Annotated in this window: 52 protein-coding genes and 1 other annotated feature (1 of these 53 running past the window's edge); of the genes, 31 read left to right on the forward strand and 21 right to left on the reverse strand. The window is 43.7% G+C overall.

The annotated features are described in order from the left end of the window. Positions 1-171 precede the first annotated feature (171 nt). The 6 genes from GVO62_RS01760 to GVO62_RS01780 all read left to right on the forward strand — a co-directional run bounded on the left by GVO62_RS01760 (position 172) and on the right by GVO62_RS01780 (position 6,226). Positions 172-1,023, forward strand: a complete 852-nt coding sequence (locus GVO62_RS01760) for an HvfB family MNIO-type RiPP peptide maturase (protein WP_159117474.1) — start codon at positions 172-174, stop codon at positions 1,021-1,023. Further along, on the forward strand, positions 1,020-1,784 hold the full coding sequence (locus GVO62_RS01765; RefSeq protein WP_159117475.1) for an HvfC family RiPP maturation protein: 765 nt from the start codon (positions 1,020-1,022) through the stop codon (positions 1,782-1,784). The genes GVO62_RS01760 and GVO62_RS01765 overlap by 4 nt, the downstream gene beginning before the upstream one ends. Before the next feature lie 231 nt (positions 1,785-2,015). Beyond that, a complete protein-coding gene (locus GVO62_RS19580) occupies positions 2,016-2,138 on the forward strand; it encodes a hypothetical protein (protein WP_256253717.1) in 123 nt (40 codons plus the stop codon). Between the two features lie 22 nt (positions 2,139-2,160). Then, complete coding sequence (apt, locus tag GVO62_RS01770) at positions 2,161-2,697, forward strand: adenine phosphoribosyltransferase (RefSeq protein WP_105929287.1); 537 nt, start codon at positions 2,161-2,163, stop codon at positions 2,695-2,697. 41 nt (positions 2,698-2,738) lie between these two features. Continuing rightward, a complete protein-coding gene (dnaX, locus tag GVO62_RS01775; RefSeq protein WP_159117476.1) occupies positions 2,739-5,861 on the forward strand; it encodes a DNA polymerase III subunit gamma/tau in 3,123 nt (1,040 codons plus the stop codon). Positions 5,862-5,899: 38 nt separating this feature from the next. After that, positions 5,900-6,226, forward strand: a complete 327-nt coding sequence (locus GVO62_RS01780) for a YbaB/EbfC family nucleoid-associated protein (protein ID WP_014950049.1) — start codon at positions 5,900-5,902, stop codon at positions 6,224-6,226. 156 nt (positions 6,227-6,382) lie between these two features. Here GVO62_RS01780 and GVO62_RS01785 read toward each other — a convergent pair whose 3' ends face one another. Further along, a complete protein-coding gene (locus GVO62_RS01785) occupies positions 6,383-7,171 on the reverse strand; it encodes a ferredoxin--NADP reductase (protein WP_159117477.1) in 789 nt (262 codons plus the stop codon). A gap of 249 nt (positions 7,172-7,420) precedes the next feature. Between GVO62_RS01785 and GVO62_RS01790 the strand changes: the two genes are divergently transcribed. From GVO62_RS01790 to GVO62_RS01830, 9 genes are all read left to right on the forward strand, one after another. Beyond that, positions 7,421-8,125: a hypothetical protein gene (locus GVO62_RS01790; protein ID WP_159117478.1), complete on the forward strand. Its 705-nt coding sequence runs from the start codon at positions 7,421-7,423 to the stop codon at positions 8,123-8,125. Positions 8,126-8,397: 272 nt separating this feature from the next. Further along, positions 8,398-10,959 (forward strand): HWE histidine kinase domain-containing protein, encoded by a 2,562-nt coding sequence (locus tag GVO62_RS01795; protein WP_159117479.1) that lies wholly within the window; start codon positions 8,398-8,400, stop codon positions 10,957-10,959. Positions 10,960-10,963: 4 nt separating this feature from the next. Next, complete coding sequence (locus tag GVO62_RS01800) at positions 10,964-13,357, forward strand: GGDEF/EAL domain-containing response regulator (protein WP_159117480.1); 2,394 nt, start codon at positions 10,964-10,966, stop codon at positions 13,355-13,357. 352 nt (positions 13,358-13,709) lie between these two features. Next, complete coding sequence (locus GVO62_RS01805) at positions 13,710-14,696, forward strand: hypothetical protein (RefSeq protein WP_236547039.1); 987 nt, start codon at positions 13,710-13,712, stop codon at positions 14,694-14,696. Between the two features lie 5 nt (positions 14,697-14,701). Further along, positions 14,702-15,301, forward strand: coding sequence for a recombination mediator RecR (recR, locus tag GVO62_RS01810; RefSeq protein WP_105929294.1), 600 nt, complete (start codon positions 14,702-14,704; stop codon positions 15,299-15,301). Between the two features lie 235 nt (positions 15,302-15,536). Continuing rightward, positions 15,537-17,459 (forward strand): molecular chaperone HtpG, encoded by a 1,923-nt coding sequence (htpG, locus tag GVO62_RS01815; protein WP_159117481.1) that lies wholly within the window; start codon positions 15,537-15,539, stop codon positions 17,457-17,459. 350 nt (positions 17,460-17,809) lie between these two features. After that, the gene (gene adk / locus GVO62_RS01820; protein ID WP_159117482.1) at positions 17,810-18,454 is read left to right on the forward strand and encodes an adenylate kinase; all 645 of its coding nucleotides are present in this window, start codon (positions 17,810-17,812) and stop codon (positions 18,452-18,454) included. Between the two features lie 149 nt (positions 18,455-18,603). Beyond that, entirely contained in the window at positions 18,604-18,999 is a 396-nt protein-coding gene (locus GVO62_RS01825; protein ID WP_105929296.1) for an MAPEG family protein, read from the forward strand. Between the two features lie 240 nt (positions 19,000-19,239). Continuing rightward, positions 19,240-19,554 (forward strand): hypothetical protein, encoded by a 315-nt coding sequence (locus GVO62_RS01830; protein ID WP_159117483.1) that lies wholly within the window; start codon positions 19,240-19,242, stop codon positions 19,552-19,554. Between the two features lie 353 nt (positions 19,555-19,907). Here GVO62_RS01830 and GVO62_RS01835 read toward each other — a convergent pair whose 3' ends face one another. Together GVO62_RS01835 and lepB are read right to left on the reverse strand one after the other, a co-directional pair. Then, positions 19,908-22,502 (reverse strand): TonB-dependent receptor, encoded by a 2,595-nt coding sequence (locus tag GVO62_RS01835; protein WP_159117484.1) that lies wholly within the window; start codon positions 22,500-22,502, stop codon positions 19,908-19,910. Positions 22,503-22,967: 465 nt separating this feature from the next. Continuing rightward, the gene (gene lepB, locus GVO62_RS01840; RefSeq protein ID WP_173360208.1) at positions 22,968-23,603 is read right to left on the reverse strand and encodes a signal peptidase I; all 636 of its coding nucleotides are present in this window, start codon (positions 23,601-23,603) and stop codon (positions 22,968-22,970) included. Positions 23,604-23,966: 363 nt separating this feature from the next. On the opposite strand from lepB, the gene GVO62_RS01845 reads away from it, so the two are divergent. Then, the gene (locus GVO62_RS01845; RefSeq protein WP_159117485.1) at positions 23,967-26,846 is read left to right on the forward strand and encodes a M16 family metallopeptidase; all 2,880 of its coding nucleotides are present in this window, start codon (positions 23,967-23,969) and stop codon (positions 26,844-26,846) included. Positions 26,847-26,965: 119 nt separating this feature from the next. Here GVO62_RS01845 and GVO62_RS01850 read toward each other — a convergent pair whose 3' ends face one another. After that, on the reverse strand, positions 26,966-29,101 hold the full coding sequence (locus tag GVO62_RS01850; RefSeq protein WP_159117486.1) for a methyl-accepting chemotaxis protein: 2,136 nt from the start codon (positions 29,099-29,101) through the stop codon (positions 26,966-26,968). Positions 29,102-29,409: 308 nt separating this feature from the next. Between GVO62_RS01850 and GVO62_RS01855 the strand changes: the two genes are divergently transcribed. Further along, complete coding sequence (locus tag GVO62_RS01855; RefSeq protein WP_159117487.1) at positions 29,410-30,255, forward strand: formate/nitrite transporter family protein; 846 nt, start codon at positions 29,410-29,412, stop codon at positions 30,253-30,255. A 75-nt stretch (positions 30,256-30,330) separates the two neighbouring features. Here the strand turns inward: GVO62_RS01855 and hisIE are convergent, their stop codons facing one another. From hisIE to hisG, 8 genes are read right to left on the reverse strand one after another with little or no spacing between them, the layout of a single operon-like run. After that, on the reverse strand, positions 30,331-30,948 hold the full coding sequence (hisIE, locus tag GVO62_RS01860; RefSeq protein ID WP_159117488.1) for a bifunctional phosphoribosyl-AMP cyclohydrolase/phosphoribosyl-ATP diphosphatase HisIE: 618 nt from the start codon (positions 30,946-30,948) through the stop codon (positions 30,331-30,333). Beyond that, positions 30,945-31,757 (reverse strand): imidazole glycerol phosphate synthase subunit HisF, encoded by an 813-nt coding sequence (hisF, locus tag GVO62_RS01865; RefSeq protein ID WP_159117489.1) that lies wholly within the window; start codon positions 31,755-31,757, stop codon positions 30,945-30,947. Before hisF ends, hisIE begins: the two co-directional genes overlap by 4 nt. Continuing rightward, positions 31,739-32,476, reverse strand: coding sequence for a 1-(5-phosphoribosyl)-5-[(5-phosphoribosylamino)methylideneamino]imidazole-4-carboxamide isomerase (gene hisA / locus GVO62_RS01870; RefSeq protein ID WP_159117490.1), 738 nt, complete (start codon positions 32,474-32,476; stop codon positions 31,739-31,741). The genes hisF and hisA overlap by 19 nt, the downstream gene beginning before the upstream one ends. Beyond that, on the reverse strand, positions 32,476-33,105 hold the full coding sequence (gene hisH, locus GVO62_RS01875) for an imidazole glycerol phosphate synthase subunit HisH (RefSeq protein WP_159117491.1): 630 nt from the start codon (positions 33,103-33,105) through the stop codon (positions 32,476-32,478). Before hisH ends, hisA begins: the two co-directional genes overlap by 1 nt. After that, complete coding sequence (gene hisB, locus GVO62_RS01880) at positions 33,105-34,175, reverse strand: bifunctional histidinol-phosphatase/imidazoleglycerol-phosphate dehydratase HisB (RefSeq protein WP_159117492.1); 1,071 nt, start codon at positions 34,173-34,175, stop codon at positions 33,105-33,107. Before hisB ends, hisH begins: the two co-directional genes overlap by 1 nt. Then, positions 34,172-35,251 carry a histidinol-phosphate transaminase gene (hisC, locus tag GVO62_RS01885; protein ID WP_159117493.1) on the reverse strand — a complete coding sequence of 360 codons (1,080 nt, stop codon included), beginning with the start codon at positions 35,249-35,251 and terminating at the stop codon, positions 34,172-34,174. The genes hisB and hisC overlap by 4 nt, the downstream gene beginning before the upstream one ends. Further along, a complete protein-coding gene (gene hisD, locus GVO62_RS01890) occupies positions 35,251-36,555 on the reverse strand; it encodes a histidinol dehydrogenase (RefSeq protein ID WP_159117494.1) in 1,305 nt (434 codons plus the stop codon). The genes hisC and hisD overlap by 1 nt, the downstream gene beginning before the upstream one ends. A gap of 13 nt (positions 36,556-36,568) precedes the next feature. Beyond that, positions 36,569-37,471, reverse strand: a complete 903-nt coding sequence (gene hisG, locus GVO62_RS01895) for an ATP phosphoribosyltransferase (RefSeq protein ID WP_159117495.1) — start codon at positions 37,469-37,471, stop codon at positions 36,569-36,571. 50 nt (positions 37,472-37,521) lie between these two features. Further along, positions 37,522-37,639, reverse strand: a sequence feature (His leader region). Between the two features lie 230 nt (positions 37,640-37,869). Between hisG and GVO62_RS01900 the strand changes: the two genes are divergently transcribed. After that, the gene (locus GVO62_RS01900; RefSeq protein ID WP_159117496.1) at positions 37,870-38,109 is read left to right on the forward strand and encodes a hypothetical protein; all 240 of its coding nucleotides are present in this window, start codon (positions 37,870-37,872) and stop codon (positions 38,107-38,109) included. A gap of 15 nt (positions 38,110-38,124) precedes the next feature. On the opposite strand, the gene GVO62_RS01905 is transcribed toward GVO62_RS01900, so the two are convergent. After that, positions 38,125-38,898: a ParA family protein gene (locus GVO62_RS01905; RefSeq protein ID WP_159117497.1), complete on the reverse strand. Its 774-nt coding sequence runs from the start codon at positions 38,896-38,898 to the stop codon at positions 38,125-38,127. A gap of 209 nt (positions 38,899-39,107) precedes the next feature. On the opposite strand from GVO62_RS01905, the gene GVO62_RS01910 reads away from it, so the two are divergent. Together GVO62_RS01910 and GVO62_RS01915 are read left to right on the forward strand one after the other, a co-directional pair. Next, on the forward strand, positions 39,108-41,018 hold the full coding sequence (locus GVO62_RS01910; RefSeq protein ID WP_173360201.1) for a TonB-dependent receptor domain-containing protein: 1,911 nt from the start codon (positions 39,108-39,110) through the stop codon (positions 41,016-41,018). Continuing rightward, positions 40,991-42,031, forward strand: coding sequence for an MBL fold metallo-hydrolase (locus GVO62_RS01915; RefSeq protein WP_159117498.1), 1,041 nt, complete (start codon positions 40,991-40,993; stop codon positions 42,029-42,031). The genes GVO62_RS01910 and GVO62_RS01915 overlap by 28 nt, the downstream gene beginning before the upstream one ends. Positions 42,032-42,118: 87 nt before the next feature. Here the strand turns inward: GVO62_RS01915 and GVO62_RS01920 are convergent, their stop codons facing one another. The 3 genes from GVO62_RS01920 to GVO62_RS01930 all read right to left on the reverse strand — a co-directional run bounded on the left by GVO62_RS01920 (position 42,119) and on the right by GVO62_RS01930 (position 43,725). Beyond that, positions 42,119-42,691 (reverse strand): YSC84-related protein, encoded by a 573-nt coding sequence (locus GVO62_RS01920; protein ID WP_159117499.1) that lies wholly within the window; start codon positions 42,689-42,691, stop codon positions 42,119-42,121. Positions 42,692-42,852: 161 nt separating this feature from the next. Beyond that, positions 42,853-43,098 carry a DUF6482 family protein gene (locus GVO62_RS01925; protein ID WP_159117500.1) on the reverse strand — a complete coding sequence of 82 codons (246 nt, stop codon included), beginning with the start codon at positions 43,096-43,098 and terminating at the stop codon, positions 42,853-42,855. Positions 43,099-43,242: 144 nt separating this feature from the next. Continuing rightward, positions 43,243-43,725 carry a DUF2244 domain-containing protein gene (locus GVO62_RS01930; protein ID WP_105929315.1) on the reverse strand — a complete coding sequence of 161 codons (483 nt, stop codon included), beginning with the start codon at positions 43,723-43,725 and terminating at the stop codon, positions 43,243-43,245. 149 nt (positions 43,726-43,874) lie between these two features. Here GVO62_RS01930 and GVO62_RS01935 point away from each other — a divergent pair, with 149 nt between their 5' ends. The 3 genes from GVO62_RS01935 to GVO62_RS01945 all read left to right on the forward strand — a co-directional run bounded on the left by GVO62_RS01935 (position 43,875) and on the right by GVO62_RS01945 (position 46,616). Next, entirely contained in the window at positions 43,875-44,786 is a 912-nt protein-coding gene (locus tag GVO62_RS01935) for a sulfite exporter TauE/SafE family protein (protein WP_159117501.1), read from the forward strand. A gap of 102 nt (positions 44,787-44,888) precedes the next feature. After that, complete coding sequence (locus GVO62_RS01940; protein ID WP_159117502.1) at positions 44,889-46,193, forward strand: alpha-amylase family glycosyl hydrolase; 1,305 nt, start codon at positions 44,889-44,891, stop codon at positions 46,191-46,193. Positions 46,194-46,394: 201 nt separating this feature from the next. Then, positions 46,395-46,616 carry a hypothetical protein gene (locus tag GVO62_RS01945; RefSeq protein WP_159117503.1) on the forward strand — a complete coding sequence of 74 codons (222 nt, stop codon included), beginning with the start codon at positions 46,395-46,397 and terminating at the stop codon, positions 46,614-46,616. Positions 46,617-46,689: 73 nt separating this feature from the next. Here the strand turns inward: GVO62_RS01945 and GVO62_RS01950 are convergent, their stop codons facing one another. From GVO62_RS01950 to GVO62_RS01965, 4 genes are all read right to left on the reverse strand, one after another. Continuing rightward, the gene (locus GVO62_RS01950; RefSeq protein WP_373995996.1) at positions 46,690-47,166 is read right to left on the reverse strand and encodes a GFA family protein; all 477 of its coding nucleotides are present in this window, start codon (positions 47,164-47,166) and stop codon (positions 46,690-46,692) included. Between the two features lie 175 nt (positions 47,167-47,341). Then, positions 47,342-47,953 carry a phosphatase PAP2 family protein gene (locus tag GVO62_RS01955; RefSeq protein WP_159117504.1) on the reverse strand — a complete coding sequence of 204 codons (612 nt, stop codon included), beginning with the start codon at positions 47,951-47,953 and terminating at the stop codon, positions 47,342-47,344. Between the two features lie 148 nt (positions 47,954-48,101). Beyond that, complete coding sequence (locus GVO62_RS01960) at positions 48,102-48,746, reverse strand: calcium-binding protein (RefSeq protein WP_159117505.1); 645 nt, start codon at positions 48,744-48,746, stop codon at positions 48,102-48,104. Positions 48,747-48,987: 241 nt separating this feature from the next. Beyond that, positions 48,988-50,046, reverse strand: a complete 1,059-nt coding sequence (locus GVO62_RS01965; protein ID WP_159117506.1) for an aromatic ring-hydroxylating oxygenase subunit alpha — start codon at positions 50,044-50,046, stop codon at positions 48,988-48,990. 162 nt (positions 50,047-50,208) lie between these two features. Here GVO62_RS01965 and GVO62_RS01970 point away from each other — a divergent pair, with 162 nt between their 5' ends. Beyond that, complete coding sequence (locus tag GVO62_RS01970; RefSeq protein ID WP_159117507.1) at positions 50,209-51,129, forward strand: cation diffusion facilitator family transporter; 921 nt, start codon at positions 50,209-50,211, stop codon at positions 51,127-51,129. Between the two features lie 203 nt (positions 51,130-51,332). Continuing rightward, a complete protein-coding gene (locus tag GVO62_RS01975; RefSeq protein ID WP_159117508.1) occupies positions 51,333-51,665 on the forward strand; it encodes a hypothetical protein in 333 nt (110 codons plus the stop codon). Between the two features lie 87 nt (positions 51,666-51,752). On the opposite strand, the gene GVO62_RS01980 is transcribed toward GVO62_RS01975, so the two are convergent. Further along, on the reverse strand, positions 51,753-51,977 hold the full coding sequence (locus GVO62_RS01980; RefSeq protein ID WP_159117509.1) for a hypothetical protein: 225 nt from the start codon (positions 51,975-51,977) through the stop codon (positions 51,753-51,755). A gap of 212 nt (positions 51,978-52,189) precedes the next feature. Between GVO62_RS01980 and GVO62_RS01985 the strand changes: the two genes are divergently transcribed. The 6 genes from GVO62_RS01985 to fadD form a co-directional block, all read left to right on the forward strand. Next, the gene (locus tag GVO62_RS01985) at positions 52,190-54,109 is read left to right on the forward strand and encodes an ATP-dependent DNA helicase (protein WP_120958883.1); all 1,920 of its coding nucleotides are present in this window, start codon (positions 52,190-52,192) and stop codon (positions 54,107-54,109) included. A 77-nt stretch (positions 54,110-54,186) separates the two neighbouring features. Next, positions 54,187-54,900, forward strand: a complete 714-nt coding sequence (gene tsaB / locus GVO62_RS01990) for a tRNA (adenosine(37)-N6)-threonylcarbamoyltransferase complex dimerization subunit type 1 TsaB (protein WP_159117510.1) — start codon at positions 54,187-54,189, stop codon at positions 54,898-54,900. An 80-nt stretch (positions 54,901-54,980) separates the two neighbouring features. Then, a complete protein-coding gene (locus tag GVO62_RS01995; protein WP_159117511.1) occupies positions 54,981-55,274 on the forward strand; it encodes a hypothetical protein in 294 nt (97 codons plus the stop codon). 447 nt (positions 55,275-55,721) lie between these two features. Continuing rightward, complete coding sequence (locus tag GVO62_RS02000; RefSeq protein ID WP_159117512.1) at positions 55,722-56,414, forward strand: Slp family lipoprotein; 693 nt, start codon at positions 55,722-55,724, stop codon at positions 56,412-56,414. Positions 56,415-56,509: 95 nt separating this feature from the next. After that, a complete protein-coding gene (locus GVO62_RS02005; protein ID WP_159117513.1) occupies positions 56,510-57,349 on the forward strand; it encodes an alpha/beta fold hydrolase in 840 nt (279 codons plus the stop codon). 121 nt (positions 57,350-57,470) lie between these two features. Next, on the forward strand, positions 57,471-57,671 hold the 5' end (the start) of the coding sequence (gene fadD / locus GVO62_RS02010; RefSeq protein ID WP_159117514.1) for a long-chain-fatty-acid--CoA ligase FadD. 1,452 nt of this gene lie beyond the right edge of the window; the window shows 201 of its 1,653 coding nt (coding positions 1-201); the start codon lies at positions 57,471-57,473; the stop codon falls past the right edge of the window.

Raw genomic sequence — 57,671 nt, forward strand, 5'->3', positions numbered from 1 at the left:
GTGCGGGAGCATGTAACACGCACGAATAAGATGGTGTAGCGTTCCCTAGTGAATTATTAGGAGAAATGTACGCAGTCAATATTTATCGAGAGATGGCCGTCTGCAGATGGCCATTTTTGTTTAAAAATATACGTCTTGAATGAAATGCCATGTGGTTAAAAGAGGGAATATATGAAGAATATTAAAGGCGCCGGTCTAGGTTTTCGTCGTGAAATGCTGAAAGATCTGCTACCTGTGTTACCTTCTGAAGTTGATTTTTGGGAAGTCGCACCAGAAAACTGGATCCCACTTGGTGGAAAGTACGAAGCGCAATTTCAGCAGGCTTCTAAACAAGCACTTTTTACCACTCACGGCTTGTCTCTCTCTATTGGAAGTAGCGATAAATTGGATGTCGAGTTTGTTAAAACCGTAAAACGATTTTTGGATGTAAACGACATCTCGCTATATAGCGAACATCTAAGTTTCTGTTCTGGTAATGGTCACATGTACGACCTTATGCCAATTCCTTTTACCGAGGGCGCAATAAATCATGTAGTTTCGCGTATAACCCAAGTGCAAGATATTATTGAAAGGCCATTGGTTCTAGAGAATGTATCTTATTACATTGCGCCCGGACAGGAGATGGACGAGCTAGAATTTACGTCGCGTATCCTGAAGGAATCGGGCTGCCTTATGCTTCTCGACGTAAATAATGTTTACGTGAACAGTATCAATCACAAATATGACGCTGAGGCCTTTATCAACAGCTTGCCGTCAGACAAGATTGTTTACGGGCATATTGCTGGTCATTATGATGAAGCTGCTGACTTAAAAATAGATACTCACGGGGCTGATGTCATTGAACCGGTTTGGAATCTTCTTGAGTACGCCTATCGCACACATGGAATTTTTCCGACTCTTCTTGAACGGGATTTTAATATTCCGCCGTTAAATGAACTGCTTGCAGAAGTGCAGAAGATTAAACAGATTCAAGCTCGATGTGAAAAGACACATCGGTTAGATGCTGAAGGAAGCGTGGCGTGACACAATCATTTAAAACAACGCAAAATGCACTCGTAAACGCAATAAAAGATCCGCGAACATTCAGCGATACAAACGAAGATAGCGCTCGCCGTATAAAAGTCTATCAGTCATTATTTTTCAATAATATTGATAATTTTATAAGTACAGGATTTCCAGTATTGAAATCAGTAGTACTTACACAATTTGGTGAAAGTGCATGGAAGAGTATTGTCCGTCAGTTCTTTATTGAGCATGAATGTCGTTCACCCTATTTTGCAGAGATCAGTAAAGAGTTTGTAGAGTATCTTTCAACTGAGCCTGCCTTCGACATTTCACTACCTGCTTTTGCAGCTGAACTAGCGCATTATGAATGGCTTGAGCTCGATGTAAGTATAAGAAAAAATGAAGAAGGCCGAGAGTTTTTTACCGAAGGCCAAACCGTCAACGCTGTGCACGTGTCTCCCTATGCCTCTTTGGCGGCATACCAATATGAAGTGCATTTAATAGGTAAAGACTATATTCCAGTGCAGCCTGCGCAAGAGCAGCAATTCTACGTGGTGTACAGAGACCGTAATTTTGATGTGCAGTTTGTTCATGTAAATCCGGTCACTGCGATATTAGTGAATACAATAGAGCAAAGTGAGAATGGGTTGAGTACAGACCAACTTGCTCAGTCTTTAATTCACCAAATTCCTCAAATACCCGCTGATGTACTGATCAATGGTATGAATCAAACCCTTTCAGATATGCTAACGAAAGGAATTTTAGTTCCTCTTAGCTAAGTATTACTTTTATTGATGGGTTAGCTTGTTGCCAACGTAGACGGGTTAAAACCTTTCGTTAAGGCAAGCCGCCAATAACGTTTCAGTATTATTTCTTCTGCTTAAACTAAACTTTCGCTACGATCTGTATTGAAAGTGAGCGATCAGTCACATTAGCGCTGTCAATCACGCGTGCTTTCGATTAACATTTAGCACCATTTTTTTGTTCACAAAATTGTTTAGGTAGTGCAAATGGCTGACAATTCAGATTTCAAAGAAGTCTATAACAAGTGGTACTTTCTAGCATCGCTAGTAACTCTAATCGCGTTCCCGTTGATGCATATCATCGCCGGCTGGTTCACCTTCTGGTTATAACGCAGACATTCAAGGCATAATTGTGACTGCAGAATATATTAAATCAGTTGTGAAAACCGTACCTGACTATCCAAAGCCAGGTATATTATTTAGAGATGTGACCAGCGTTTTAGAAGATCACAAAGCTTTCAGTAGCTGTATCTCGTTACTTGTAGAAAAGTATCAGGGTATGGGATTTACCAAGATTGCAGGTACTGAGGCGCGTGGGTTCCTTTTTGGTGCGCCATTGGCCATCGAAATGGGCATTGGTTTTGTTCCAGTGAGAAAACCCAACAAACTTCCTCGTGAAGTTGTAAGTGAAAGTTACGAGCTTGAATACGGCATGGATACTTTGGAAATCCATAAAGATGCCATTGAACCAGGCGATAAAGTACTTCTTATCGATGATTTACTTGCAACTGGCGGAACCATTGCCGCTTCGGCTAAGCTGATCCGTTCGCTGGGTGGTGAAATTAACCATGCAGGTTTCGTGATTAATTTGCCTGATTTAGGTGGTGAGAAAAAATTGAGTACGCTTGATATCGAAAGCTATTCTATTTGTGAGTTTGAAGGCGAATAATCGTCTTAAAGCGTAACTAGCAAAAGGCGAAATACGTAATAATGAGTTATCAGGTACTAGCAAGGAAGTGGCGACCAGGCAAGTTCAGTGAACTTGTAGGTCAAGAACATGTCGTCTCTGCCATTTCAAATGCTTTGGATAACGATCGCCTACACCACGCATACCTTTTTACAGGTACGCGAGGCGTAGGTAAAACCACCATTGCGCGTATTTTTTCTAAAAGCCTTAACTGCGAAGAGGGGCAAGGCGCTAACCCTTGCGGGGTATGTAATACCTGTAAAGAAATAGAGCAGGGCAATTACGTCGACTTACTAGAGATTGATGCTGCATCAAGAACGAAAGTCGAGGACACTCGTGAGCTTCTTGACAATGTTCAGTACAGACCCACTCGCGGCCGCTATAAAGTGTACCTTATCGATGAGGTACACATGCTCTCTAAGCACAGTTTCAATGCGCTGCTAAAAACGCTGGAAGAGCCACCACCTCATGTAAAGTTTTTGCTTGCGACGACAGATCCACAGAAGCTCCCTATAACGATTTTATCACGATGTTTGCAGTTCAATTTGAAGGCAATGTCGCGGGAACAAATTGTTGGGCAGCTACAGCATATACTTCAACAAGAGCAACTGCCGTTTGAGCAACCTGCCTTAGCGCTGCTTGCTCGTGCCGCGCAAGGAAGCATGCGCGACGCGCTTAGCCTGACTGACCAAGCTATTGCGCAAGGTGGAAATCAGGTTCTGGCATCTGTCGTAACTGACATGCTCGGGCTGATGGATAAAAATCAGCTGCTTAAGGTGGTTCATGCTGTCGTTAGTAAAAGTCCTGCAGATGTACTTCAGCTGGTCAATGATATTGCAGAACAGGCGCCTGATTATGATAACGTGCATGGTGAACTTGCCAGTTTGTTACATCAAATTGCGTTGACGCAATGGGTGCCCGAAGCATGTAAGCTGGAAACTACATCCGCGAAAGCAATATTCCAGTTAGCCAAAACTATTCCCGCTGAACAAGTACAATTACTCTATCAGATTGCATTGCAGGGAAGAAGAGATCTACCGTTCGCTGCTGACGGTAAAAGCGCCTTTGAGATGACGTTGATGCGCATGATGTCATTTGCTCCAAATAAGCCCATCAGTGATACCGCAAGTGAGATTGAAAACGGGAGGAGTGAGCATAGTTTACCTGTAGAACATGCTTCTTCCAGTGGTGGCCCGGGAAACGTCGGTAAGCAGGAGGATGCGCCAAATAGCGAAACTCCTGCAGCAGTAGCGCAGGAGCATACGGCCTCTGAAACAGCAACAGAAAGCGCACTGGCAGAGCAAGCTGAAAGTTTGCAATCAGACAGTAAATCTGATGACACAAAAGCTATTAGCCAAGACGCGGCTGAACTTCATAATGATGGTGATGGCTTCTCTGAAATAGCTATTGAACATGCCTCTCAACAATCTGTTGTCTCTGATAATACTGTTTCGCAAAGCACAATAGTCGATAGCAAAGAGCAAAGCTTCCCTGACGTTGTATCAAAACCCCCAATCGCACATAAAGAAGGCGTCAGTGCAACTAATTCTTACACTGCTCCTGTTTCAAAACCAGAACCTGCCTTTGATGACAGTAACGTGCAAACGGAAAACAAAAGTACTCTTGATGAGCCGCCTCTTGATGCCTACATGGACGAGATGCCGCCGCAGTCGGAAGACGACGGTTTTTATGGCACTAGCGATAGCTTTCTTGACAATGAGTCCTTTGAAAACCAGTCGGCTAGCATGGGTACTACTGGTGAATTTGAGCTGGGAGCGCAAAACACGGGTGATGAGCTAAGGGATAGTGAAACACTACCGTCTTTATCTGCCGAAGAGCAGCTTACGTCGACGGCTGATATGCTTGCCCTGCGTCAAAAACTTAAGCAAAAAAAAGCGCAGGACGCTGACGCTCAGAACAACAAGTCTGCCAGTGATAAAAGCGCGAGTGCAAGTGATATTCAAGCTCGTTTTGCAAGGAGCAAAGCCGAGGCATCAAGTAATCAGTTTTCAGATAGTGCGATAAGCAATCTCCCAAACGCTCACTCGTTGTCAGGCGCCACGGAAACGAATAATACCTCAACGCAATTGCACAGCCAAGAAAGTGAAAACAGCCCTGAGCATGAGAACAGTGTTGAGCGAGAAAACGGCCCTGAGCAAGATAGCAGCCCTGAGCAAGCGAACAACCCTACGCTATATAGCAGCCACGAGCCAGAGAAGTCCCCTGAGTCAAAAGGCAATCAAGAGCAAAATTTCAATACTCAAGATGCGATTCACAATCGAGGACAGAATGAGAGCGGTGAGTCTCAAGCAAGCGTCATAATTGAAGAGCGCGATAACAATGAACACATTGAGCGCACCGGGGAGCGCACCAGACACACACATAGTGACCTATCACCACCTGTAGATGGTGAACGTCAAAGCGCTAATACTGAAACAGACGACTTTTCACTTGATGATTTCGAAGAAGACATGCCTTTTTCGAAAGATGAAGTCAGTGCACAACCGAACATTGAGCATCAGCTTCAAGACGCACCGCCGTGGGCAACTGATTTTGATAACGCACCGTCACAGCATTTCGAAAATTACGACGATGCATTAGCGTTGGTAGATAACAATACGAGCCCAAATATACCGCTTCCCGAGCAACGGGAAGACGCAGGGGATCGTTCTTTTGTGCGTGATGCACTGGATTTTGATACGCCCCTCAGTAGTACTTACAGTGGCAAATTAAATGCATTTTTAAACGATGGAAGTAAGTTGATTCACGCGAGTCAAATAGATGACTGGAGTAATCTTGTTGAGCAAATGCCAGTCGCTGGATTACTAAAGCAATTAGTCCTGCACGCATCATTTTCTCGAGATGGTAATCAAGTATCCCTTGAAATTGACCATAGTCAGACGCACTTACTTAATGACAGTACGAAAAAACAGTTAGTTGACGCAATACATCATGGACTAGGTGAAAACGTAGAGGTAAATATCACCTTAGGTGAACCATCATCGACGCCTTTTGCGTTACAACAAGAGATTCATGCCATGCGCCACGCGCATGCGCATACGGTTATTAAAACCGATGAAACAATTCAAGCATTGCTATCGACTTTCGATGCGTCAGTGCTAACCGATTCGGTTAAAGCGCGATAGCAGAATTATTAACACCAAAACGAAGCGAGACAAAAATTATGTTTAAAGGTGGAATGGGCAATATCATGAAGCAGGCGCAGCAAATGCAAGAGCGCATGCAAAAAGCACAAGATGACCTAGCTAAAATCGAAGTAACCGGTGAAGCCGGTGCAGGTATGGTTAAAGTAACCATGACATGTAACCACAACGTTCGCCGCGTGGACATCGACGAGTCATTGATGGACGATGACAAAGACATGGTTGAAGATCTGGTTGCTGCAGCATTTAACGATGCAGTTCGCCGCGTTCAAGAAACAAGTAAAGAGAAAATGGGTGATGTGACTGGCGGAATGCCACTACCTCCTGGCTTCAAAATGCCGTTTTAAGCAAAAAGCCCCGTATTCATTGGTCTCTGGCTTTTTAAAAAGTTAGAGGGCAAATAGGGGGCAAAGAAATATCTTCAAAGCTCTGGATAACCCAGAGCTTTTCTGTTTTTGTCGAAAGTAAAACTTGGCACTTTAGCTTTTCAAGCCATGCAATGATCATTTTTCAATAAACGCCTGCTCAATTACATAGTGTCCCATTCGTCGAGAATTAGCCTTTGAGAAACCTCTATCGTTTAGCATGATCATGAGGTCCTGCAACATATTGTCATTTCCACAAAGCATGAAGCGATCGTGATCTGGATTTAAGGAAGGCATTGATGTATCGGCAAGCAGTTTGCCGTTTTCTATAAGGTCTGTGATGCGTCCTTCATGGCGCACACCTTCAAAAACATAGTCTTTTCGTGTCACCGAGGGGTAATAAATCAATTTTTCACGTACTTGTTCACCAAAATAAGGATTATTCGGCAGCACATTTTCAATTTCGCTCTGATAGGCTAACTCCGAGCGCCACCTCGTGCCGTGAACTAAAACGATTTTTTCAAATTTTTCATAAATAAAAGGGTCGCGAATTATACTCATAAAAGGCGCTAACCCTGTGCCTGTGCTAAGTAGATAGAGGTGCTTCCCAGGTAATAGGAAACCGGGTACTAGCGTACCCGCTGGTCTAACGGAAAGCATAATCTCATCGCCAATTGCAATATTTTGCAATCGTGATGTGAGAGCACCATCTGGCACTTTGATACTAAAAAATTCTAGCTCCTCTTCGTAATTCGGGCTAGCGATGCTGTATTCGCGCATCAGTGGTTTTCCGTCAACTTCCAACCCAATCATCACAAACTGACCACTTTCGAAACGAAATGATGACTCCCGGGTAGTTTTAAAGCTGAACAACGTCTCGTTCCAATGGTGAACATCAGTAACCGTCGCACTGATCAGATTTCGCATCCGCTCTCCTTATTATTTCACTGTACGGTGAAGTGTTAAACCAACTTACGTGAGGATATTTCTCAATAATATTGAAAGTACTATTTTGGGTACGAACGAACCATTTTTTCGTTTATCACCAAGTAGAAATTAAACTTTAAAAGTGGCGTAAGCTACATTAAGAAGTGTTTAGAATAGTTTGCAATACTTGCACAATACCCCAGCTAGCGAGTAAACAATAAAAAGATATGAGTTTACAAGGCTTCTATTTTGCTCGCTAAAATATTTAAACATTTTAAAGCCCGTGATGCGGAGCTGGCTTCTTCAAACAAGCATACTGGTGATGCGGTCTCTATTTGGCGCGATACTGGGCAGGTGTATTACTTAGAAAACACGTTAAAACTCACTTATCAGTCTAACTCAGGTGCGATTACGATTGAAAAAGTATCTCTTGAATCTCTTCCCCGCGTCCTTAAAGAACTTCAAAATTTAGACAATAATTCACCGCTCGCTCGCCAAGAGGTCGCTAATCAAACAGATGCATTTTACGTTAGCGTTTGCGGGGTAACATGGCAGCGCTCTTCTGATGGAAACAATGTTCGTGTCAAAGCGCTTCCCGAAGCTGCTGTGTTGAGAAGCCCAACTGCATGTTTTACAAAATCGCAGGCGGTATTTAAACATGCTTTTATGTTGGAGCATGACGATTTATTGTCACCGACGTCGTCTTCAAGCAAACCTGGCATTTACACATACAATCGAATTTCAATCGCAGATTTTACTGAACAGTTAAAACGTTCAAATGCACAGATAGCGCCCTCTCACAAAGCAAAAGTAGGCATCCAATATGAGAACTTTAAAAGTGCATTTACTGAGCATGAGCAGGCGATTATTGACCAGTGCCTTGAAACGGAGTTCTTCGAGAAAGTCGATGATGGGAAAATGAACCTGCTATCAAACGACGATAAGAGAACATAGCGAAGTCGCAGTGTTCTTGCCTGAATTCATAACGCTCAGGTAAAACTGGGATTATGCGTGTCATAGTAAAGCCTCTCAGTTATATTAATATATTCGCATGAACGTATCTTTATCTTGGAGAGTGGGCTATACCTTTAACAGCATCAGGTTAAAAACATATCCAAAATCCTTTTTAACACAGTCTTATCAGTAAACAGAAGGCTAATGATGTGATGCACCCTCAAACCAGAGATGTTAAGCAAGCAAACGAGTAAACAACTAAATGGCGTTTTATGAGCAGCGACACTAAAGAACTATCTTCACTAATCACGCAGTGTGACAAAGAGCCTATACACCTGTTAGGAAAAATTCAGAATCATGGATTTATGGTGGTTCTTGATAGGTCTGGAACGATTGAATTTTTATCAGAGAATGCCTCTGCATTTATAAATAAGAGTACAGACGAGTTAATCGGTGCTTCTTTTTGGAATCTCTTAGATCGGAATTTAGTTCATTCAATCAAAGGGGCACAAAGCCAAGCGATTATTCTTGGTAAAGCGGCCTATCTCTACTCGGTTTCTGTTGCTTTCTCCGACAATACGTTTGATTTATGTGTTCATCAAAGTGATGGATATCTTGTCCTTGAGTTTGAACATAGTGAGTCCTCGCGAAAATTTGAAAGTGTCATTGAGGCGTTGATGATTCAAATGACAATGTTTTCGGAACTCGGAGAGCTTTATTCTGGCCTTGCTCAAAGCGTTCGCACTGCAACGGGCTTTGATAGAGTGATGGTGTATCAGTTTCTTGCTGACGGCTCTGGTGAAGTAATCGCTGAATCAACATCAGGCGAAATGACCCCATTTTTAGGGTTAAGGTACCCCGCATCAGATATTCCTCGTCAGGCTCGGCAGCTGTACAAGAAAAACCTCATAAGAATCATATCTGACGTTTACGGTGAAACACATGAGATTTTAGGGAGAGATGAGAACAAAGCGCGGCATGTTGATCTATCGCTGTCTCGTCTGAGAGCTGTGTCTGAAGTGCATATTCAATATCTGAAAAACATGGGTGTTGGGGCATCCATGTCTATATCGCTTATTGTTGAGGGTGAGCTCTGGGGGTTAATTGCATGCCACCACAATAGCCCAAAAGTAGTGCCCAGTAGGCTCGTATCGCAATTAGAGTTATTCGCTGAAATGTTCTCGCTTGAGCTTTCTCGACGGCTAGTTACAGAACGGATCAGAGTGAGTGAACAAGCAAACTCAACCTTCGCACGAGTTTTAAGTAATTTTTCCCACGGAGGCTCAATTACTAACGCGATAGTCGAGCAGTTGGCCCTCTTAAAAACCCTTATTGATATAGATGGTGTGGGCTGTATTTTTAGCGGTGAATATACCAGAGCAGGCTCTGCTCTTGATGAGGAGAGTATTCTGCGCCTTACCGCTATCTTAAAGCGGCTTCCTGAAGAAGAAATACACCAATTTGATAGTTTGGCTGACTGTGGCGGTGATTTTTCTGGTGGAAAGGTTGCCGGTGTACTCGCGCTTAAGATATCAAGCCAACCTATGGATTACATATTCCTTTTCAGAAACTCAGTTGTAGAGCAGGTGACATGGGCAGGTAATCCAGAAAAGCGAGTTGAACAAAAAGGGGAAGAGAAGATCCTCACCCCAAGAGCAAGCTTTGACAAGTGGATCGAATATAATGAATTTAAGTCGATTCCGTGGACTACATTAGATATAGAACGGGCTAAATCCATTCGCCTTGGGGTTATGGAGCTGACGATCCGCCATCTCCATGAGAAAGAAGCATTACAGCGAGAGGCTAAAAAAAGGCTGGAACTGCTCATAGGAGAGCTTAACCATCGCGTTAGAAATATTTTAAACTTAGTGAGCGCTATTATCGGACAAACGTCTCAGCATAAAAAAAATATCAATGACTTTGTAAGCTCTCTGTCGTCCCGTATTTCAGCGTTAGCTTTGGGTCATGATCAACTTACTCACGCCTCATACAACAGTATTCATTTTCGGCAGTTGCTCAATAACGAGTTGAAAGCGTACATGGTCAACGAATCATCGTTCCATATTGAAGGCCCTGAAATCAAACTAAAGCCGTATGCAGTAACGCCCATTGTCCTTGTTTTCCATGAAATGATCACGAATGCTGCAAAGTACGGTGCGTTAAGCGCAACAAGTAATGACGGCAGGGTGTCAATCACTTGGGAGCTTAATAATAAGGGCTGCAAGATATTCTGGAAAGAACTTGGCGGCCCTCCTTTACATAGTCTAGGGGAAGATAGTTTTGGAATGACGGTTATTAAATCTGTTATTCCACATGAACTAAAAGGCCGAACTGAAATTAAGCCAACGATAACGGGCCTCACCGCAGAATTTTTGATACCCAGCAAATATATAGAGCTCGAAGACACTTATCTAATTGATGAACACGATGAAGGTAACAACAGAGCTATTAAAGCTAATAACATAGAGAGTCCTAAGCCACTTTCTAGCGCCTTTATTGTAGAAGATAACTTGCTTATTTCTCTAGATTTGAAGAAACACCTCAAAAAAATGGGGCTCGAGCAAATTGAAATTTTTGGCGATATTGCCAGTGTCCGAGCTGCTTTGGCGAAAAGTCGACCATCAATGATGTTTTTAGACGTACATTTGGGGCATGAAAATACCTTCCAATTGGGAGGAGAGATAGCGAAACTATCTATCCCATTTATATTTATAACAGGTTACGGCGCCGCAATTGATTTACCCTATGAGCTTAAAGATGTGACTGTGTTAACAAAACCTGTTGATACCGGTCTTTTAAAACAATCAATAGAAGCCTTCGGCTTTGAGGTGTGACGTAGTGACAAAAATAATGGCTCCGTCAGTAGTCATAGTCGAAGACAGTCTCGTCGAGATTATGAATATCCAAAACATACTCGCGGAGGCTGATATACGGGTCTTAGGCACTGCGATAAATACCGAACAACTTTTTGCGTTAATAGAAAAAGAAAGCCCTGATTTGATCCTCATGGATATAAACCTAGGCGGAGGTGAATCGGGTATAGACATTGCAAAGTTAGTTGCTGAACAGTTCGCGGTTCCCATCGTTTTTACTACTTCATATTGTGACGACACCACTATCTCTAATGCTTTAAAAGTGTCGCCCTATGGTTATCTCGTTAAACCCTATGGCGCATTGTCATTAACAACGACAATATTGGTCGCCCTTGAGAGAAAAAGAATTGAGCATGAACTCGCCTCGTCGAACCGCCGTTTTGCCATGGCGTCAGATATGGCGAAACTGGGAGTGTTAGAAATTGATAGCGCCTCTAGCTCTATAATTATTGAGAGTGTAGATAACCTTTTTGATTTTCCTAGAAAGCTCACCGTAGAGAAATTCCTTTCTTTGTTTACTGACGAGCAGCGCTTAGAAATGGCAGAAGCAATAAGGCTCAAGACTAATTATTTAACGACTCTGCAGTTAAAAATTGCTGGAAGAGAAACTCGTTGGTACCAGGTTGTCTTATCTGATGTAGTGTGGGAGAAGGACTATGTGCAAATTGGTGCTATTCAGGATATTTCAATTCTGCAACATGCTCAGTCTAACCTGACCATAGCAGATCGGGTTGTTAGTGAAATTAAAGAAGGGGTGCTGGTTTGCGATGCGAACGGGTCAATAGTCAAGGCTAACAAAGCGTTGTGCGAAATGCTTGGCTGCGAGCCGAGTGAGCTTATCTCACAGGATATAAATAAAATTTTCCCCAAAGAGCGCAGACACGACCCCCGTCCCGATTACCTAATGGATGGGTTAAGAACAGATCTCACCATCGTAAATGAAGGGCGTAGATATCATTTAGTTATGTCAGTCACGTCTTTCGATAATGGCAGTGGAGAAACTCACTTTGTTGCTATTTTGACCGATGTCTCAGACCTCAAGTCATCGGAAAACCAATTAAAGCTTTTAGCGTTTACCGACGCACTCACTGGGGCAGGCAACCGCAACCATTTAAATAATCTAGTAGAAACGTTCAGTGAGTCCTGCGAACCATTTTCAATTATTTTTATTGATATTGATGAATTCAAACTCATTAACGACACCCATGGTCACGAGGTAGGCGATGAAATCCTCAGAACTTGTGCCAGCCGTTTCAAAGCAGCAATTCGGCAAGACGACTCCGTCTTCAGGTTCGGTGGTGATGAGTTTGTAGTTGTTACAGGTACTACATGTGAAAAGCATTTGAGTAACGTGACTTTCAGGCTGTCAAAATGTTTTAGCAAATCTTTCAAAACATCATCGGGCAGCTTTAATATCTCGGCAAGTATAGGCGTGGCCACCTCGACAGGTAACATCCCTGCTGTTGATTTATTAAAAAATGCTGACATAGCTATGTTCTCAGCTAAACAAAACGGAAAAAATAACACAGTCGTATTCAGTGAAGACTTATCTAAAAACATAGAGTACCAACTGTTTATCCAGCAAGGGCTAAAAAGCGCAATTCAGAATAAACAAATCACCGCCTACTATCAGCCTATTATCGGGGCTAAAGGAGAAATAATAGCCATTGAAGCGCTTGCCAGATGGTACATTCCTAGCCACGGTCCTATTAGCCCAGATAAGTTTATTCCCATTGCTGAGCGCTCGAATCACATCCATGACATCGGTCTACTAATGTTGGATGAGGTTTGCTTTGCAATTAAAACCATCGATCGCTGGGGTTTCTCAAACGTAAGATTTAACTTAAATATGTCAGCTGTACAGCTTCAAAATTCAGGAATAATCGACCTGTTTGCGGAACGCTTCTCTTTTCACAATATTTCTGCAAAACGAATTGTTATAGAAATCACGGAATCAACCTTACAAAGTGAGAAAGCACGGGAGGTGCTAACAGCTATCAAGCAGCTAGGTGTTACAATTTCAATCGATGATTTTGGCACTGGTTTCTCATGCATCTCAGAACTTGCGGACGAAGCTTATGATTCGATAAAAATAGACCGTTCATTGCTGCCAGATTTTCCTCTTGAGACTAGAGGGGAACTACGAAGATCGCTCATTATCGAAAATGTAGTCTCAATGTGTGAAAAACTTGGAATGCCTTGTACTCTAGAGGGATTAGAAACTGCTGAACAGGTCAACTTTGCGAAGAAAATTGGTGCTCGTGCTATGCAAGGCTTTTACTTCAGTAAACCTCTTAGCTTGGAAGGGCTAATGGAGTTTCTTCAGGCCGAGTTTGCAACGAGAACCGTAAATGTTTAGCGCGACTAGCCTTCAGAAATAAACCAAGCTAGTAATGCCCATTATTAAAGGAGCGCGAGAAGTTAACGTTGGTATTTTGATTTTTTACCCTTGAGTTTTGCATCAATGCCAATCTCATATACGTTTTTGAGTATGTAGATAATTCCACTATACTGCTCAGCAAATTCAGACGGTTTCAATCAGTACAACATATCGCACGGATTGGTATTAGATGCGAGATTGGTCTTATTTCTTATATTATTCGTTATATTACTGTCGCCATCATTCCCAAACTGCGTAATGCTTCTTACTAATCAAATTCAGGGAAATGATGTGTCGGCACACTTTTACCTAAGATAGAGGGTTTTTAGTAGTGCTAAGGAAAGGCTTAGTTATCACCACGGTTATTCTTCTTCCTATTGCCGCCGTGGCATTTTTTATGAGTGTGCATGAACTGTTTAAAATGAAAACAGTGACAGTCGATCCAAAACTTAAAGAAATATCAGGCATTGAATTCGATAAGTACAAAAGACTTTGGGCTATCAACGACAGTGGTGACGGACCCATTCTCTACATGCTCAATAAAGATGGTACTATAGAAAGAGAAGTTACGGTTACCAATGCAAAAAATGTCGATTGGGAAGATATGACTCAAAATAGTTTTGGTCATTTCTTTTTAGGCGACTTCGGGAATAATGACAATAAGCGCCGTTGGCTTACGATCTATAAAATCGAAAATCCCATTGATATAAAAACAGATACTACCGAAGCTGAAATTATAAAATTTACTTATCCGGAAATGGGAAAAGGCAAAGTTAAACCCCAGGATAAGAATTACGACCTAGAAGCCTTTGTTGAATATAAACGAAATCTTTATTTATTTACCAAAAACAGAACCCAGCCTTTTGATGGTATAACGAAGCTTTACAAGGTAGGTGATCATGCCGCCAACTTTGATGCACAGCTTATTGGCGAGTTTAAAACCTGTACCACGCTTGAAAAATTATGCTGGATAACCTCTGCTGCAATTAGTCCAGACAGAACAAAACTCGTATTACTAGACTCTACCAGTTTATGGCTGTTTGAAAATTTCGAAGGTGATAACTTCTTCAGTGGAGACGTGTCTCGCATCGACCTAGGCGTAGTCACACAAAAAGAGGCGGTTACTTTCTACGATAACAATACGCTGGTTTTTACAGATGAAGAGTATAAAGGGTTATTTGGTGGAAATGTGTATGAAGTTAAACTCGACCAAGCCAAGCGTAACGTGATTAAATACCGCGATAGACTAAAACGAGATAGCGAAGGCGCAGAACCAAAGCGCGAGTCCTCTCAACTAGAAAAAGCACCGAAGCAGTAGATATTATGAAGTTCAGTCCCTTACTTTCAGAATTAATTCAGGCCCTAACTTGCTTACCTGGTGTTGGTAATAAAAGCGCGCAACGAATGGCGTTTCACCTTCTAGAGCGAAATCGCACGGGTGCTATTGATTTAAGCAATGTGCTTCACAATGCCATGGAGCATATTCATCACTGCAAGCGCTGTAGAACCTTCACTGAAGACGAACTATGTGACATATGCCGTCATCCCGAGCGAGAAGCAAGCGGCCTTCTGTGCATTGTAGAAAGCCCGCAAGATGTTTTAGCAATTGAGCAAACGTTAAGTTACAAAGGCCAATACTTTGTGCTTATGGGGCACTTATCACCTATTGACGGCGTTGGGCCCGAAGAAATAGGGTTAACAGAATTAGAAGCACGCCTTGGTGCGGGTGGAATTAATGAGGTGATCCTTGCTACCAATCCGACAGTGGAAGGAGAGGCGACGGCGCACTACATAGCACAACTTTGTGCAAGCCACAGTGTTGATGCTTCTCGTATTGCCCATGGCGTGCCAGTTGGCGGAGAGCTCGAGTATATTGACGGCAATACGCTAACCCATGCGTTTTCAGGCCGCCGTAAGCTTTAGTTTTAAAGCGTCGCGTTTTTCTATGAGTAAAGGTGAACGCGATTTTCTTCCTATTCGGCTATTGCTTTTTGGGCGACTCCCTCTTAATCGTTTGTAAAACAGCCTACGCCACTCGTTCTCATTAAAAAATCTCCCAATTGAAGATAAATTTTCGTTCTAAACGTTGAAAAGTACGTTGAGCGACCTTACCTAATTAACATCAAACGTGATCCATTCAACGAGGAGATATTGGATTATGGCTGAAGCAGCCCAAAAAGAAACCCACGGTTTTCAAACAGAAGTAAAACAGCTTCTTCAACTGATGATTCACTCTTTGTATTCAAACAAAGAAATTTTTCTACGCGAGCTGGTCTCAAACGCGGCAGATGCTGCAGACAAACTGCGCTTTCGTGCGCTAGAAAATGATAGCCTGTATGAAAATGATGGTGAATTAAACGTAAAGCTGAGCGTCGATAAAGAGGCAAACACGGTAACGATTACCGATAACGGTATTGGTATGACTCGCGATGAAGTAATCGCGAACTTAGGCACCATCGCAAAATCTGGCACTAAAGACTTCTTCAGCAAGCTTTCTGGCGATAGCGCGAAAGACTCGCAGCTTATTGGTCAGTTCGGTGTAGGCTTCTACTCAGCGTTTATCGTTGCAGACAAAGTGACGGTTCGTACTCGTGCAGCTGGCGCTGATGCCTCTACCGGTGTCGAATGGGTTTCAGACGGTGAAGGTGAATTCACTATCGCTGAAATCAACAAACCTACTCGCGGTACGGAAATTACGCTTCATCTACGTGAAGACGAAAAAGAATTTGCCGACACATGGCGCCTTCGCTCTATCGTAAGCAAATACTCTGACCACATTAGCATTCCTGTGCAAATGTGGAAGGACGAAGTGCCAGAGAGGGAAGGTCCGGATGGCGAAAAAATAGAAGCTCAGCCTGGTGAGTGGGAAGTGGTTAACAAAGCCACCGCGCTTTGGACTCGTGAAAAGTCTGATATTACTGACGAAGAATACAACGAATTCTACAAGCATATTTCTCACGACTTCGCTGATCCGCTAGCATGGGCACACAACAAAGTAGAAGGTAAAACAGAGTACACTAGCCTGCTTTACATACCTTCTAAAGCGCCGTTCGACATGTGGAACCGCGACCAAAACCATGGTCTTAAGCTTTACGTCCAACGCGTTTTCATCATGGATGACGCAGAGCAGTTTATGCCGACCTATCTGCGCTTTGTGAAAGGTTTGCTAGATAGTAACGATCTACCGCTAAACGTGTCTCGTGAAATCCTTCAAGACAACAAGATTACCCAAGCACTACGTCAAGGTTGTACCAAGCGCGTTCTACAAATGCTAGAGAAAATGGCGAAGAATGACAGTGAAAAGTATCAGTCGTTCTGGAACGAATTTGGTAACGTGTTGAAAGAGGGGCCAGCAGAAGACTTTAGTAATCGCGAGAAAATTGCCGGCCTATTGCGATTTGCATCTACCCATGGTGAATCTGACGCACAAACAGTTTCATTAGCTGATTATATTGAGCGCATGAAAGAAGGTCAGGACAAGATTTACTACGTGACTGCAGATAGCTTGCAAGCAGCGAAGTCTAGCCCACACCTTGAGATCTTCCGTAAGAAGGGAATCGAAGTACTGCTAATGGGCGAGCGCATTGACGAATGGTTAATGTCTCACCTAACTGAGTTTAATGAGAAGCAGTTTGTTTCTATCGCGAAAGGAAACTTAGATTTAGGCGACTTAGAAGACGAAGAATCTAAGAAAGCCCAAGAAGAGGCAGAAAAAGAAGTTGCAGGTGTACTTGAAAGAGCAAAAGCTGCGCTCGGAGATAAGGTAGTAGATGTTAAGTTTACACATCGTCTTACTGATTCACCTGCAGTTATCGTTGCTGACGATAACGGCATGACTACGCAAATGATGAAGCTGATGCAGGCGGCTGGCCAGACAGTGCCAGACGTGAAGTATCACTTCGAACTAAATCCTGAGCATAGCTTGGTTAAACTGCTTGCTGACACGCAAGATGAAGAGCTATTTAATCAGTGGGTAGGTGTGTTATTCGACCAAGCTGCGCTATCAGAACAGGGCAGCTTGAAAGACCCTTCTAGTTTTGTTCAGAACTTGAACACTTTATTAATGAAGTTGGCCAAATAGGCAAGTGAATTAGAATATTTACGTAAAAAACGGGCACCATGCCCGTTTTTTTATTGTAACGTCCTATAAAATTAAGTTTGACAGTTTTATTGTGCTATATTTTGGCAGTTAAAAATGTCAAGTTAATCGCTATGGGCGTTAAGTTATTCAGCTTCAGCAGGGGATGAGTTGTTTGGTAACTTCCTCATCAACATAAGTGTAAACCTATAAAAGCGCCAATAAGCTGAACATATATTCGCCATTAGTCTTAAGATTAACATTACGGTACTCCTTACACTTGTCACCCCTGTGTTGAATGTGTAAAGTGCCCGAAGTAAAAAGTTTAAAAATCATAAGCGGAGAACGCACTCATGCGAATCATTCTTCTCGGCGCTCCTGGCGCGGGTAAGGGCACACAAGCTCAGTTCTTGATGGGCAAATATGGCATTCCACAAATTTCAACGGGCGATATGCTTCGTGCTGCGATTAAAGCGGGCACTGAGCTTGGTCTTGAAGCAAAGCGTGTAATGGATGAAGGTAAGCTTGTTTCTGATGAAATCATCATTGGTCTAGTTAAAGAGCGTATCGCTCAAGACGACTGTAAAGATGGCTTCTTGTTAGATGGTTTCCCTCGCACTATTCCACAAGCTGATGCAATGAAAGAAGCTGGTGTTTCTGTTGATCACTGCATTGAGTTTGACGTTCCAGACGATGTAATTGTAGAGCGCATGGGGGGCCGTCGTGTTCACCCTGCATCGGGCCGTGTATATCACGTGGTATATAACCCACCGAAGGTGGAAGGGAAAGATAACGAGACCGGCGATGACCTAATTGTTCGTGATGACGATAAGGAAGAAACGGTACGCAAGCGCCTTGCAATTTACCATGAGCAAACCAAGCCGCTTGTAAATTACTACAGCGCAGAAGCCGAAGCTGGAAACTGTGAGTACCATAAGCTAGACGGTACTCGCCAAGTTGAAGAAGTAAGTGCTGAACTTGCAGAGCGTTTAGGCTAATCGTCGACAACGTTTACAAAAGGTCGCTTATGCGGCCTTTTTTGTTGCTTGTAACTTACTAGCAGATAACGTTTAATTGCGTTCATGATGATGAGAACGCAACTGCCGACCATTTCATCGCGATACAACTATAACATGTGGAGTTAACCATGGTTTTGCCAATCACGGCGTTTTACGCCAGCCTGCTGGGTATTTGTTACCTGTATTTGTCGTTTTTAGTTATTGGAGCCAGACGTCGCCACCAAGTAGGTATTGGAGATGGCGGTCATGAAGATCTTATTCGTCTGTCTAGAGCCCATGGTAATTTTAGTGAATACGTTCCTATTACGCTTATAATGATCGCGTGCTTCGAAGCCAATACGGGTCAAGTGTGGGCGGTTCACGCGCTAGGCAGTGCACTATTATTTGGTCGTGTGCTGCATGCCTATGGCCTAGGACGCCACTCTGGCGTTAGTTGGCAACGCTTCGCCGGTATGATTCTAACCTTCCTCGCTATGCTTTGTGCTGCCGTGGGTAACTTGGTACTTATTCATTTCGGTATGTGAATCAGGTGTACAGTCAGCAAGTTTACGAATAAAAAATGCCAGCTAAGCTGGCATTTTTTATATATGAAACTCAACAAATCAATTAAATCTTATCGAAGTGCTGATGGCGTTCGTTAAACAGATACGGTGGACAGGTCTTTTTCATTGCTGTTATGGATAAAGTGTTTTGGTCAACACACTTATATGTCGAGTTTATTGCTGTGTTGATAGTGTTTTAACATAATATCTGAAGGAAATATCATGGAAAGAGACATAAATTTAAATAGTCACGAACTCTCAAAAGAAGAGTTGGAAAAGGTTAGTGGTGCATGGCTCGCTAATGTTATTGGTGCTTTTGCAGGAGCCGTTGGAGGCGTTTATGGCGCGGCTATAGCAGGAGGTGGTGGCGCTAGTTCTAAATCACTATGGTCAGCAGGTTTAGTTGGTGCGGGTACTGGCTTTTTCAACCCAGTGGGTAGCGTTGGTCGTTTAGCTGGGTCTATAGGTTTAGGGGTAGGCGGTGGTGCAATAGGTAACGCCGTTGATTCTCAGTACGAAAAAACTACAGATGAGTAATCCACATAAGAATACGAAAGCTTACATTGATTGAAAGCTTGTAGATATGTTCAGTACCAGAGAGCGGGATGTAAAGAATGATGTTAAAAGCTTTAGTTTTATTAATACTGATAATTTTCTACACGTTTTTACTAAAGCGCCGCTTTAACGTAAAAATGTTGGATGCTTGGAGAGCTAAAACTGTCGGCTCAGAAATATTGGTGTACGTGATGATAGCGTTACCTATTATTCTCGCATGGCTTACCACACTTCTTATTGAGTCCTTGTTCTTTTAAACCAAAGTCTATCAATGCAAATAAAAAAGCGCTCGGTGTATATAAAATGCATCGAGCGCTTTGTCTTCTTAGATACCTTTAGAAGCGGCAAGTTACTTTGGAGTAAACAAAACGGCCACGAGGGTTGTGTACACTGCCTACGTAACCATAAAGATCGCTATCGCCATCACCAATTGCAAACGGCGGCTCTTCATCTAGCAGGTTGTTTGAACCAATGACCAAGCGAAGATTATCGCTGTAGTTATAACCAAATTGTAAGTCTACCAGCATTTGAGAATCAACGGTTCTAGACGTATTTTCCTCGAAATCTAATACACCGTCGAAATCAATATCTGGGGTGTCTTCAAACTCACCAATAAAGCTAATGTTTAGGTTGGCATCAAACGCGCCTTTTGACCAAGTAGTGCCGAACAACCAGCGGTGTTCTGGATAACCGTATTCGCCCGTATATTCTAAACCGTCTTTTTCAAACTTATTCATGTAAGACCAATCTAGGTTAAAGCGCACGTTACCGTATTCTTGCAATTCCATGCTGTAATTAGCACTGAAATCAACACCTGATGCTTCTTGTGATGAGACATTCTGATAGGTGTTGAAAATTTTCTGAATAACACCTAGTGACTCACCTTGCTGAGGGTCTAAACGAACACAGACTGTACTGTCTTGATTATTACATTCTGCATCGTAAACAAGACCGAACTGCTGCTCGTCGATTTTGTTATCTTGGGTAATACTCCATACATCAATGCTCAAACCGAGTTCTTGAATAGGTGCGTAGATCACACCAACGTTCCACGACTCTGACTCTTCTGCATCAAGATTAGGGTTACCCGCAAACTCGATATTGTAGTCTAGCGATTCACAGTCTTGACCCGTTGCCTCACAGCGATATTGGTCTACGAAGAATACGCTTTTCTGCGATGGACCAAGGCCAACTTGTGCAAGAGAGGGTGCTCTAAACCCTTGTGCCCATGAGCCGCGAACTGTGACTTCATCACTTGGTGCCCAACGTAATGCGATTTTAGGATTGGTTGTGCTGCCAAAGTCACTGTAATGATCGTAACGGCCAGCGAGTTGAAGCTCTAGTTGATCAGCCAATGGAATTGATAACTCTAGATATGCTGCGTACTGGTCCCGTTCTGCTGAAGCTGAAACCGATTCAGTACCAAAAATGAGTCCCCGTTGGAACTGCACATCAGGAATATCAGACACTTGCTCTTCGCGATACTCGACACCCGCAGCCATCATCACAACGTCGTCACCAAAGCTAAAGGCTTCACCAGTGATATGTGCATCAACACTTGTCATGCGAGACTCACCGCGGCGTACAAGGCTTGTAGTGATTTCGTCAATCACACTTTGTGGGTTGGTTACGCCGCCGAAAGGGTTATAGTTACCAAGATCGATTTGTTCTTGTAGCCAGTCAACACGCACCCAACCTTGTGATTGGTCACCGCTTTGCTCCGAACGGCTTCGTCCTTTTTGTACTGATGCTTCCCAGTCGTAATCGTTAAATGTACCGCGTAATCCCGCAACTAAACGAAGGGTATCAGACTCAATATCCCAACGGCGAGCGCCTGCATCAACCGGGCGGTAGCGACCAATTTCAATGTCCTGACCAAATGGGTTGTTGGGGTGAGTCCCCGGAACGGTTAGGCCCGCATCTTCATCCAAGGGCGTTGCTGCGCCGCCTGCTTCCGATGTGTTGTGCTGCATAGCAACTTCCATAAACGCTGTGGTCTCATCGCCAATTTTGTAATCGAATTGGCCGATAAAGCCTACGCGCTCAGAGGCTGGAATTGTTAATCCAAACGGGCCGTAATCGAATAAGCAACTGCCAGAAGCCGTAGCGCTATCTGCAGGGCAGTCTGGATCGATTGTTTTGACGCCATCTACATAGAAGTAGCCTGGGTAACCCCGTGATGAACGAAAATCCATACCGCCATACGGTGACTGGTTGGCCGTACCAAAACGGCCCATTTCATCAGCACCCAGCGTGCTGTTATTGAAATAGTCAATAATAACGGTTGCGCTGCTTTTTTCGCTTTGAGAGCCCCACAGAATACTTGCAGTGGTTTCGTCATAGCTAGGGCCAGTTGTGCCGCCATAGCCAGCGTTAATTTCAAGACCTTCATAGTCTTTCTTAAGTACAACGTTAACTACACCTGCTACCGCATCGGAGCCATAAATCGCAGATGCGCCGTCTTTTAGAATATCAATGCGCTCAATGGCAGATACGGGTATCGAGTTAATATCTACAAATGAGTTGGTGATACTTTCGGCAAAGGCGCTGATGGCGACGCGGCGGCCGTTAATGAGAACTAGCGTTGCATCTGGTCCCATACCTCTGAGTGATACTGCTGCTGCGCCATTAGCGGTAGAATCTTGGCTGTTGTTGCGAGTTGAAAAAGTACCGGCACCCGTGGCTGGCATTCTTTCTAAAAGCTGCTGTAAGTTTTCATAGCCCATGCCTTCAATCATTGTTGCGTCAATTGACTGAATAGGAGAGGGGCCTTCCATATCTGTGCGCTTAATGCGTGAACCGGTGACTGCAATTCGCTCAAGGTTCGCTGCTTCTTCATCAGCTTGCTGCGCATGTACAGGACTTAGTGAGGTAATTCCTGCAAGTGCCAATCCCACTGCTATAGCACTTATTTTACGACCTTGTTTCATTGTTATTTCCTTATTATCCATTTACTTGTTGTGTGTTGCTGCAACATAAGTATGTTACGAACTCATGAATAGCATTTCTAATACTAAAGTTGCAATAGTAGCAATGGCGAAATTTGTGACACTTGGTTACAAGGTGTGTAAAGCAGGTATTCCTTTTTTACTTTTTAAAAGCGGCGTTATGAAATTTTGTGAAGAGAAAAAAGCCACGTTCCCATTGAGATGGAAAGCAAACCTAAGATTTAGAAATAGACGAGAGAGTACAGTGAGATAGGTTAATGCGTTTAATATTTGTACATAAATTAGGGGTTCTCAGCTCTCAGAAATATTTAGAGGTGCTCGCATTACCTCTAATACGCTCTGCAATTTGCTTCCCTTTCAAGCGAAGAATAATTAGACGCTGGTAAAGGTCGCTTAATAATATCTCTTCACGTTATCTGATGAAGGGAAGTCTCGACGGTAGTTCTATTATAACGCGGTGAAAAATCTTTCCTTTCTAGGCAGGTACATATCTTCAGTATCGAGTGAAAACGCAACATAATTTGCTTTTCCCTGTATTTCTTCAACAGGAATAAAACCGTAATAGCGAGAGTCTACGCTATTATTTCTGTTGTCACCTAGTGCGAGCACATGACCTTTAGGCACGGTTACAGCATTAAAGCTTTTCGCTGGGCTAGGTAGCGGATTAAGCGCAATTGTACGGGTATGCCCTAATATGTTTTCTAAAAAAAGAGAGCTACCCTTTGCTTCAACTGAAGCTTTCTCATCGTTAATAGATAGCCGATTTTCTTCTAGTTGCACCGTATCACCTTCTACTGCAACAACTCGCTTTATAAGTCTGGTATCAGCCGCGTGGCTATTGATAATAACAATGTCTCCGCGATTGACAGCGCCGGTTTTCGCAAGGACAACGTCTGTAAATGGAATTTCTAGCGTGTAGGCAGATTTATCAACAATAACTCTGTCTCCAACGTAAATGGTGGGTTCCATCGAACCAGTTGGCACATAGTACCAATCTGCTACACTGCTTCGAAAAGAGAAAAGTAACACCACAAACAAAATAAACGGGAAGTTGCTTCTAACACTTTGCTTAATGTTAATCACTATGGAGTCCTTTAATTAACTTTTCTCTTTTAATCTAATCACGTTGGTGAGCCTTCACTGCAATAATTCGCTCGTAGATGTAGATTGTTCCCTTGCTAATTTGTTCCGTTTTGGCCGTGTGAAAATGTAACCAACTGTGTCAGAAGCTTAGTAATAACGCGGTGAATTGAACCAAATGAAATTTGAACGTTAAAGGCTTATATTTAATTTTTATTTTTATATCAGTTGTTTAGGTTTGCTTTTGTTATGGGTTTTGAACGTCCTCAGCATTGATAGCGCATTTTTCCAGCAAAAGGAATATCATGGCGCTAACAATGGGCCTGTGTTAATTATTATGGTTTTGATAGTCGAAGAACTTACAGCATGCTCAATTCCTTTAAACGAACCAGGCTATATACAGCAGTCGCGGTTGTTGCATTAAGCACATTATCAATCGGATGCACGAATAATAATCCCCCGGCCAGCAGCCAAGCTGCTGTCGAAAATGCCACCTCATTCAATGTAAATTATGAACGCTTCACGCTTGATAACGGGTTAACTGTTATTTTGCATGTAGATAGATCTGACCCTGTAGCGGCGGTCGCGTTAACTGCGCATGTGGGGTCTGCCAGAGAAAAAGAGGGGAGAACGGGATTTGCTCATCTCTTTGAGCATTTATTGTTTCTAGAGTCTGAAAACCTCGGTAAAGGTGGCTTAGATAAGCTAAGCGCCAGAATTGGGGGCTCAGGGGCGAATGGATCTACTAGCCGAGACAGCACCAACTATTATCAAACGGTGCCTATTGATGCGCTTGAAAAAATGATTTGGGCAGAGGCTGATAAATTAGGTTATTTCATTAACACAGTAACAGACCCTGTGCTCGCTAAAGAAAAGCAGGTGGTGAAAAATGAAAAGCGTCAAAGTGTTGATAATCGCCCTTACGGTCATAACCAATATGTAATTGATAAAAACCTATACCCAGAGGGTCATCCCTATAGTTGGCAAGTCATTGGTTCTCTAGAAGATTTGCAAAATGCCACGCTGGCAGATGTTAAAGAGTTTTTTAATAAATGGTACGTACCTAATAATGTGGTGCTAACCATTGCAGGTGATATTGACGTTGCCCAAACGAAAGCATGGGTTAGAAAATATTTCGATGAAATTCCGTCCGGCGAACCTATAGAAAAACTAACGCCTCAACCTGCAAAACTAGAAACCACGGTAAAACGCTTTCACATAGATAATTTTGCACAAGCGCCGATGTTAACGATGGTATGGCCAACGGTGCCTGAATATCACCGAGACTACTACGCGCTTCAAGTACTTTCCCAATATTTAAGCCAAGGGAAAAATGCACCGCTTAATCAAGTTCTCATCGACGAGAAAAAATTCACCAGCAATGTTTATTTATACGGCTACGACGCGGAAATTGCGGGACAGCTTCAGCTACAAACAATGGCGTTTAATGGTGTCGATTTAAATCAAGTTTTAGACGGTGTTAATGAAGCATTTGCGCGTTTTGAGAAAGACGGAATTTCATCAGAGGATTTAGCGCGTATTAAAGCAGGACAGGAAATGGAGTTCTATAAAGGGCTGTCCAGTGTTCTAGGGAAAGGCTTCCAGCTTGCGCAATACGAAATTTTTGCTGGCGGCGCCGGGTTTACTAGCCAGGACGTGCAAAAAATACTAGGCGTTAGCCAACAAGACGTTATGCGGGTGTACAACGCCTACATCAAAGATAAGCCATATGTCGCTACCAGCTTTGTACCTAAGGGAGAGCAAAGCTTAGTGCTTAAGGGATCGACAGCGGCGCAGGTGGTCGAAGAGCAGATAGTTGCTGGTGCTGAAGAAAGTTTTGATGCGTCGGTCGTTGCCGATTATGAGCGCACGCCGTCCTCGTTCGATCGAACGAAAGAACCTAGCTATGGCGACAGCGTAACTATTACGCCCCCAGAAGTTTGGCAAACTGACTTGTCTTCAGGGCTTCGCATTGCTGGTATTTCTAATGATGAAGTACCGCTAGTAATGTTTGAACTGAAACTTGATGGCGGAATGCTTTTCGACCAAGAGGATAAGAGAGGCACCGCAAACTTGCTGGCGGCAACGTTGCTTAAAGGAACCGCGACTAAATCGCCACAGGAGCTCGAGCAGGAGCTAGAGCTACTTGGCGCATCTATTGAAGCCAATGCATCTGAAATGGATATCACGATAAGCGGAACGGTACTCTCTAAGCATTTCGATGCACTTATGCAGCTAGTGTCGGAAGTTGTGCTTTCTCCTCGCTTTGATGAACAAGAATTTGAACTGGCTAAAAACGATACAATCAATCAAATTGAACAAATCAGAGCCAATCCAAATGCAATTGCAGCTGTGGAATTCAAAGCACTGCTTTACGGGCAAGATCACCCATTTGCAAACACGGCATTAGGGGATATGCAAAGCGTACCTTCTATTACCATTGAGGACGTTAAAGCTTATTACGAGAAAAATTTCTCACCTTCTCTGACGAAGTTACATGTTGCTGGCGATATTGAGCAAAAGGCTGTTACTAAGGCCATATCAAACCTTAATACGCGGTGGGCCCAAAAAGACGTGACGTTACCAGCGGTATCAGAGCCAAAATTACCTGACGATGCCCAGTTATTTTTCTATGACGTGCCTAACGCAAAGCAGTCGGTCTTGTATTTTGGTCACGTGGCACCAAAAGTTACCCATCCAGACGCGTACAAGGCGAGCGTAATGAACTATCGGTTGGGCGGCGGCGGTTTTGCGTCACAGCTCATGCAGGAGTTGCGAGAAAATAAGGGCTATACCTATGGTATTCGCTCTTCGTTTTCTAGCGACCAATATACGGGTGAATTTACAATAAGAAGCGCTGTACGTACTAACGTCACACTAGAAGCTACCCAAGCCATCAAAGATATCTTGTCTTCGTATCAGTCTGATTTTTCAAGTGAAGACTTAGCTGTTACCAAAGGTTTTACCCTTAAATCAGGCGCGCGCGCTTTCGAAACACTGGGGGCTAAACTGAATATGGTAAGTGAAATAAGTGACTTTGGGCTTGCCGATGACTATGTGCTGCAGCAACAGACTGAAGTAGAAAACCTGACCGTGAATGACGTCAAACAATTGTACGCCAACTACATTCACCCAGATAAAATGATTTATCTAATTGTAGGCGATAAAGCTTCTCAATTTGAACGTTTGAAGGCACTGGGCCTTGGCACGCCTATTTTGCTCAATCCTTCTAATCAGCAGGACTAGTTATTCGTTGTTAAGCAAGGAGTAACGCAAGTGTTCAACACCAAAATACAGGGTAAATAACATCAAAAGGCTCGTATGAATTGCATTCTTACAAGCCTTTTTTCCATGCGTTGAACGGCTTAATGGGTTTTTAGTTTGGCCAACAGCTCCCTAAGCGTGCTTACAGCACTGAAGATAGCTTTAGAGCTTTCTGCTGATGCTTTAGAGTTAGTGGAAACGTCAGACGTTGCATTACCAATAACCACCATATTTCTATTCAGTTCTTCACTCACTTGACTTTGTTCTTCTGCTGCAGCTGCCATTTGGGTCATGCGTTCACTGATTTCTCCAATCTGCAGTACTGTGGTCTGCATTTTTCCTAACGCGGATTGTGAAAGTTGAGCCGCATCTTCAGCTTTTCGACTGCCCGAGTGAATAGTGTTTACTGTATGATCAACTTCACTTTGTAATGCTGTGATAACTTTGCCAATTTCACCCACTGACTCTGCGGTCTTTGAGGCGAGAGAGCGAACTTCATCAGCAACGACACTAAACCCTCTGCCATTTTCACCCGCGCGTGCAGCCTCAATGGCAGCGTTTAGGGCCAATAGATTAGTTTGATCGGCTATCGCACCAATAACGTCAAGAATCTTTTTGATGTCAGCACTTCGCTGAGACACCGCTTGAACCGCATCCGATGCGTTTTGCATCTCTTTAGATAGCTCTGTCACCGAGTGTGTCGATTCTGAAATCTCGCTTTCCGTTTGTTTCACTGAATTGGTAGCGTTATCTGCATTATCAGCTGCATCGGCAGCTGTTCTCGCTACCTCTTGCGCGGTTTGAGACATTTCAGTAATAGCGGTAACGACACTGTCTATTTCAGCCTGCTGTACTTGGATTAGTGAGTTTGTACTTTCGGTGTGGCGCTGCGTTTCTCCACTTTGCTCAATGACCTGAGCACACGACTGTTTGGCTTGATCAAGGAGCTCCCGAACGCGCTCCTTAAAGAGATTGAACGCTTCACTTAACTGAATGAGTTCCGCGTGCGAATGCACGTGAATATTTTGCGTTAAATCTCCACCCTGTCCAGCGAGTTCTTCCATTCGCTCAGCGACTTGACGTACGGGTTGGATGATACTTTTTGTAAATACAAAAACGAGGGTAAGTGCAACAGCTGTACATATTATCGCCACGATAAGTTGTGTCGATAGCAGTGACGTCACTGCTGAAGAAATCATCGATTCGAGGGAGGTAACCGGCGCCATTGCATGTGTTTTACTCACGCCAACGATCATTTTCCATTTCACATCCGCAAGGGGTAGTGATATGTCTTGAGTGACATACAACATGCCATCGTTTTCAATAAGTCCAGACTGTTGTTTTGCACTTAACAGCATGTTTGATTTGGCTTTATCATTAAAAACCTCAGTAAATAGTCGAGCCAGTTTGTCCTTTGCATCGGTTGCTGCAACGACTAAACCGTTTTGACTGACAACATAGACCTCAGCATTACCGTCATAGAGCGAAGCTTTGAGGCCTTCAGCTCGCTTTTGAATAATAGGAAGGTTTAGATCGGTTCCAACTACGCCGCGGAATTGGTTATTTGCGATAACAGGAACAGTTAGACTAGTCATTAACTCGGTATAGCCTTCGCGAATTTCGTACTGATAAGGGTTAGAAACGCAGGGCTTACGTGTTTCTTCATTACACAAATACCATTCAGCTGCTCTAAACCCGAATTCATCAAGCGTTGTATCATGCTTTAACTCGGGATCAGTAATTGCTATCTGCTCAGCAGCGCCGTTCGTTCCTCGAATAAAATAAACCTCGAAGCTGCCTGTTCCTGGCGTTGAATGAGACTTACCGCTTATGTTTTCAGAAGCTTTACCGTCAAACCTGTTTGTTTCAAACTGCGCATAAACGCTTGAGGTTAAATTCGTATCCAACATACTTTCAACTAAGCGCTCGGTCTGTTCGCGGCTCAATGACAGCGAATCACTCGCTTCTATGCTTTTAGTAAGTTGAGCCGCTAACGCGTTTGGCAAAATATGTGCACTGTTAATAAGTGCTTCCGTTTGCGCTGCATATTGAGATGCCTTGGCAGATACAGTCTTCTGTATCTGGTCTACAATTTCTTGATTAACATGCTGGTCTATTTCTTTTTCTGTCCGCTCAAGTAAAAGATAACTCACACAAATAAACACTGCGGCGAGGAGTATAAAAAGCATGCCAACAACAGACATAAGCTTGGAAGAAAGAGAATGACTTTTTTTCATTTATAAAAACAACTTTGGTTAAAAAGAGACCAGTACTGAACATAGTACATTTTTGCGATTTTTAGCGGGACAATCCGAATTATTTGGTGGATATTGCACGATTAAGGTAGCGATACGCATTGTACATAATTCGTTCTATAACGTCAGTTGTCTATTCATCTTTGTTGTTTTGGTTTTTATACCTTTGTATTGGCCCTAATACGTTAATGCATGAAGAGGTGTTTTTGACCAAAAACAAGCGTGCCTTACGTATTATCTTTAGTTGCGTATACAAATGACGTAAAAAAATGAGAAAACTGGAGAGGTTGATGGCTAAAGATGCTAAGGATTCGGGCGACAGACAGCAAGATGTGGCGTTGAGTCATACCGAAGAAAAGGATGTAAGAGATAACCAAAGCTTAAATTCTGTTTCTTTGTACGCCATTGTACATAGGGAAGGGCTTGAGGAACTTCAGCGCCCTATAATGTCGTTATGGTGGTCAGGGGTTGCAGCAGGTATCGGTATATCGATTTCAATCCTAGCCGAAGGCATTCTGCATCACCTCTTTGCAAATTCTCCCAATCAGTTTGTTATTGAGAATTTGGGCTACACCGTCGGGTTCGTGTTGGTTATCGTTGGTCGACTACAGCTTTTCACCGAAAATACGCTTTCGGTCATTCTTCCGCTATTAAGCAAGCCATCGTTAAATATGGGATTTTGTATTGCGCGTCTGTGGTCTATTGTTTTCGCCGCTAATATGTTCGGCACCTTTCTAGCTGCATTATTTAGCTATACCCTGCAAGCTGTGCCTCCAGAGCTGGTTGAAGGGATGACCGCTATATCTGAGCATTATGCCAAGTTATCACCGTCAGACGCTTTTTCTTACGGTATTACGTCTGGATTTATTATCGCCGCTATCGTGTGGATGAAGCCTTCGGTTAAGCATTCCCAAATATTCATGATTGTGATTTTTACCTATTTAATTGCGATAGGTAATTTTACGCACGTAATTGCCGGCTCAACAGAGCTCTTCTTGTTAGCACTACAAGATAAGATAACTATTATCGAAACCGTTTCTCTTATCGGCGCTACATTGCTCGGGAATATCGTTGGCGGAACAGGGCTGTTCGCACTGCTGGCTTATGGGCAAGTGGTAAGGGAAATTGAGAAGTAACATTCAGTAGATAAAAATGCCCTTAGCGCAAAAACGCGAAGGGCATTTTAGATAAAAAGTTAGCGCACTCGTAAATTACTTATGACGCTGACGCAACACGTTAAGTGCATCGTTAAGCGACATGTCGCTTGCTTGAAGTAGTACAGTTAGGTGATACAACAAATCTGCGGCTTCGTTTTTAAGCTCTTCTTTGTCGTGCACCGTTGCTGCCAATGCGGTTTCTACACCTTCTTCACCTACCTTTTGCGCTATGCGCTTAATGCCTTTGTTGTAAAGACTAGCTGTGTAGCTGCTTTTTGGGTCGGCATTTTTGCGTGCAGCTAGTACTCGCTCTAAGTCTGCAAGAAAGGTAAATGCTGGTGTGTTGCCGTCAAACCAACAGCTTTCAACGCCGGTGTGGCATGTCGGGCCGTTAGGGTTGGCTAATACTAACAGTGAATCTTGGTCACAGTCGCAGGCCACGCTCACTAAATCTAGCGTGTTACCAGACGTTTCACCTTTGGTCCAAAGGCGCTGCTTTGAACGGCTGAAAAAGGTCACTTTACCCGTTTCAAGAGTTTTCGCTAGGGCATCTTGGTCCATATAACCTTGCATTAATACCTTGCCAGATAATGCGTCTTGCACAATGGCAGGCAGCAAGTTGTCCATTTTGTCCCAGGCTAGCTTATTGCTATTGTCATTATTAATGATCACGGGTTTACTCCTTCTGCTTGCGCCGTTAATCCGTGACGCTTACGCATGGCAACGCCATTGCTGGTTAACTCTGCTTTTAGCTCATCAATGTTGATGATGCCTTTGTGAAATACCGATGCTGCCAGGGCACCATCTACGTCAGCTTGTTGGAACACATCAGTAAAGTGAGCAATTTCGCCTGCACCACCTGATGCTATTAACGGTACTTCGCATACATCGCGTACGGCCTTCAGCTGCTTCACATCATAACCTTTACGCACGCCGTCCTGGTTCATACAGTTCAGTACAATTTCACCTGCACCACGCGACTGCACTTCTTTAATCCAGTCGAAGGTTTGCCACTGACTTTTCTGCGTGCGGCTCTCATCACCGGTGAATTTATACACTTCATACTGGTCGGTCGCTTCGTTATAGAAACTGTCGATACCGATTACAACACACTGCTGACCGTATACGTCGTGAAGCTGATTAATAAGATCTGGGTTGTTAAGGGCAGGGGAGTTAATTGAAATCTTATCTGCACCCATTTCCAAAATGCGCCCAGCGTCCTCAATGCTTTTAATGCCGCCAGCTACGCAAAACGGGACATCAATAACCTGTGCAATTCGGCTTACCCAACTTTTATCTACCACACGGGCGTCAGAGCTCGCAGTAATATCGTAAAATACCAACTCATCGGCGCCAGCTTTTGCGTATTGCTCGGCAAGGGGTACAATATCGCCAATGATTTCGTGGTTTCTAAACTGAACGCCCTTAACAACTTTGCCGTCGCGTACGTCCAAACACGGTATTATGCGTTTTGCCAGCATGCGATAGCCTCCTTAACCGTAAACTTACCTTCAAGTAGTGCGCGACCTAGAATAACACCGCCAACGTTTGTGGGTTTTAGCGCTTCAATATCAGCAATACTGCCAATACCACCCGACGCTTGCCAGCTTATATTAGGGAAACGGGCTGCCATTTCTTGATAGAGTTCGGTGTTCGCGCCTTGCAGTGTACCGTCGCGGCTAATATCGGTGCATAGCACGTGCTTAGCGCCTACCGTAGCGAAATCTTCCAGTAAGCCTTCAAGGGCTACGCCAGAGTTTTCTTGCCAGCCGTGGGTGGCAATAAGCTTTTCACCGCTATCGCTTATATTGATATCAAGGGCCAGTACAATGTGCTCTGGGCCGTATTTTTCTACCCAAGACTTTACAAGCTCGGGTTGTTTTACAGCCAAAGAACCAATCACTACGCGGCTTACGCCAATTTCAAGTAATTGCGCCACTTCTTCTTCGCTACGAATGCCGCCGCCCGCTTGAAACTTCATGCGCTTGGTGTCGACCATAGACTTGATAAGCGAAAGCTGACGCTTGCTGGTGTCTTTGGCGCCCGTAAGATCAACTATGTGTAGCCAAGTTGCGCCTTGGTCGGCATAGTCGTGAACCACGTCTACTGGGTCCAGTTCGTATTGGGTTTTCTGCTCGTAGTCGCCTTGATATAAGCGCACTACGTGTCCGTCAATAAGATCAATCGCTGGAATAATCATTATAGGTTCACAAAGTTAGTCAGTAATTGTGCTCCGGCCTCGCCAGAACGCTCTGGGTGAAATTGCACCCCGTAAAAGTTGTCTTTATTTATAGCTGCTGAAAACGTATTGCCATAAGTGCAGCTTGCAAGCGTGTGCTCGTATTCAGGAACGGCAAAACTGTGCACAAAGTAAAAGTAGGTATCTTGTGGGATGCCTTTGAACAAACTTTCGTTTTTATGAGAGACGGTGTTCCAACCCATGTGAGGCAAGCGCACGCCTTTCGATTCCATGCGCGCTACGTGACCTGGCATAAGGTTCAAACAGTCAATGTTGCCTGTACCTTTAAAACCACCTTCGGCGCTGGTTTCAACCATAAGCTGCATGCCTAAACATACGCCAAGCACAGGTTGTGTAAGCGACTGAAGGGTTTCCACTAGCGCTTTTTGCTTAATGCTTGTCATTGCCGCCGCCGCGGTACCTACACCCGGTAAAAAGACCTTGTCAGCGCTTTTAATCACGTTTACGTCGTCAGATACGTCTACTTCAACGCCCAAGCGCTCAAGGGCAAAGCGTACCGATGAAATGTTGGCGCAGCCGGTGTTTACTATTACGATTTTTTGTCGCTGGCTGGAATTTACCACTGACATTACAGTGCTCCTTTACTGCTTGGTAGTGCATCGCCTTGACGGGTAATAGCTTGACGTAGCGCTCGGCCAAATACTTTAAACAAGCTCTCTACCTGGTGGTGAGCATTACCTTCGCTGGTGGAAAGGTGTAATGATAACCCCATGCTTTGTGCAAGCGAGTAGAAGAAATGCGGCACCATTTCAGTGGCCATTTCACCTACCTGATCACGGCTAAATTCAGCCTCAAACTTAAGGTGCGGACGGTTCGAAATATCCATAATACATTCCGCACGACATTCATCCATTGGCAACGCAAAGCCAAAACGTCCAATTCCCCGTTTATCGCCCAGCGCTTTTTTAAGGGCTTCGCCAAGAGCAAGGGCGGTATCTTCTACACTGTGGTGATCGTCAATGTGCAAATCGCCACTGGTAGTTAGGTTTAGCTCGAAGCCACCGTGGGTCGCAATCTGGTCCAGCATGTGGTCAAAAAAGCCCATGCCGGTTTGAATTGTCGACTTAGCTTGCGAGTCTAAATCTACGCGAACGCGAATGTCGGTTTCAGAGGTTGTGCGTACCACTTCTGCTATACGTGAAGATGCAAGCAAGCTTTTCTGAATATCATTCCAGTTTAAGCTCTCGCGGTTGTACTGAAAGCTGCGAATACCCATGTTTTCAGCAAGCTGCACATCGGTAATTCTGTCACCAATCACAAACGAGCGGGTGAAATCCACTTTGCCTTGCTGCAGGTATTCTTGAACTAAACCGAGTTTTGGCTTGCGGCATGTGCAGTTATCAGCATCGAAGTGCGGGCAAATAAGCACGTCATCGAATACCACGCCTTGGCTTTCGAAAATGGCCATCATGGCATTGTGTGGCTTGTCGAAATCTTCTTGCGGGAAACTGTCTGTACCCAAGCCGTCTTGATTACTTACCATCACGAGTTTAAACCCAGCTGCCTTTAGTTTAAGCAACACGGGAATTACGTTTGGCTCGAAAACCAGCTTCTCTAAACTATCTAATTGCTTATCTACTGGCGGCTCTTCTACGAGTGTACCGTCGCGGTCAATAAATAAAATGGCTTGCTGACTCATGCCGCGTCCTCATTATTTTTAAATTCGTTAATTAACTGCATTAAACGCTGATTTTGCTCTTCAGTGCCGATGCTTACCCGTAAACAGTTGTGTAAATTAAGCTGTTTTGATTGATCGCGAATTAGCATGCCTTTGCTAACTAGGTATTGCATTAGTGCTTGCGCGTTTGCGTAGCGGAATAAGATAAAGTTTGCTCGTCTGTCACCCACCAATTCAAAGCCATTAATTGATGCCAGCGCTTCGGCTAAGGCCTCTTTTTCGCGATTAATGGTTGCCACTTGAAGTTCAAGTAGCGTTAACGATTCTGCCGACAATGCTTGTGCGGCAATCTGCGCCACTGGCTCTGGAATAGGATAAGGCGCTATTACTTTAAGCAGAGCTTGAATCACCGGTGCTTGGGCGAGGGTAAAACCACAGCGAAGACCGGCAAGTGCAAACGCTTTAGACAGCGTACGAAGTACCACCAAGTTGGGGTAGTTGTTTATTTCATTTGCCCACGTATTATCGGCATCAAACTCAATGTAGGCTTCATCTACAACAACGAGTGCTTTATCGGCAAAGTGATTGAGCACGGTTTTAATGTCTTCACGAGCAACTGGCGTACCGGTAGGGTTATTAGGCGCACAGATGAAAATCACGTTAACGTCATCTTCAGCGCATACAGCATTCACGTTAAGGCTAAAGTCGTCGTTAAGCGGCACTTTTTTGATGCCTACATCACAGGTTTCAGCACTGATGGCATACATACCGTAGGTAGGTGGGCAAATCAGAATGCTGTCTTTACCCGGCGTACAGAAGGTACGAATAAGTAACTCGATGCCCTCATCTGCACCGCGGGTAACAATAAGCTGCGACTTATCAAGCCCTGCGTAGTTTGCGTAACCACTCACTACCGCTTCAGGCTGACACGATGGATAGCGGTTAAAGTTACCGCTATCTACACTGTATTCGTTGGCATAAGGTGACTCGTTAGCGTTAAGCCAGTCTTGACCACCTGAAAACAAGCGACGCGCCGATTCATAAGGCTTTAGCGGCACTAAGTTTTCATTAATTAAGTTATCGATAAGTGCCGACATTAGGCGTCTCCCTGTTTAAGCGCCAGCATACGAAGTGCAACGGCTTGTTCGTGTGCATCTAACCCTTCTGCTGCCGCTAGTGCCATAATCGCAGGGCCTAAATTACGCATGCCATCTTCACTTAGTTCTTGAATTGTGTAGCGACGCATAAAGTCCAACAGGCCAAGGCTAGAGTAGTTCTTTGCATAGCCGTATGTGGGAAGCACGTGGTTCGTACCTGACGCATAATCACCAGCAGATTCTGGTGACCACGGGCCTAAGAAAATAGAGCCGGCGTATTTAATTTTTGGTAAGTAATCGCGAGCATTCTCAATTTGCACAATTAAGTGCTCAGCTGCATAGGCGTTGCTTGCTTCAATGGCTTGTTCAATGGAATCGGCCAATATATAGCGTGCATTTTCCATAGCTGGGCGAGCGATTTCAGCACGAGACAGCGTAGCTAATTGGCGTTCAACCGCGGCTTTTGCTTCTTCAATAAGCGTAGCGCTGTTAGATACCAAAATTGCTTGGGAATCTGGGCCGTGCTCGGCTTGAGACAGTAAATCTGCAGCTACAAACTCAGGGTTTGCGAATTCATCGGCTAGCACCAATACCTCTGACGGACCCGCCGGCATATCAATAGCAGCACCATCAGCACGTTGGCTAACTTGCTGTTTAGCTTCGGTAACAAAGCTATTGCCAGGGCCGAAGATTTTATCGACCTGAGGAATCGTTTCAGTACCCAATGCCATGGCTGCAACCGCTTGAGCGCCACCACACAAGAAGATTTTATCAATGCCGCATTTTCTTGCCGCGTAGGCAATTTCGGGCGCAATAAGTTGTTCTTTGTTTGGCGGTGTGCAAAGCAGTTTATTTTCACAGCCTGCCACCAATGCAGGCACGCCCAGCATTAACACGGTTGATGGAAGTGGTGCGCTGCCGCCCGGGATATAAAGACCCACTGCATCAAGGGCGGTGAAGCGCAGCTCGCATTTAACACCAGGCGTTGTGGTTAGCGCAATATCACTAGGCATTTGCGCTTCGTGAAACATTTTTATGTTGTTGAACGCCGTGTCGATAGCGTTTGCGACTTCAGGTGTTACCTTAGCTGCTAGGGCATCGATATTCTCTTGCGAAAGCACAAGGCTTTTTATATCTGGGCAATCGAACTTACGAGTATAGTCGAGAACTGCCGCATCACCTTCTGCTTCAACGCGGGCGATAATGTCGCCCACGGTCTGCTTTAATTGTTGGCTATTGGCCATAGCCGGGCGAGCTAGCGCCTGTTTTTTCTCATTTGCTGAAAGAGATGACCAAGTAATCATAATTGCCTGCCTTTTAGCCCATCATTTTTTCGATTGGCATTACAAGAATAGAGCTACAACCAAGGGCTTTGAGCTTTTCCATGGTTTCCCAGAATAAGGTTTCTGTAGAAACAACGTGGATAGCTACTTGCTCTTCGTTTCCAGCAAGTGGAAGTACCGTTGGATTTTCAGCACCTGGAAGTAGACTTTTAACTTGCTCTAAATAAGCTTTTGGCGCGTGTAGCATGATGTACTTACTTTCTTTTGCCAGTAATACGCCATCAACACGTGGCATTAGACGGTTAACCAGTGTTTCTTTCTCGTCGCTAAGTTCGCCGTCTGCGCGCTTAATAAGTACTGCTTTACTGCGGAAGATAACGTCTTTTTCCACAAGGCCATTTGCTTCAAGTGTTGCGCCTGTAGAAACCAAGTCACAAATAGCGTCAGCGACACCCGCGCGTGGTGCAACTTCCACTGAACCTTGAAGCATTACGGCTTTTGCGTTAATGCCTTGGTCCTTGAAATAACGCTCAAGAAGGTAAGGGTAGGTGGTCGCTACCTTTTTGCCTTCTAGAGACTGAATGCCGTCATATTTCATTTCGTTAGGGACTGCGATTGATAAGCGACAGCCACCGTAGTCTAGACGACGTAACACTTCATATTCAAACGGCTTACCCGCAGCTTTGCGCTCAAGCATTTTTTCTTCAAGCTCGTTTTCGCCGATAAAGCCAAGGTCACATACGCCATCCATAACAAGGCCTGGAATATCGTCGTCACGTACGCGAAGCAAATCAATAGGCTGGTTCGTTGAATGCGCAATCAGCAGGCGATCACGAATGTTCAGTTTTATGCCGATTGCTTTTAGAAGTGCGATGCTGTCATCACTTAAGCGACCTGATTTCTGTACGGCAATTCGAAGTCTGTTGCTGTTACTCATTGAAACGTTCCTTACACGTTGTGTTTTAACTTTTGATTGCGCCTAAAACGAAAAACCCCCGGAAGTTTCCTTCCGAGGGTCGAGAATTTTTCTATCTGCGCCGTTGGAAGGAAATATAGACCTTCCAGCACGAACCTGAAAGGTTATGCTTTGTGGTGATGGTGATGTTTCGCCGCGCAGTTAATCATTTTAGTGAATATAATTCCTAATTTCGAACGGCTGAAACATTAGCGGTTTGAGCCTCGATTTGCAAGGCAAAAGTGAACTCTTTTCCTACATTAACTCTAAATTAATATACATATAATAAAACTATTCGTTATGAATAAGTTGTGAACCATAATTTTGAGCACCACTCGGCCGATAAATTCTATAAACCCATACACATTTTAGGAGGGCGTATGAGCAACGATCTGCTGTTTCCCATTTTGCCTCGCAATACCAAAGTGCCGATTGAACCCGATGAGCGGGTGAAAAAAGTGCAGAAAACGAAGAAGTCTGAGCACATTAGTGAAGAAGACCGCGACAATTTCCAAGACATAAAGCGTACCGAGGTAATTGATGCATCAGCTGAGAACTCGAAAGACAAAGAACGAGACAATAAGAGCGGTGGGCTTAAGCACATTGATATTGATGTCTAATGTATCTTTTTAGTATTAGGTTTTGTCCGCGTTTAGCTCTGCAAATAAGGCGGCAATCTGTCCCGTCACTTTATGTTTAGACAAATAGAAGGGAAGTGGAATACGCTTGGAATGGGACTCTTTCACCTTTACCGTGGCGCTGATATAGCTATCTAATACTGGTAAACCCTCCGACTTGAGTGAGTTCACCAATTGTCCAGGAAGCTTCGCCTGACTATTAAATTGATTAACCACAATACCCAACAAACGTAGCTCAGGATTGTGATCCTCTTTAAGCTCCATCGCATTGTCGAGCAACCGCAAAATAGCCTGTGCGGAAAAATCATCGCAATCAAAAGGAACGCAAAACCCATCTGCAGCAATAAGTGCCGCTTTAGAGTAAAAGTTGAAATTAGGTGGTGTGTCGATAAAAATATTATCGAAATCGCCCTTTAATTCTTTTAGTGCGTCTTTGAGTTTAAAAATTTTATATCGAGATTCGAGTTCTCGCTCTACGTCAGCCAAAGCTGGTGAGGAAGGCATAATAAAGAGGTTTTCAAAAGGGGTTGGATGAACAAATTCAATAGGCTTTTTAGCCGTTCTGAATATTCCCACCACTTGTTTAAACATATCAGCAACAGAATTGCTTTTTTCGCTGGCGTCAAACCCCGCGTAGTGAGTACTGTTTCCCTGGGCATCTAAGTCTACTAATAGCGTTTTGTGGCCCACCTTCGCGCTTTGTGCGGCTAAATTGGTACTAATCGTTGATTTACCCACCCCACCTTTTTGATTAAATACCACGACAATCATACGCAATCCCTATGTTGAAACAGTTATTGAACACATCAATTGACTAAAATATGCCCAAATACCATTGTGGATGCAAAATATTGTTTTTATTTTGAACGTTAGCTCTCTGTTAAAGTACCTAAGCGGGACGATAAAAGCTAAATTCAACTTTACATCTTAATGATAATGATTATCATCAGCTTATTCTTTTTTATGTTAATCGATTAAGTATGCGTTTTACCCCCACGTTACTGGCAATTTCACTGTATTCACTGTCCTCTCAGAATGTTCTTGCTCAATCTAACGAACAAGATGATATGGAGAGCATCACTGTTACAGCTTCTGGCTTCGAGCAATTATTGTCACAAGCTCCCGCGTCAGTAAGCGTTATTGATAGAAAGCAACTTGTACAGCGCGCATACAAAGATATTACCGACGCCCTTCGAGATGTACCCGGTGTCACGGTTACGGGTGGCGGATATCGCCAAGATATAAGTGTTCGGGGCCTACCTGCACAATACACATCTATACTTGTTGATGGAAAAAAACAAACAGGTAGAGAGTCTCAGCCAAATGGCAGCGGCGGGTATGAACAAGATTGGTTGCCGCCATTGGACAGTATCGAACGAATTGAAATTGTGCGCGGGCCCATGTCTACCTTGTATGGTTCCGATGCAATGGGTGGCGTGATCAATATCATTACGCGAAAGAACTTTAGAAAGTGGAGCGGCAACCTTCGAGCAGAAACTAAAATTCAAGAAAACTCTGACAGTGGATCAGATAGTCAAGTCCAGCTCGCGTTTTCTGGGCCGTTAATCGAAAATTTGTTGAGCATTACAGCCAGCGGCCTTTATCAAAAGCGAGAAGAAGACAATATTGAGCGTGGTTACGCAGAAAAAGACCTCAGTAATATTCGTACAGCGTTTCACTTAACACCTAACACGACAGATGTACTAACGTTTGAATTCATTTCTCAAGATCAGACCCGCACCGCTACACCCGGTAAGTCTTTGCCAGAAAGAAACGCTTTATCAGAATTAGAGAGCGATAGGCAATCATATGCGCTGACTCACGAGGGGAAATATGGCGATGTGACTGCTCGCAGTTATATTCAGCAAGAGTCGGTAGAGAATGTGGGGAGAGACATCACCATTGATAATTTAGTGATAAATTCTCAATGGTCTTGGGTTGTTAGCGACAGTCATATGCTGACGTTAGGTGCAGAATTCCTTGAAGAGTCACTTGATGATTTTGATACAAATGGCGGTGATGCGACCAATATTGAAAATAGCCAGTGGTCTTTCTATGGCGAAGATGAATGGCGCATAACTGATAATTTAGCTTTTACGCTAGGCATTCGTCTTGATAACAACGAGCAGTTTAGTTCTCAATTTAGCCCTCGCGTATACGCGGTATACAATATCAACGACAATTGGGTGTTGAAAGGTGGTGTCTCTACTGGCTATCGCACACCTGAGCTTCGAGAAATGGCTGATGGTTGGATTCAAGAAAGCCGTGGGGGCAACGTTTACGGCAACCCAGACCTGTCACCAGAAACTACGTTGAACAAAGAGCTTGCTCTGTACTATTCCGGTGATGCTGGCCTAGAGTACAGTATTACTGTCTTTCACAATGACTTCGATGACAAAATTGCCATTGCCTCTTGCGAGTTATCTGTTTGCCTAGATGAAACGGATCGCTACAACATCAACGTAGATGAAGCTGAGTCTTACGGCGCTGAATTTGCAGGCAAATATAATGTTGGGAATTGGTCATTTAACGGGGCCTACAGCTTTACTCGCTCAGAGCAAAAAACCGGTGAAAATCAAGGTTTGCCTTTAGTTCAGCAGCCTAAACATTTGTTCACATTGAACACCACATATCGTATTTCTCGAGAAAGCGAAATTTGGTCAAGATGGACCGTGAGGGGAGAAGAAACGGCGTTAACGTCAGTATCGTCGCGCTCAATTTTGTCTCCCGGCGTTGGTTTGTTTGATATAGGTTACAACACTAAACTAACGCGCAATGTTAAGTTGCAAACTGGGCTCTACAATGCATTTGATAAAACTATGCGCTACGAAGAGTTTGGGTACGTTGAAGATGGAAGAAGATTGTGGCTGGGGGTAAATTGGACGTTTTAAAAATAGTAGCTATTGCATGGGCTGTTGGCTTTTCCACTAATTGCACTGCTAGCTCAACGCTAACTGCTGATGATTATGCTCGTAAGGGGCTAGAGAGCGCTAAGCATTTTCCTGGCTTTGCAAGCTTGTGCGATATCAGTGCTCCGCCCAGAGATATGTTTAAACTCGGTGAAAAGCGACAGGAAAGACCTAAGCGTGCCGAGAGTGGAAGCAAGCCCGAACGCAAAGGCAAGGGGCGGCGCCAAATACCACCCCAGAAGGTCTTTGATAACCTCTATTACGTGGGGGCAGGCAACGTTGCAAGTTGGGCAATCGACACAGGCAAGAGCATTGTTCTGGTGGATGCCTTGAATAATAACGAGCAAGCTCAACAGTATATAATTGATGGCCTCTCTGCACTCGGGTTAGGCAACAAGCCCATATCTCACCTGATTATTTCTCACGGTCACGGCGATCACTATGGTGGGTTTGAGCTTATCAAGTCGACATATAATCCTCGCATAGTCATGAGTAATGTAGAGTGGGATTACCTCGAAAACGATAAATTTGCCAGTTATCGTTGGGGTAAAAAGCCAAGCCGAGATGTTGCGGTAGCCGATGGTGAAAAATTGAAAGTTAACGGTACTGAATTAACGCTTTATGTTACGCCGGGCCATACACCAGGTACGTTAACGGTCATTTTCCCCGTAGTTGACGGAAACGAAGAACATCGGGCTGTGTTATGGGGCGGTACTGGGCTCAACTACGGCCCTGATGTCTCGCGCATTCAGTCTTATACGAACTCTGCCATGACAATGAAACGATTAGTAAAAGAACAAAATATTGATGTTTTTTTGTCAAATCATCCTGGCAGGGCGGGGACAAAAGAAAAGTTAGACGCCTTAAAAAGACGAAAGCCTGATGAAGAACACGCCTTTGTGCAAGGTCAAGAGGTGGTGTTTGAAGCTTTTGACTTGTTAGAAAATTGCACGCGAGCCCAGTGGATGCGTATTGAGGAAAATCAAAATCATTAATATAAAAAAGCGCCTCTTGTATTCACGAGGCGCTCATTGTCTGGATTTGCTGTAATTCAGCAAGATAAAGGCAAAAAACTCGAAAGATTAGTTTAATTCTTTATCTACCCAAAATTTGGTGCCTTTCACCGTTGCTTGTAACGTAAGGCCACTTTCAGTCATCGTGTAAACAGTAACGTTACCAAGATAACCTTCTCCTTCTGCTGAAGCGCCCTTGCTACCCGCTTTCGCTGCTACGTCTGCATTTCCGCCCACTGTCCATCCGTTATCGATGAAATAGTTCATTGCTTTTTGCGTATGGAAGACCATTACAATTCGGTAATCTTTTGCGCCTAACCCCAATCCAACGCCTCCTTCCGCCATATTCATATACGTTTTCGCGCCAGTGACGTTATTGTTCACGACACCATAGCCTGTGCCTGCGGCAACAAAGAAAACATTGATGTTGGCGTTGGTAAACACGGCATAACCCGCAGCATCTCTGATTTGAGAGCGTGTATCCGGTTTCTCGGTGTATAAACGAGTAAGCGCGTTTTCCTGCATGTTTAGAATGGCCTGTTGTTTTTCGGCGACAGTGCCACTCCCCATTGAGGCGCACGCGGTAAGCGTCATAATGACGGTAAATAGTAGTGATTTGACAGTTAACTTACTAATATTCATGCAGTTCTCCTTAGCATGTGGGTACTTCACAGCGTTTAGAAAAAACGGTTTCCATAGAGTCAAACCCAAAAACAAACACGCTTTTCCTACGTTAGTTATGCAGTACGCAAAAAACGTGCTAATCAGTGCAAAGTGCTGTCAAATTGTTCGTTATTTATTGTTTACCATTCAATTTCAAGCTCCAATGCCCCTGGATGATCGGTTTGTCCTACCATCTCTTCGTAAGGCGTACTCTGTCGAAGCCATACTTTATCGAAAGTTTTCGAGTGGAAGTGTTCTCTTATTTCATTCAAACAATGAAACGTCTTTGGTTCAGACTTATTGTTACGAACTAGAGTACGAGCGCTTCCCATGCCTGTTGACGCTAAATAATTACCGCCTTCCAATGACTCTATATATAAATTCATAAAAGTATCCTTTTAATGTCGCCGTTAATAATTACAACTGCCTTATATTAATTAGTTGAAACCCCGTACTATGATCATTAATTTTGTGTCATAGTCTCAGCGCAAAGGCGTCAAGCATTTTAGTTTCTTTAGTTTTAGAACTAATCACCACCACTTGTTCGTACATATCATTATTCCCGTTGTCTTCAAGCTATCGTGTACGCGCTGCTTATCATCCGCGTTTAAAAAAGCACCAAGCTCAAACTGTTGAAGGTGGGTTTGCAGTACCAATCGGGGAAGGCGCTTTTTTTCAGTATCTTTGAAAAAATAAAGGGATGTGTCGTGGCGAGGAAAACGCAAATGGGCGCCATTTGAACATTGAACAAAAATAGTTTGAGGGGAAATTAGCACCGTTTGCCATTGGTAGGTGGCTTTTGAAACCAAATACATAATGAGTGTCAGTAACCCTACTTCTATTCCAGCAAATGGTAAAATGACCCATGCGCCCGCAAATGCCCACGCGATGGCAATTGAGCTTATAAACAGCCCGAAGCTTGCCATAAGAAATTTCGTTTGTTGCCATGTTGCCGAGCGATTTGGCGAAAGGTGCAGTTGCACCTGCTGCTCAAATGTAGATACTTCAACCATGTTTTTACAAAATGCTGTATACGATAATTGTGTAAGTAAAAGCTTATACGCGATGTAACAACAATAGTTTGAAATTTGTACAAATGCGATTTGCTATTTAGTGCATTTAGCTTGTAACCGAATATTGTCGTATTTTTTTAAGGACCATTGTGACTTCTTTTATCAAGCGAAACCCCGGCAAGAAATTACTGCTTGGCACCTTGTTATGTGCTTGGATAATCTTATTACTCGCCCAGCCTTCTACTTTAGAACTCATTAAAGATTATGGCCTGTTCGGTGGGCTTGGAGTGATTGGCGCTATTTTTGCGAATGCTACTGGTGCTGGTGGTGGCGTTGTCTTTGTGCCGTTTTTTAATTACTTACTGTTTTCGCCACAAAGCGTGGTGGCGACGAGTTTTGCCATTCAGTGCTGCGGTATGACGGCAGGAGCGCTGACGTGGGCCACCTATTTTAGACGGCAACACCGCCATGACGATTATTGGAAAGCGCTACCAAGCGCATTAATGCTGTCGGTTCCTGCGTCGATTTGTGGAATAGGATTCGCTCAATATTCTTCACAAAGTACGCGATTACTTGAGCAATTTTGGGGCGGGGCTAACAACCTGCATATCGCTTTTGGAAGTTTTTCCATCTTACTAGCGGTAGCGATTTTCGCTTCTATTCCGCTGATGAAGCGTACACATTTCGAAAAAGATCTCTCCACAAAAGATTTAGTGTTGCTGCCATTCATCGGCTTTGTCGGAGGAATTATTACGGCGTGGCTATCAGTAGGCGTGGGGGAACTTGTTGCAGTATACCTAATTATTCGTGGCTTTAACGTAACTATGTCCATCGCTATCGCCGTCATTTTATCTGCCTTTACTGTGTGGTCATCCTTGCCTTATCACGTATTTATTAGCGACGCTATTGTGTGGCATGTGGTCTTGTTTGCCGGTGCGGGGGCCATCGTGGGTGGAATGATAGCCAAATACGTGGTTTTGGCATTCTCTGTACAGCGATTAAAACTTTTTTTCGGCATGTGGGTACTTATTTTAGGTATGACGAGTTTACCTATATTTTAAGCCGCTCAATTAACGGTATTTAAGTGACTGACAGGTTACGAACTAACAGTTACCCCAGACGCAAACTCAGTTTTCAATTTCGCATGAACAAGGAAAGATAATATGGATATCAATCCTGAACCTCAGAAACGCTACAACGTTTTGCAGCCACAATGGTCTTCGCATGCTGTCATCTATCAGGTGAACACGCGGCAATTTTCGAAAAAAGGAAATTTTGACGGGGTAAGAGAAGGGCTAGCTCACATAAAGTCTCTTGGAGCAGATATTGTCTGGTTAATGCCTATACATCCTATTGGTGAAAAAAATCGCAAAGGTGAGCTGGGAAGCCCTTATGCGGTTAAAGACTATTTAGCAGTAAATCCAGAATTCGGAACTGAAAAGGATTTTAAAGCACTGGTAGATGAGGCACATCGATTATCGTTAAAGATAATTATCGACTGGGTGCCAAACCACAGCGCGTGGGATAATCCTTTAGTAGACCAATACCCAGAATGGTACGCCAAAGATTATAAAGGAGACTTTCGTCCTTCTCCTTGGTGGGATTGGAGTGACATTATTGAGTTTGATTATGAGCAGGTCGGTTTAAGAAAATACATGATTGAGGCTCTATGCTACTGGGTCGAGACCTTTGATATTGACGGCTTTCGTTGTGATGTTGCGGGCTATGTACCCAATGATTTTTGGCAGCAAGCGGTAAGAGAATTAAACGCCATTAAACCTGTATTTATGTTGGCTGAATGGGAAAATCGCGATTTACATGAAAAGGCTTTCAATATGACGTATGCATGGAGCTGGAACGAGACGCTTCATGAGCTAGCATATGGTCGATGCTCACTTGATAGGCTGCGTAAATACTATTCGTGGAACGAGAGAAGCTGGCCGCATTCCGCTTATAGAATGACGTTTGTTAGCAATCACGATAAAAACGCGTGGGACGGCACACATCGTGAGCAGTTCGGTGATGCGCTTGAGGCATGTATTGCCCTTTCTGTATTGGGTGAGGGCATGCCACTAATACACAACGGGCAGGAAGCTGGTGAAACGAAACGGCTAGCTTTTTTTAAGCGAGATCCTATCGATTGGCAAGAGCATGAGATTGGTGCGTTGTACCGCAAACTGATAGCGCTTAAAAAATCTAAAGCGGTATTGGGGAACGGAGAATTTGGAAAAAGAATGATTCAAGTTCCAAACTCCAATATGGATAAAGTGTTTAGCTTTGTACGCCATAACGAAGACGAAAAAGTGTTTGTGTTCATCAATTTTTCTCGCGAGCAAGTAGACGTTATGTTCGCAGAACCTTTGTTTGAAGGTGAGTATGCACATTGGGATTCTGGTGAACGTATCACTTTTAATGCTGACTCATCTATCAAGCTTGGGCCATGGGAATTTCAAATTTGGGTAGCCTAGTAGGGCTGGCTATTTATCGGCTACGGTTTAGATGGTAGAAGATGAACGTGGTGCTGGTGATGGCTTTTAGTGCTTTGAATCCTTTACATTAAGACAGCATTTATCGAAATACACTGATCGATATGAGTCTTGCTCAACTACAAAACGCAAATGAACGTTCATCATGCTAGTTTACGCTCGAACACACATTAAGGACACCGTATGACTTCTAAAGAATCAAACGATAAAACAACCGATCGCTCCCTAGGGAATTTTGCTGCCGTTAAAACCTCGATCGCAAATGGTGATACTGAGGAAGTAAAGGCGCGATTAGAGGGAAATGCGCTTGATAAGCTTGAAAAAGATTACCTTATTGACCTTGCAAGATTAAGCGGGAATGCTGAAATAGTGGGCATTATAGAGGCCGTTCCGGTTAGCGATTAAATTTGAGAGCCAGAAGACGGGGAGCAATTGTAACTTAGTATTCTAGGCAAAAATTTATTTTCAAAATGCTTTGCTACTCAGGCAAACCTTCAAGCTTTATTATGTTTACTACATTACTTTCCCAAGAGGCTTTGCTGGACATAAAGATATGAGCAGTAGGTATTACTGCTACATCAGTGTCCAGACATCCCGCCGGTACAACTAGTATTCCTGAGGGGTGGTTGTTTGGAAGCGCCGTCCCGCAATCCTTACAGAAGCTCTTTTGGTGTTGGCTTCCGGCAAGTGTAAACGACGAGATGTTATCTTCACCTGAACACCAAATTAGCTTGCCCGTCTGACAAAAAAGGTTAGCAGCAAAGGCGGAACCTGTGTCTTTTTGACAATACTTACAGTGACACAAATAGAAACTCTCGAATTCAGCTTCAATCTCAAAAGTTACTGCACCACATAGGCAAGAACCAACATAATTAGTCATAACGTTTCCTGTATCAGACGGAAATAAGGGCAAGGTTCGCATGCCGAACTCTGCGCTAGCTAAGTATTTACGCATGAACTCGTGTCTTTCAAGTACTATTTTTCATCGTACTTGATGCCCTGTGGGCGCCAGGAAAATGGATCGAATCGGCCTTTCTTACTGCTGGAGTAGGGCGCACAGGTGTAAACGAATAGAAGGGGCTAACGACATGTTAGCCCTTGAATAATGCACGTTTGCCCTGTGTAACATTTTAAATGTGGGGGCGCTTTTTAACTAACTGCTTAGTTTCAGCTATTACGGGTTTTTCTAACTTAGAAACCGCATAGGCAACACCAAACCCCAAACAGCTACCCACTAGCACATCGGATAGGTGGTGGGCATCTCGCATAGTTCTAGACTTTCCAATTACTGCGGTTGCTGCAAGCCCAGCCGCAGACGCTAAAAGCAATGGGCCTGAAGAACGGGGTATAGAGCCTGCTACAGCTGCTATTGCACTGGCGTGGCCTGATGGCATGGCGTTGTATTTGTCTTTCAACGCTGGCCCCTTAAATGCCGGCCCTGATTCTGCCCGGGGGCGTTTCCGGCCAATTAGCCGTTTAAGGCCCGCATTCAATAAGCCTGCAACCGACGCTGATATCGTGGATTTTAGAAGAAACCGCTGTAGTTTCGGCGTATTTGAAAATGTTGAAAGCGTGTAAGCTGCGCCAGTAATTGCCGCGACGGAAGGGGGAGTGGTCGCTTTGCTCAGTGTGTCGGAAGTAATTAAGCTTCCTGTACCAGGAGTTGATTTATCCCGTCTCCTGTTTATTTTGGTTAGGGTTTTAAATGCCAGTAAGCTTTTTATGCTTGTAGAAAGTAACATGATTGATTCCTTAAAAATTCACGGTGAAGCACAGCAATCCGCTTGCTGCCAATGCGGTAAGATTCACTCACAAATTCGAATACTCACTTCAAGTAACGGGTCTTGTAAGTGAAAAAAGCCGCAGATGCGGCTTTTTTGCCTATTTGAATTACTCTTCAGAATCATTCTTCATGCTTTGATACTGGGTATATTCTATACGCGTGATGAGTTCATCATTGTTAGAATCAATGTTGTCAAAATCACGGGTTACGCCGCTTCGCGATGCTTCAGCTTTAGTAAGTGCACCGTCGTTATTTGAATCCATCATTTCAAATTTGCTCTCGGCAATTACTGTCTGTTCTGCTTTTACATCAATTTCCTTTTCAATGACTTTCTCATTTACTTCTGGCTCGGTGGTAGCCTGCAGTTCATGGGTCATTTTCTTGTCCTTCACCGAGCTCACTTGTTCGTCAATTTCACTGTCAACCGCTACATACGTTTCCATTGTTCCTTCTTCATGGATACTTTCTTGTTCCGCTCGTGCTGAAGAAACAACATCACCGTCGAAATGTTGAGGATATCTATCAATATGAGCGTCAAATTCCTTCATTGAAAGTTGCGTATCTGCGTTCTTATCGATTCGCGTAAAGTGCGCAAAAATATCACTGTCTTTAGCTTCTGCTCGCGATATATATCCATTGCCGTCTTTATCTAAATTCGCGAATGATGAGTCTATTTTTTCCATATCATCACCGGCAAATGCCATAGTAGAAAGTGCTGTACTGATAAGTGTTGCGATTGTTAACTTTTTCATATCTTGCTCCTTGGTTTACGGCCTCCATACTGCTCTAAAACGGAGGAGAGAATTCTATATGAGTGATTCACAGTACATGCCATTCTAGAAAAATATATATTTTTCATTTAGATAGGATTCTTGGCGTCGTCACGGCGCTGGCGATAATTGTGATAAATATAGGAATTTCTGAAAAAGTTACTCGGTATCGTTAATAAAAAGTGAACAGCCTTGTTCAGCTCGTCGTTAATCACACTAGCTACTATTCACTGCCGGCCAACCAGTTGTAGAAGTGGGCTACTCCAGCTTCTAAAAAAGGTTCAATAGGGCCGTGTTCTTCTTCACCTGTTGAAAACAACGCTCGCCGCCCCTTTTCTAACAACAGGCAGGCTTCTTCGTCTTCTACAGCTGTTTCCATGTAAGCGCGCTTTTCTGCAGTAAAGTAGCTTGGCATGGCTTCATTCAGTGCTTTTGAATAGTAAAATTCTACGTGGTTTGTGCATGCATCTGCGCCCTTGGGGTAGATGGTGCTGACTACAATAATGTCTGGGTACCATTCAATCATGATGTTAGGGTATAAAAAGCACCAAATTGCGCCATATTTTGGAAGCGTATTACCATAGCAGCTCAAAAGTGCATCTTGGAATTCGCGATAATTGTCGGTAGTACGTTTCGTAAGCTCGCGACCCAGCCCTACTTTTTGTATTGAGAAGTCCTCACCAAACGACCATTCTAAGTCATCTGCTTTTACGAATTGGCGGAGCCCAGGGTGCATTGAATAAACATGATAATTTTCAAGGTATATCTCTACAAAGGTCTTCCAATTGAATTTGTATTCAGCTGTTTCAGAACCTGCATAGAAATAGCCAGTAAAGTCTAGGTACTCGTCTAGTCCAAGTGAAGTCAGATCTAGTTGAGGAGCACGGCCGCGAAACAACAGGCCGTTCCATGTTGTTAGTGATTCTTTTTTTAACTGTCCATTAGGGGCATCCTTAAAGTGAGGCGTGCCTTTTAACAGCCCTGTGTTGTCATAACCCCAGCAGTGCAATTTGCATACGATATTTCGGGTTCGACCATTTCCTTCAAGTAGTTTGGCCTGTCGGTGTAAACAAACGTTAGATATAAGTTCATAGCTCTCGCCCTGATTAAAAAGTGCATAACGGTCGTTAAAATGTGGCAATACTTGATAGCTAAACTTCTCGGGCACCATTAACGAGTGGCCTGCATATGCAACTCCGCGAGAGAAAGCTTGCTGGACTTCCTTATGGCTTTCATCAGCATCAAAATAACTTTTAATGGAAGGGTGAGTAATGATTTTCATAGTTTAAAAGGTGGCCTAAAAATGCATCGCATTTCGTCGATTTTATTTAGGCGCTATTTATCACTGAATTGGTTAAAAAAATAGCAATATTTTTCATTGAGCCACTATTTTTTTTAAAATATCAGAGTAGAATCCGCGCACCCTAATTTTGTAGTGACTTTCATGGACATTGGTTTCCATCACTCTGAAGAAAAGCGGTTGCTCACGCTTTCCTTTTACATCGCCGGCGTTTTTGTCTTTGTTGCGCTCGGTTTCGCTATTGCAACTCACTCAGGCGCAATTTTATTCGATGCGGCGTACTCCTTAATTGCATTTGTTATGTCAACGTTAACGCTTAAAGTGGCGAGTCTAGTTCAGCGCCCAGACGATGACCGCTTTCATTTTGGCTACACCGCAATTGAACCTACTTTGAACATGTTCAAGTCGCTGATAATTATAGTTACTTGCATATATGCCGTAGCGAGCTCTATTCAAAGTGTTATCGCAGGTGGCAACCCTTCCGCCTATGACATTGGTATGTTTTACGGTGTGGTAGCAACCGCAGGCTGCTTTGGCATTTCGTTTTATATGCGTATTAAAGGGAAACACTTACTGTCAGACTTAGTCAGGGTAGATTCGCATACTTGGATGATCGATGGAGTGTTAAGCGCATCTATACTCCTCGCTTTCATTTTGGCGTACGGTCTTGAGGGGACGCAATATAGTATGCTTGCGCCCTACGTCGACCCGGTACTCCTCATCGTTCTTGGCTCAGCGATGTTGCCCGTGCCATTTAAAATTTTGCGGGAAAGCCTTAATGAGGTAATAAATAAAGCGCCGCCCGAAGCTATCTCGGCTGTAATTGAGAAAAAGTTTAAAAAGACGTTGGCTGACGTCCCTTACGAGCATGTTGAAGTTCGCATAAGTAAGCGCGGGAGAGATATGTATTTGTTAGTTCATATCATTGTGGATGATGCATTTTCTATCGCGACTATAAGTGATTTAGACGAAATCAGGCTCAAATGCGAAGCCGAGATGCGAGAGTGGGATCCGTCTATCATCATGGATATTTTATTTATTAAAGATCCCGAATTAGCGGAGTAAATTTTTGTTAGTGCTAGCATACTTACTTTGTGAGCGGTTTAATTTACCGCGCCAAATGCTGAACGTCTTAACAGAATGAAGCTAACTTATGTCATCGAGTTTAAAGTAGGGGATGTAAGTAATTTCGCAATCACAGTAAGGCTTTACTGGCTAATTACGCGAACATTTCCGATAATCAAGTTTTTAAGTCATGCGAATGTGTAATGGAAACTCGACTGCCCCTTTATAAAAAATTGCTGGTTATGTATCGAATTGAGCCGGGGTGTCTTGGGCCGCAGGGCGCTGATTACGTCGAGGAATTTTGTGTTTTCGCTAAACAAAAGCTTAAAGACAGGCATAGCCATTGTTTACGATGGGCAATTAAACCTCGCTATGACAAATCCTTGCCCGAGTTAGAGTTTCAGATAAAAAACGGAACTTTGTCTCGCGACAATGCAGCTAAGTATATGACACGTTTCGATATAGACATAGATGGGTTTGAAGAAGCGCTGGATGAAGAACTTGCTGATTTGGTTGACGCGTTTTTCGAGCGATAAAGTAGGGAACAAAGGGCGAAAGCAAAAACACAAAGGCCTCGATATCTAAATCAAGGCCACTATATAACAGAGTGAAGTTTAGCTAGATTAATCTAAAGACGAAACTTTAGCATAGCCTTCTGCTTCTAATTCATCATTAACACACTCAAGAACAAATTCGTTCTCTGGCTTGCCTTTTGTTCCCTCTTCTTCAGCCACTTCCTGGCAGAATTGCGTCAGTTCTTCAACAAGCTCCGCAGGTGCCGTTTCTGATGCCATTGCTGTTAAAGAGAACGCCATTGCAGTTAAACCGATTAAGACTAAACCCTTCATAATTACCTCGTAAAATAGTTGAGTGTAAACACTTACGAGCTGGATATTGCGCTCACTTTTCAGGTTAAAAAAGCTAATTTTTTTGCTCCAGAAGACAAAATCTTTTCATCAAATATTCACTACCCAAATGTGCAAAGCTTTAATGGGCATTCAATAGGCTTTTTGGCATAATGCGCGGCCGAGATTAGAAAAGTAATGACAGCGCCTAAACCATGCCAACAATAAACAATGTATTTTCTTCAGATGGTCTTCTTGCTAGCACCATCAAAGGTTTTGTTCCTCGTGAGGCGCAAACAGAAATGGCTAAGGCGGTTAAGCGCGCAATAGATACCACAGGCAGTTTGATTGTAGAAGCGGGTACAGGTACGGGGAAAACCTTTGCTTACCTTGCGCCTGCGTTATTAAGCGATGGAAAAGCTATTGTTTCTACCGGAACGAAAAATCTACAAGAGCAGTTATTTCACCGCGATTTACCACTCGTGAAGAAAGCCCTTGGCAGTAAGCGCAAAACTGCGCTATTGAAAGGCCGGTCAAACTACCTTTGTCTTCACCGTCTTGCTCAACACGGCGGCAATTCCACCCTGGTCGAAAAAGAGGTGTTAGGGCAGCTTTCAGAAGTGAAGCGGTGGTCTAGTACAACGAAAACGGGTGACATGGGCGAGCTGAAGACCCTTCCAGAAGATGCGCGCGTGCTGCCGTTAGTAACCTCTACAGTAGACAATTGCTTGGGGCGCGACTGTCCAGATTATGAAGATTGCTATCTAGTGAAAGCGCGTAGAAAGGCTTTGGACGCCGATATTATTGTGGTCAATCACCACCTGTTTTTCGCCGATATGGCACTTAAAGACACAGGGTTTGGCGAACTTATTCCTGAAGCCGATGCAATTATCTTTGATGAGGCTCATCAAATTCCCGACATTGCCAGTGATTATTTCGGCGAGTCGCTTTCAACGCGACAGATTCACGACATAGCTAAAGATATAACTCTACTATTTAGAACAGTGTTAAAAGATGCGGGGCAGCTAGATAAAGCGGCCGACAAATGCAGAATGATCGCATCTGATTTGCGCCTTCTGTTTCCTGATACAGCAGAGCGAGGGAACTGGGCGGAAGCGTTAGACCGTGACGACGTACGCATGCAGGTGGGTAAGCTTGCCGAAGCTCTCGGCGTGTTGCACGAGGTGTGTAAACTGCATATTGGTCGGGACAAAGACTTAGATAATATGTATGAGCGTGTGGTGGCGGCAAGAGAGCAACTTGATGCACTCAGCGACAATAAGCAGGAAAACGTGAGTTTGTGGTATGAAACAACCCAACGCCATTTGATTATGCATCTAACTCCGTTATCTATTGCTGCGAAATTCAGGCGATTCGTATCTTCACCGCCTCGCGGGTGGATTTTTACTTCAGCGACGTTAATGGTTAATGGCGGTTTCGAACACTTTCAGCGACGAATGGGTTTGGAAGATGCAGAAACACTAGGCTTAGATAGCCCATTTAATTATCCTGAACAGGCTATGTTGTGCGTGCCACGCTATTTGCCAGAGCCTAATAGCTATGCAATGCGTGAAACCTTACTGGAAACGGCGAAGCGTTTAATCAAAGCAAGCCGAGGGCGGTGCTTTTTATTATTCACCAGTCACGCCATGCTAAGAGAAATAGCTCAAAAGCTAGAAGATGAGATAGACAATCCACTACTCGTGCAAGGGACAACAACGAAACAGGCATTGCTCGATGCGTATTTAGCCGATGAAAAAGCGGTGCTTATGGGGACGGGAGCATTTTGGGAAGGCGTCGATGTGAGAGGAAACGACCTTGTCTGCGTTATGATTGATAAGCTGCCTTTCGCTTCGCCCGATGATCCGCTACTGCAGGCACGTATGGAAGATGTGAAAAAACGTGGGGCTAACCCTTTTGGTGTAATTCAGATCCCACAGGCTGTAATTACCCTTAAGCAAGGTGCAGGAAGATTAATTCGAGACCCTACAGATAAAGGCGTATTGGTTATTTGTGATAATCGCTTAGTCACGAAACCTTACGCTAAAACCTTTGTCGGAAGCTTGCCAGATATGAAGCGAACGAGAAGCTTAGATGAAGTAGAAAAATTTTTAGCCGGCATTGATGAAGCCTAAGTTAAAGCCCTAAATATCGGCTTCTTGGAAATTATAAGCAGAGGTCGATTTTAGGTTATACAACACAAGAGACATACATGAATATTTTAGCGATAGATACGGCAACCGAAGCATGTTCGGTAGCATTACAGCACAACGGAACACGTATTACCCGTTTTGAAATATGCCCACAGCAGCACAGTCAGCGTTTGCTTCCCATGGTTGACGAGGTATTAAAAGAAGCGAATATCACGTTAAATGACCTAGACTTACTCGCGTTCGGTCGGGGCCCTGGCAGTTTTACCGGGGTTCGTATAGCTACTGGCATGATACAAGGTTTAGCGCTTGGTACGGGGCTGAAGGTTGCCGGAATAAGCACGCTTGAAGCCATGGCGGTCGAGACTGCAGCCAAAATCAACGATGAAAGCGCAATTATTGCAGTAGCTTCGGATGCCCGCATGGATGAAGTTTACTTTGCCGTGTATTCTCACACTCCTGATGGCGTCTATCGAATAATTGATGAGCAGGTTTGTCCGCCTGAAAAGGCTTTGGAACAACTTGATTCAATGGACCAGGAAGTTAGCAAAAAAATTGTTACCGCAGGCTCCGGTTGGACTGCATATGAAAAGCTCAGCGAGTGGCGCGCAAATACATGTGGTGAAAGCCATGAAGACGTTTCCCTACCAAACGCAGAATATATGCTTAGCTTGGCATCAAAAGCGCAAGAGACTGGTGACGTGTTTGATGCAGTTAATGTAGAACCTGTTTATCTTCGAGACAAAGTGACGTGGAAAAAACTGCCGGGAAGATAATCCATATAAAAGTGGTTTGTAGCGTTTATGTGCTGCAAACCTATTATAATTTGGTACAAATTTTGCCTTAAAAACTTCGTATGATAATTAACAATAATTTTGCTTTACCGTCTTCAGAGCCTTCGCAGGGGCGGGTAGCTAAAATAAACAAAGACCCTGAGCAGCAAAGCAAAGGGCAAAGTGAATCGTCTGCCAGGGCGATCGTTGTTACGCCTGATAAACAAGGCACAGATAACGCAAAAGCATATCAGCAATTTATTCGCGAAGACGGCAATAATTATTCTCAAAACGCTATCGCCTCTTACACCAGTTTCGAAAAACAAGCGCAGCGAGAGTCAATTCGAGGAATGTTTGGCGTTGATATTTACGCCTAAAACGCAGATTTTTTAATTGCCTTGTAATGAACGTCACGGGCTTTTGTTAATGTATTCGCTTTACCTCCACTTTTTTACATGTAGTAGCGCACTGTAGTTAATCAAAACACTGTAGTTAATCAAAACACTTACGCAAAGATTACATTTTTGTTTAATTGTCTATGCGGACTAGTATTAACTGAACGAATGAATGGAAGGCAACTCTAAGATCTAGTTAATCTTGTATTAGCATAATTGTAATTGAACGGCAGTGGTTGTCGCTTCGTATTAATGCTAATGTTTAGATCAATAGCGTGTGCTTTTTCTTTTCAAGTTAAAGAGATACGAAAAACAACTTGTAGACCTGCTAAAGAAAATACATCGCTTTTTATCATGAAATTCAGGGTTTGCTTTGATTAAGTGCATTATTAACACGGCACTTTTTCCGGGGTTCAAAGGAGCGCTTTAATGTCTCGTTATTTAGTTTTACTCACAGTCTTCTTGTTTACCGGCTGTTCCATCGTACCTGATAGCATTGAGGTGCCAGAAGGCACGCAACTGGTCAGCTACTCAAAGGCGGTAACTTCAGGTGCCAATGCGCAAGGTCAGAAAGCGCGTTGGGGTGGTTTAATTGTCGGGGTAGAAAATAAACCTGACAAAACTTTTATTGAACTTGCTCATTTTCCGTTAAACCATTACGGCAAGCCCGGCACGAGTGGGGAAACCTCGGGGCGCTTTAAAGTTCAGATTGACGGATTTGTCGACCCCATTGTATTTGAAGAAGGTCGTTCGGCAACCTTTCTAGGTACTATTACCGCACCTACGATGGGTATGGTGGGTGAGCAACCCTATATTTATCCCACAATTATTGCCGATGATTACCACATGTGGCGCGACCGTGATGTTTATCACATGGATACTTTCGGATTTAATAGTTTCACAGGTTGGTATTCCCCATTTTGGGGCGGGGTGGGGCCATTTTATCACCCGTTTGGATGGCGCAATATGGGGTGGGGACATCCCGGATTTAGCCACACACGTATCATTCGGTATAGCAATGCGCCGAGCCGCTCTGCTATGCCTAGTACAAAAAAGGTAAGTGCTAAGTCCCAAAGCAGGGGAACGCGTTCGACCAATCAGACGAACCAGCAGCAAAAATAATTCACGTAACAGAAGGCGGCATAAAATTGCCGCCTTTTTTAATTTTTTCTGGCTAACATGGATTTGGGCGGCAATAGTCTGCCGGGAAGGACACTATGATTGAAACAGAATTTAATATTGGAAACCTCACTTTAGCGGCATTGGACAATCAAGGGGGCGGTAACGTCGTCATCGGATTGCACGGTTTTTTGGACAACGCAGAAAGTTTAAGGTTATTGGCACCTTATCTTCAAACTCACCGTTTCGTCGCGATTGACCTTGCTGGTCACGGTCGCTCGGGTCATCGAGCGGCAGGTGCCCACTATAACCAAGCTGACTATCTTCAGGATTTGTATGCATTAATAGAAACCCAAGGGTGGAAAGATGTGATTTTGCTAGGTCACTCTTTGGGTGGGATCTTGGCAAGTATGTTTGCTGCGCTGTTTCCTGAAAAAGTATCAGCGGTGATAAGTATTGATGCCTGTGGCCCCCTTACTGAATCTGAAGAAACGACACCGTCACAAATGCGTGAAGCTATTATTAGTCGCCATGCCAAGTCGCGCAATAAACTTCGTTTAGTCGATTTAGAGGACGCAGTAAAAGCAAGGTGCAAGATATCGGATATACCCGAAGAACACGCACGCTCAATTTTATCCAGAAACTTAACGCAGGATGCAGGCGGGCATTGTTTTTGGTCCAGCGATCCTAAACTTCGAACCAAATCTACTCTTAGACTTACAGAAAAACAGGCAGAATCGGTGATGCGTGCTATTGTATGCCCTGTACTTTTCATCGGTGCGTCTAACAGTTTTAAGAAACTAGACAGTGTGTTTTCGAAAAGAAAAGACTGGCTTTTAAATGCACAGTTCGAACGATTTGTAGGCGGCCACCATATTCACATGGAAAATACTGACGATATAGGGGTACTAATACGTCAATTTGTTGAGCAATTGTAAATTGTACCGTTTATTTTTTTTTACACTTCCTATACTATTCGCAAGTTATCAGACCAGTTACGTGAACGTGGCTCCCCATGCGTTCATCAAATAGTATAAGAATAAAGTAGAGGAGGTTTTGGTGGAAAAAACCTGGCTTAAGCATTACGACCCTCGCGTTTCCGCAGAAATTGATGCCGATCGCTATGCATCTGTAGTAGACATTTTCGAGCAGTCAGTAAAAAAGTTTAAAAATAAAGAAGCCTTCATTAACATGGGGCATTCAATTACGTTTGAAGAGTTAGATACCTTGTCTGCTCAATTTGCTGCTTATTTGCAGGCA

It is taken from the genome of Alteromonas sp. KUL150 (genome assembly GCF_009811475.1).
GTDB lineage: Bacteria > Pseudomonadota > Gammaproteobacteria > Enterobacterales > Alteromonadaceae > Alteromonas > Alteromonas gracilis.

What these genes read in the sequence shown, in the direction of transcription:
- GVO62_RS01760 (WP_159117474.1), top strand. Translation starts at nt 172, where the DNA reads ATGAAGAATATTAAAGGCGCCGGTCTAGGTTTTCGTCGTGAAATGCTG.
- GVO62_RS19580 (WP_256253717.1), top strand. Translation starts at nt 2,016, where the DNA reads ATGGCTGACAATTCAGATTTCAAAGAAGTCTATAACAAGTGGTACTTT.
- dnaX (WP_159117476.1), top strand. Translation starts at nt 2,739, where the DNA reads ATGAGTTATCAGGTACTAGCAAGGAAGTGGCGACCAGGCAAGTTCAGT.
- GVO62_RS01780 (WP_014950049.1), top strand. Translation starts at nt 5,900, where the DNA reads ATGTTTAAAGGTGGAATGGGCAATATCATGAAGCAGGCGCAGCAAATG.
- GVO62_RS01785 (WP_159117477.1), bottom strand. Translation starts at nt 7,171, where the DNA reads ATGCGAAATCTGATCAGTGCGACGGTTACTGATGTTCACCATTGGAAC.
- GVO62_RS01795 (WP_159117479.1), top strand. Translation starts at nt 8,398, where the DNA reads ATGAGCAGCGACACTAAAGAACTATCTTCACTAATCACGCAGTGTGAC.
- recR (WP_105929294.1), top strand. Translation starts at nt 14,702, where the DNA reads ATGAAGTTCAGTCCCTTACTTTCAGAATTAATTCAGGCCCTAACTTGC.
- htpG (WP_159117481.1), top strand. Translation starts at nt 15,537, where the DNA reads ATGGCTGAAGCAGCCCAAAAAGAAACCCACGGTTTTCAAACAGAAGTA.
- adk (WP_159117482.1), top strand. Translation starts at nt 17,810, where the DNA reads ATGCGAATCATTCTTCTCGGCGCTCCTGGCGCGGGTAAGGGCACACAA.
- GVO62_RS01825 (WP_105929296.1), top strand. Translation starts at nt 18,604, where the DNA reads ATGGTTTTGCCAATCACGGCGTTTTACGCCAGCCTGCTGGGTATTTGT.
- GVO62_RS01830 (WP_159117483.1), top strand. Translation starts at nt 19,240, where the DNA reads ATGGAAAGAGACATAAATTTAAATAGTCACGAACTCTCAAAAGAAGAG.
- GVO62_RS01835 (WP_159117484.1), bottom strand. Translation starts at nt 22,502, where the DNA reads ATGAAACAAGGTCGTAAAATAAGTGCTATAGCAGTGGGATTGGCACTT.
- GVO62_RS01845 (WP_159117485.1), top strand. Translation starts at nt 23,967, where the DNA reads ATGCTCAATTCCTTTAAACGAACCAGGCTATATACAGCAGTCGCGGTT.
- GVO62_RS01850 (WP_159117486.1), bottom strand. Translation starts at nt 29,101, where the DNA reads ATGAAAAAAAGTCATTCTCTTTCTTCCAAGCTTATGTCTGTTGTTGGC.
- GVO62_RS01855 (WP_159117487.1), top strand. Translation starts at nt 29,410, where the DNA reads ATGGCTAAAGATGCTAAGGATTCGGGCGACAGACAGCAAGATGTGGCG.
- hisF (WP_159117489.1), bottom strand. Translation starts at nt 31,757, where the DNA reads ATGCTGGCAAAACGCATAATACCGTGTTTGGACGTACGCGACGGCAAA.
- hisA (WP_159117490.1), bottom strand. Translation starts at nt 32,476, where the DNA reads ATGATTATTCCAGCGATTGATCTTATTGACGGACACGTAGTGCGCTTA.
- hisH (WP_159117491.1), bottom strand. Translation starts at nt 33,105, where the DNA reads ATGTCAGTGGTAAATTCCAGCCAGCGACAAAAAATCGTAATAGTAAAC.
- hisB (WP_159117492.1), bottom strand. Translation starts at nt 34,175, where the DNA reads ATGAGTCAGCAAGCCATTTTATTTATTGACCGCGACGGTACACTCGTA.
- hisC (WP_159117493.1), bottom strand. Translation starts at nt 35,251, where the DNA reads ATGTCGGCACTTATCGATAACTTAATTAATGAAAACTTAGTGCCGCTA.
- hisD (WP_159117494.1), bottom strand. Translation starts at nt 36,555, where the DNA reads ATGATTACTTGGTCATCTCTTTCAGCAAATGAGAAAAAACAGGCGCTA.
- hisG (WP_159117495.1), bottom strand. Translation starts at nt 37,471, where the DNA reads ATGAGTAACAGCAACAGACTTCGAATTGCCGTACAGAAATCAGGTCGC.
- GVO62_RS01900 (WP_159117496.1), top strand. Translation starts at nt 37,870, where the DNA reads ATGAGCAACGATCTGCTGTTTCCCATTTTGCCTCGCAATACCAAAGTG.
- GVO62_RS01905 (WP_159117497.1), bottom strand. Translation starts at nt 38,898, where the DNA reads ATGATTGTCGTGGTATTTAATCAAAAAGGTGGGGTGGGTAAATCAACG.
- GVO62_RS01910 (WP_173360201.1), top strand. Translation starts at nt 39,108, where the DNA reads ATGCGTTTTACCCCCACGTTACTGGCAATTTCACTGTATTCACTGTCC.
- GVO62_RS01920 (WP_159117499.1), bottom strand. Translation starts at nt 42,691, where the DNA reads ATGAATATTAGTAAGTTAACTGTCAAATCACTACTATTTACCGTCATT.
- GVO62_RS01925 (WP_159117500.1), bottom strand. Translation starts at nt 43,098, where the DNA reads ATGAATTTATATATAGAGTCATTGGAAGGCGGTAATTATTTAGCGTCA.
- GVO62_RS01930 (WP_105929315.1), bottom strand. Translation starts at nt 43,725, where the DNA reads ATGGTTGAAGTATCTACATTTGAGCAGCAGGTGCAACTGCACCTTTCG.
- GVO62_RS01940 (WP_159117502.1), top strand. Translation starts at nt 44,889, where the DNA reads ATGGATATCAATCCTGAACCTCAGAAACGCTACAACGTTTTGCAGCCA.
- GVO62_RS01945 (WP_159117503.1), top strand. Translation starts at nt 46,395, where the DNA reads ATGACTTCTAAAGAATCAAACGATAAAACAACCGATCGCTCCCTAGGG.
- GVO62_RS01950 (WP_373995996.1), bottom strand. Translation starts at nt 47,166, where the DNA reads ATGCGTAAATACTTAGCTAGCGCAGAGTTCGGCATGCGAACCTTGCCC.
- GVO62_RS01955 (WP_159117504.1), bottom strand. Translation starts at nt 47,953, where the DNA reads ATGTTACTTTCTACAAGCATAAAAAGCTTACTGGCATTTAAAACCCTA.
- GVO62_RS01960 (WP_159117505.1), bottom strand. Translation starts at nt 48,746, where the DNA reads ATGAAAAAGTTAACAATCGCAACACTTATCAGTACAGCACTTTCTACT.
- GVO62_RS01965 (WP_159117506.1), bottom strand. Translation starts at nt 50,046, where the DNA reads ATGAAAATCATTACTCACCCTTCCATTAAAAGTTATTTTGATGCTGAT.
- GVO62_RS01970 (WP_159117507.1), top strand. Translation starts at nt 50,209, where the DNA reads ATGGACATTGGTTTCCATCACTCTGAAGAAAAGCGGTTGCTCACGCTT.
- GVO62_RS01975 (WP_159117508.1), top strand. Translation starts at nt 51,333, where the DNA reads ATGGAAACTCGACTGCCCCTTTATAAAAAATTGCTGGTTATGTATCGA.
- GVO62_RS01980 (WP_159117509.1), bottom strand. Translation starts at nt 51,977, where the DNA reads ATGAAGGGTTTAGTCTTAATCGGTTTAACTGCAATGGCGTTCTCTTTA.
- GVO62_RS01985 (WP_120958883.1), top strand. Translation starts at nt 52,190, where the DNA reads ATGCCAACAATAAACAATGTATTTTCTTCAGATGGTCTTCTTGCTAGC.
- tsaB (WP_159117510.1), top strand. Translation starts at nt 54,187, where the DNA reads ATGAATATTTTAGCGATAGATACGGCAACCGAAGCATGTTCGGTAGCA.
- GVO62_RS01995 (WP_159117511.1), top strand. Translation starts at nt 54,981, where the DNA reads ATGATAATTAACAATAATTTTGCTTTACCGTCTTCAGAGCCTTCGCAG.
- GVO62_RS02000 (WP_159117512.1), top strand. Translation starts at nt 55,722, where the DNA reads ATGTCTCGTTATTTAGTTTTACTCACAGTCTTCTTGTTTACCGGCTGT.
- GVO62_RS02005 (WP_159117513.1), top strand. Translation starts at nt 56,510, where the DNA reads ATGATTGAAACAGAATTTAATATTGGAAACCTCACTTTAGCGGCATTG.